The organism is Pedobacter sp. (assembly GCF_037719805.1).
Lineage (GTDB): Bacteria > Bacteroidota > Bacteroidia > Sphingobacteriales > Sphingobacteriaceae > Pedobacter.
Genome location: NZ_JBBJLZ010000005.1, coordinates 230,686 through 288,356, shown reverse-complemented (window position 1 = coordinate 288,356; position 57,671 = coordinate 230,686). Strand labels below are relative to the sequence as shown.

Here is a 57,671-nt window from a genome sequence, read left to right as displayed (position 1 = left end):
GAAGAAGTGCCAACCGGGACAGACTGGATAGAATTGAGGTCATGAGACACTACGGCGTTCTCATCATAACGCGTATCCGTTGTGGGCTTGAAGATCTCAACTTTTAATTTGGCTATTTGTGCTCTCTTGATCCGGCGTAATAATTCTTCCGTTTTCCCGGAAAACATAGAACCACAAATTACTTCGATACTGCCGCAAAACTCTCCTCTTCTGTAACTTTGTTCGCTAAATAACATGTGTGTGGCGTAGTAATAGTCCGCTAATATCAGAATTTTGCAGTATTTTTGAGTGTCAAGTTACCAACATAAAGACTACATTATTTCGTTATAGAGCTATGGTGAACCACAATAACATCTTCAAAAAGATAGGATATATCTTAAACGAATTGCAGGACCAGTATCAATTCCTTTCCGATAATCCTAACCAGCTTAGCGAACTTGAACTTGAGTTGTTTCTCGCAAATGCTAAATTTCTTGCTGATCATGTACAGATCGTGAAGAGGCTGACAATCGATCAACCCTTAAAAGAACTGCCTGAAGCTGCTTCGAAAGACGAAGACGAAATAGTTGGAAGCTATACTTTCAAAGAGAGTATCACGCCACCTCCTTTCAAGCCTGAGATGCCTGCAGAAGTGCCAACTAAGGATGCGCCGGCATATGTGGATTCCCCGCCAACATTTGAATTTGTATTAAACGATAGATCTCCCGAAGAAGCAATCGATCTCGAAGAAGTAATCGAAGATAATCATCACGAAGAGCAGGTAGACTATGACAACCAGGAAGCTGAGGACATTGAGGAATATGATAACGAAGTCACGTATGTTCAACCCGTTGTAGAGGAGTTAGGTCCGGAGCCTTTTCTGGTTTATAATGAGGTTAAAAATGAAGAGCCACTAATCCCTGAGAAGCCGGAGGCGGTGAAAGAGGCTCCAAAAGTGGAACCGATTAAGCATCCTGAACCTGTAACACAATATCAACAATCTGCCCCTGTACTTGTAGAAGACGACCTGAAAGCGCAGGAAATACCAAAACCGACTCATACCTTCGTTCCAGACAAAGTTGAAGATAAAATAGTACAGCCATCCGCAACTGCTCCAAGACCAACTTTGAACGAACTTTTGGCTGCTAATCAAAAGCCAAATAATTCCAATAACGAAGCAACGGCGCCCACGATTACAGACTTGAAGAAGTCCGTTAATTTAAATGAGAAATTATTATATATAAAAGATCTTTTCAATGGCTATAACCTCGCGTACTCAGAGGCCATTGACATCATCAACAAGCTTCCGGATTTCAAGTCTGCAGACGCCTTTCTTCAGCATAATTATGCTGTAAAGAATAATTGGCAGTCTAGGCAATCTACCGTCGATAAATTTTATGAACTGTTAAAGCAACGTTTCCCGGAGGCTTAGATAAAGCCCATTCGATTGGAATCCAGTTTAAGGAAGATAAACAACAGCACCGTAAAGCTCCACAACGATGATCCTCCATAGCTGATAAAGGGAAGAGGTATGCCTATAACCGGCACTATCCCAATGGCCATACCGATATTTATGAAGACGTGGAAAAATAGGATACAGGCAACGCAATAGCCGTACACGCGGGAGAAACTGGAACGCTGTCGCTCAGCCAGGTTAATTAGCCGTAATAGTAGAAAAACATACAGTCCAATAACCACAAAGCATCCTACAAAGCCCCATTCTTCGCCAATGGTAGAGAAAATGAAGTCTGTGCTTTGGGCTGGCACATACCCATATTTGGTTTGAGTACCTTCCAGAAAACCCCGACCAGTAAGTTGGCCAGAACCAATTGCTATTTTCGATTGAATAACATTGTAACCAACACCTTTTGGATCCATTTTGAGTCCTAGTATCAGTTCAATCCGTGTTCGCTGGTGCGGCTTCAGGATTTTTTCGTAGGTGAGTTGTACAAAGAAAAGGTAAGCAATTGCCACTATGGTAACCAATATAGCAGAAAACATAATCTTCTGCTTCCTCCTGTTCTGGTAGACAAAGAAGCCTCCGATAAAAAGTATTAGTGGGACTAATATCTGCATTGGTACTAAGAAATCTGCCACAAAGAGAACGATCATTCCCAGAAAGATCAATAAGAAGTAGCCAGATAAACCTTCCCGGTACATTGGAAACATGAAGGCCAGGAAGACAAGTGCTGAGCCAGCATCTGGCTGAAGCAAGATGAGCAGCAATGGGAATCCAATGATCAACGCGGCAATGGCAATAGATTTCACGTCTCTGAACTTCGGGTTGAAATTACTAATATATCTTGCCAACAGTAGTGAAGTACCAAATTTGGCAAATTCAGAGGGTTGGAGCCGAAAGCCACCACCAATAGAGATCCAGGCTTGATTGCCGGAGACCTTAGTGCCGATTACCAACACGGCCATCAATAATAGCACTGTTATGCCATATATTATTGGTGAAAATATACTGAAGAACTTTGCATCTAATAACAGTATGGAAAAGCCCAAAATCAATCCTGCAATAATATAGATGAGTTGCTTACCGTAGCTGCTACTGAAATCAAACGCGGTAGAATCAGGAGCTTTAGGGATAGAGGCGTAAATATTAACAAACCCTACAGCGCATAGCGCTATAAAAATCAGGATGCTTACCCAGTCTACATGAAAAAAGAATCGATTACCTTGTTGATTGTTCATTTAGAGGTTTTATCATTTGCAAGGTATCGGGAGCTTTTGCTTTAGGCTTCAATTTAGGCTTTGGAACGTTTGGCAAAATAACCTGTTTTTTCATCCATTCTACCTGAGCAAGTTTGTTTTTTGCCACACTACCTCTCAGGTACGTTTCTGTAATATAACTAGCCATAGGTGCCGCATATGTACTGCCAAAACCTGCATTCTCTACAATAACAGCTATTGCTATCTTGGGATTGTCTCTTGGCGCGAAACCAATGAATACCGAGTGGTTCTTACCGCGAGGATTTTGTACAGTTCCTGTCTTGCCGCACATGATGATGTCATCAATCCTTGAGGCGATAGCTGTTCCCCATGGTGAGTTTACGGCCTCCTGCATGCCGTCAATCACCGGCTCAAAGTGTTGAGCATCGATATCTACCGAATGTTTTTCCAAATATTGACGTTGAATTTTCCTGTCTTTTCCAACCGCTTTGATCAAATGAGGTTTTATATAGTAACCTTTGTTTGCAATGGTTGCCATGATGTTTGCCATCTGTAATGGGGTTGCATCCATTTCCCCCTGGCCGATAGCCAATGATATGACAGTAGTGTAGCCCCAGGACTTGCTATACTTTTCAGAATAATAGGCTGCATCGTAAAATCTACCTCTACGTTCTCCTGGCAGGTCGACACCTAACGTGTCTCCAAGGCCCCATTTGGACACCATGCGGTGCCATGCATCATAGGCAATCTTCTGATTTTTATATTTCTTCTGAGTAATTAATTTCTGAAAAACGTAGCATGCATAGGTATTACATGATCTGGCCAGCCCCCTTCTTAAAGAGATGTTGCCGTCAACATGCTCGCACTTGACCGGGTGGTTACCTGCTCTGAAATAACCCGGGCAGTTAAATGTTGTGTTGGGGTCTATCACACCTTCTTGAAGACCTATTAATGCATCCAAAGGCTTAAATGCGGATCCAGGCGAGTAATATCCCATGATCGGTCTTACGTTAAGTACCCTGTTGGGTTGTCCTAGTAGGTTCATGTAGTTGTTGCCGAACTGTCTTCCTGCGAATAGATTTGGATCATAGCCTGGGCTGCTAACAAAGGCTAAAATTTCCCCTGTTGCTGGTTCTATTGCTACTATGCTACCTACTTTGTTTGTCATTAACTGCTCGCCCAGTTTTTGCAATCTAATATCTAATGACGAAATTAATTGTTCTCCAGATACCGCAGAAGTGTCAAACCTACCTTCCGCATAGCTGCCTTTTGGAACGTTGTGGACATCATATAATAGTTTTTCAACACCTTTTACACCACGTAGAGGTTTTTCATAATAGCGCTCAACGCCACTTTTCCCGTTGTAGTCACCGGGTCGATAATAGCCTTCAGAGTTTTTAATTTCTTTCTCAGTCACCTCTCTTGTGTAACCCAGGAAATGCGCTGCCACACTATCTGGATACTGTCTGATGGTTCTGCTCTGGACAAAAAAGCCTGGAAACCTTGCTAGTTGCTCAGAAAGACTTTGATAGATTTCAACAGGCAATTGCTTTTCAATAATTTCTGGTTGAAATATTGATCGCCTTCTCGCTTTCTTAAAATTCTTAATAAATTTTGCAGTATCTACATCTATAATCCGACACAGCGCAACGGTATCAAAGGGCTTTACATCGTTTGGAATCGCCATTAAATCATAGACCAGCTCATTTTGAACCAAAATCTTTTCGTTACGGTCCAGAATAACCCCTCTTGCAGCGAAGGTGTAAATCCTTCTTAAAACGTTATTTTCTGCAGAGAGGAAATATTTATCGCTTACAACCTGAATGTAAAAAAGCGTTCCAAGAAGAATCAGGGCCACTACGATAAATAAGCCCTGTACAATGTACTTCCTGTTAAATAAATTATCCATTAACGCGCTTTCCTGCCATAAAAAATGAATTCAATTAGTAAAAGCAAAAATAGTGTAAATACACTGCTTAACAAGCACCTTACTAGAGTATATGAGAATTCCGTTAGTCTAAAGGTCTCTAGAAAGAAGAGCACTATGTGATGTGAAAACGTACAAAGCGTGGCATACAATAAAAACCACTTAAAGCCCATGTTGCCAAGAGTAGGCTCAGGCTCATCGAAATTATCCTTGCTCACGGACACTGAGATAAAAAGTATTCTAACAAAGGACAAGGTAACGCATGCCGCCGTGTGTACGCCAACCGTGTCATAGAAAGCGTCCATGGTTAAGCCTGTGATAAAAGCAATTAAATACAAAAGCAAATTTGGAGTGCTGAAGGGAAGTAAAAGCAATACTAAGATGTAGATGAAAGGATTTGCAAGGTTGTAAAAATTCAGATTCCGTAATAAAAGGATCTGAACCAACAACACTATGAACCACCTTACAATATTTATGATAACTAACCTACTGTTCATTTGGTGTTTTTGCTTCTATTTCCTGTTGTTCAACTGCAAACTTATTTTTAATGACATATACATATTGTAACGCGCTAAAGTCGTTCAGCAGGCTAATTTCGATCAATTTAAAATTATCTCCTCTAGAAATTCCGGTATTTGTTACTTTTCCGACGGGGATTCCTGAAGGAAAAGCAGAGAAATTCGAAGTAACTACCGTATCACCAACACTTAGTTTGAAATGGTTGGGAATGTCCTTGATGAAAGCTTTTCGGTAATCGAGGTTTCCCTCACCCCATATTAAAGAACCGACAGCATTGTTCTTCTTTACATTCACACTAATAAATGTCGATTTGTGAAGGAGTGACCGGATGGTAGAAAAGTGTGCAGAAACATCCAGTATGTAACCTACTATACCGGTTCCTGGTGACACCACAGGCATGCCTGCTGAAATACCATCTAAAGTTCCTTTATTAATCGTGATGATGTTATTTCGCAAGGTGATAGAGTTTTTAACAACTCTCGCTGAAAGATAAGTGAATTGAGGTACACCGGAGGTGTCCTTCACAACTACGTCTTTAGCAGTGTCAATATTCTGAAGTTGCAAAATGGTTGATTTGAGTTTCGCATTTTCTCTGGCTAAGCTGTCGTTGACCATTCCAAGACTCAAGTATCGGTTTAAAACATTCAAATGGCTATAAACCTCTCCAACAGCCTCGTTAGTACTGTTTATGGTGACACTTCGTTGATAAGCGTTATTTCTAATGGTCAGAATAAGCCCAATGGTAAAAAAGATAATGAAAAAGAAGAATGCGTTGTATCTGCTTAAAAAAATCCAAAGGTTACGCATAGTCTTTAATGTATGTTATTTCTCTTAGCTATTTCCTGCTTAGTCTCCCGTCCCCGTCATTTTTAGTCGTCCATCATTTTAGTCGTCCGTCATCCTGAATTTATTTCAGGACCTCGGCCTCAAGTTCCTGAAATAAATTCGGGATGACGGGCGTTTAACTGAGGAGCGGTTAACTGAAGAGCGGTTATTGGCGGGGCCTTTAAATGACGTCCTGCCGAGCTGGCCTGAATAGGCGTCTATTGCATTAAAAATTTAAAGCTTCCGATATTTTTCAATGCAATTCCAGTACCTCTAACTACTGCACGAAGTGGATCTTCAGCTACATGTACAGGAAGTTTAGTTTTTGCTGCAACACGTTTATCCAGTCCTCTAAGTAACGCTCCACCACCAGTTAAATAAATACCTGTCTGGTAAATGTCAGCTGAAAGTTCTGGAGGAGTGATCTCTAACGCTTTCAAAATCGCTTCTTCAATTTTGGAAATAGACTTGTCCAAACAGTGCGCAATCTCCGTATATGACACTGTAATTTGTTTTGGAACTCCGGTCATCAAATCTCTGCCTTGTACAGCGAAATCCGCAGGCGGATCAGTTAATTCAGGCAATGCAGCGCCTACTTCAATTTTGATCTTCTCCGCAGTACGGTCACCAATCATAATATTATGTTGTCTACGGATGTAGTTGACAATATCGGAGTCAAAATTATCACCCGCAACTCGGATCGATTGGTCACAAACAATACCAGATAAAGCAATTACCGCAATTTCAGTTGTTCCACCACCAATATCAATGATCATGTTACCCATTGGTTCTTCCACATCTATTCCTATTCCAACAGCTGCTGCCATCGGTTCGTGAATAAGATAAACCTCTTTAGCGCCAGCAATTTCTGCAGAGTCACGCACCGCACGTTTTTCTACTTCTGTAATTCCAGAAGGGATACAGATTACCATTCTTAAAGAAGGAAACATCCAGCCCTTACCACCATTCAGCATGCGGATCATTCCTTTGATCATGGCTTCTGCCGCATTGAAATCTGCGATAACACCATCTTTTAGAGGTCTAACCGTACGAATGTTATCGTGCGTCTTTCCCTCCATCTGCATGGCTTGTCTTCCTATAGCTATAATTTTGTTTGTCTGTCTGTCAAAAGCAACTATCGATGGCTCATCAACTACTACTTTGTCATTATGTATAATCAGGGTATTTGCTGTACCTAAATCGATAGCAACTTCCTGTGTGAACCAGTTAAATAAACCCATTTATAGGTGATATTTTAAGTATTTAAAATCTGTGTACTTATAGTAATGTAAAACTACGTCTTTTTATTGTATTCGCCTGTAAATAATTAGTGTTTAAAATGTCTGATACCAGTCGTTACCATCGCAATTCCTTTTTCATTTGCCATGTTGATAGAATCAGCATCTTTTATAGAGCCACCTGGCTGTAAAACCGCAGTAATTCCAGCCTCAGCAGCGATTTCAACGCAATCTGGGAAGGGAAAAAATGCATCTGAAGCCATTACTGAACCTTGAAGATCAAACTTAAATGCATCCGCTTTTACGATTGCCTGCTTCAATGCGTCAACCCTCGAAGTTTGTCCAACACCACTAGCTAATAATTGGCTATTTTTCACGAAAACGATCGTATTAGACTTCGTATGTTTAACCACTTTGTTAGCAAAAAACAAGTCTTTCAATTCTTGTTCTGTCGGTGTAATTGTCGTGACTGAAGTCATCTGTTCAGTACCCTCAATAATTAGATCTTTATCTTGTTCTATCACACCGTTTAACAAAGTTTTGAACTGTTTTTTGCTGAGCTCAACATCGTTTCTTTGTAAGATTACCCTATTTTTCTTAGCACGGAACAGCTCAACAGCTTCTGGCTGATAAGAAGGTGCAATTAACACTTCAAAAAATAGCTTGTTAATTTCAGAAGCGGTTTCTAGATCTATTTCCCTATTGGCTATTAAAACTCCACCGAATGCAGAAACTGGATCACATGCTAAAGCAACGTTCCAAGCTTCGAAAATGCTCGCTTTTGAAGCAACGCCACATGCATTTGTGTGCTTCAAAATCGCAAAAGTAGGTTCTTCAAACTCATCTATCAAGGCCACTGCAGCGTCCACATCTACTAAATTGTTATAGGAAAGTTCTTTGCCATTTAGTTTGGTGAACATCTCGTTTAGATCTCCGTAGAACACGCCTTTCTGATGAGGATTTTCGCCATAACGCAATGTTTGCGATTTACTGATACTTTGTTTGAATACCGTTAATGGTTCTTCCGCATTGAAATAGTTGAAGATCGCTGTATCATAATTCGATGAGGTATGAAACGCTGTCTTTGCAAAGGCTTTACGCTGAGCGATCGTAGTTTCACCATTTTGGCTGCTCAATTGTTCCACCAGGGTTGCATAGTCATCTTTGGAAGAAATGATCACCACATCGTTGAAGTTTTTAGCTGCAGCACGGATTAACGAGATACCACCGATGTCTATTTTTTCAATGATTTCATCTTCAGTGCCTCCGGCTCCAACTGTTTCCTCAAAAGGATACAGGTCCACAATAACCAGGTCAATTTCAGGGATTTCATATTCTGCAATCTGATCTTTATCTGATGTAAGCCCTCTTCGGTTGAGTATACCGCCAAATACTTTAGGATGCAACGTTTTAACTCTGCCTCCAAGAATCGAGGGATAACCCGTAAGGTCTTCCACGGCAGTAACAGGCAAGTTCAAATCTTTTATGAACTGTTCTGTACCACCTGTAGAGAATAGTTGGACTCCTTGCTCAGCAAGTAAGCGAACTAATGGCTCCAGGCCGTCCTTGTAATAAACTGAAATTAAAGCGTTTTTGATCTTAATTGATTGGCTCATCCGAGAAAAAATTTGAGCCGCAAAGATACCCGTTTTTCTTTTAATGGCAAATGGTTATTAGTGTAATACGCAGCGACAGTTCTATTCGCATGATGGACACTTGTCTAACCAAACTACAATACTCGTGATCAAGAAAATGGAATTTTTATGGACTACAAGTATTCCAACGCTGCTACATCGAATGTTTCCCTAAAGAGATCTCCTGCCTCAAACCAAGAAGCTTCGACTTTGCTCTTATCCTGTCTTTCTTGCCCGTCAAGCGAAATTATTGTGCTAAAACCTTCTATAGTCATACTAGGTCCTCCTGATTTAAGGACAACTATATCTCCGGATTTGAATTCTTGGCTCATATTATTTGTATTAGGGTTCTTACTCTTATTACAGTTATAATAATGCCAAAAATAACGAGTTGGTAAAAGTTTACAAACGCAACGGCATTTTTGCTATCGCTGGGGCAACTGCTATTTACAGCAATCGCGATGGGCATGCAGAGTTCAGAAGGTTTACTTGCTGACGCGATACGACTACTTTGGAACAGCCGAATCTTATTTCTTAATCCGCTTTACAATGCTTTCAACAACTTTTGGATAATGGAGATGCTCCAGCTGCTGACCTTTGAACTTGATTATTTCCAAACTATCATCCTTATCGATTCTATATTTCGCCTGATGGATATACTCTCCCTCATCATAGTTCTCGTCAACATAGTGGATTGTGATACCCCCTTCTGTTTCTTTTGCTTCCATCACCGCCTTGTGTACAAAATCGCCATACATACCTTTTCCACCAAACTTTGGCAGTAGGGCAGGGTGGATATTTATAATCCTTCCGGAATATTCAGCGATTAAAGTTTTTGGTATCAACCACAGGAAACCAGCAAGTACAATCAGATCGATATCCAGGCTTTTTAACAAGTCGATAATGTTATCGCTGTTATAAAATTCATTCCTGTCAAATATGTGGCTTGGTATTTCAAAATTATCCGCCCGTTGTAGAACGTAAGCATCTGAATTATTTGTGAGTACGAGTGAAATTTCCGCATCTGGACTATGTTTAAAATATTCCATCAGTTTCTGTGCATTGGAACCTGATCCGGAAGCAAATATGGCGATACGTATTTTCATTAAGCAAAATGGTTCTTAGGATGCGCCTCAAAAATAACATTTTAAGTTTTTAATGAAAGGCTTTGTACGTAATTATATGTGTAAACAGTTCTGTGTCTATAGTCAATACAAATTAAGTCAATAACCTGTATTGCTATTTCAGTTGTCCATGTCCAAGCTGGGGTTGGTTCCGGGTTGGTTCCGCGTTGGTACCGGGTTGGTTCCGCCTTGCTACCGCTAAAGCAGACTCAAGGGGGTGCCAAGGCGGACTAGATGAGGATCGAACCATAAGCTGTGTCCGCGGCCAGTCCTTCCAAGCCGTTTATATATTATCCCTTCGGACTTTATAACTTACAAAGCAATAAGGTTAAGATTATGTCAGTTTCGATATTAGATTTCAAGAACTGTTTCAATCTCTAGGTATTACTTTCCTATCGATGAAAAATATTTGCCGAATGCTTTTGTATTTTAAAAACATTAATTCTATATTTGCAGTCCGAAAAAAGAAGAAGGAAAGGGCTAAGCTCTAACTATAAAATATTATAATAACAAAAAATGGCAAATCATAAATCTTCACTAAAAAGAATCAGAGCAAACGCAACCAAACGTTTACGTAATAGATATCAAGCAAAAACTACGCGTACGTTTATCAAAAGACTGCGTTCTGCTGAAGATAAAACAACGGGTCTTGAATTACTTCCAAAAGTAATTTCAATGTTAGACCGTTTAGCTAAGAAAAGTGTTATTCACAAGAATAAAGCAGCAAACAATAAATCTAAGTTGACTAAGTTTGTTAATAACTTAAAATAAGTAGAGCTTACTAAAATATCAAAACGTCATGTGCATTGCACATGACGTTTTTTTTTGCCCAACACTCATTGGATGCTTCCCATATGAATGCATACGATCAAAAACTTGGAATAAAGCTCTGGGCAGAAGCCGACCGGCCACGCGAGAAAATGTTGTTAAACGGGCGCCGCCACCTCACAGATGCAGAACTCATCGCTATCCTGATTGGATCCGGTAGTAGAAATGAGACGGCAGTAGACCTCAGCAAAAGAATACTATCATTTTATGATAATGATCTTGATCATCTCGGTAAAGCCTCCATTGCCGACCTCTCAAAATTTAAGGGAATTGGTGAAGCTAAGGCAATAAGTGTAGTCGCTGGTTTAGAGCTTGGACGCCGCCGCAAAGAGCTGGGTAACGCCAATGAAACGCAGAAGATCACATCTTCAAGAGATGCTTTTAATATTCTCTTTCCCGTCTTCTCCGACCTTAACCATGAAGAATTTTGGATATTAATCCTCAATCGTGCCAACTGTGTAGTTAGTAAGCAACTAATTAGTAAAGGTGGTATGGCGGGTACGGTTGCTGATCCAAAGATCATTTTCAAGGTCTCCCTGGAGCAAAACGGAGCCTGTATAATACTTGCGCACAACCACCCATCAGGCAACCTGAGACCTAGCCAGCAGGACATTAGCATCACGAAAAAGCTGGTAGAAGCAGGCAAGATGTTAGACCTACTCGTTCTTGACCATCTTATTTTTAGCAATAACTTATTTTACAGCTTCGGAGATGAGGGTTTGATATAATACTGTACATTGAGTTAATGAATTTCCCTATTCTAGTTGAGTTCTTTGGTGAGCGCTTTCATTTACACTATCTCTTTGAGGTGCTCGCTTTCTTTATTGGGATCAGAGTTTACTATTGTCTAAAAAGACATACAGTCGATCCCATATCGGATGATAACCGCTTGTGGATCATGCTAGGTGCCATGGTTGGCGCACTCATTGGCTCAAGGGTTATCGCTCTATTAGAAAATCCACAAGATCTAACACGACTCAGTTTCTCTTTGATCTACGAGAGCAAAACGATCGTAGGCGGTCTTCTCTTTGGTCTGTTTGGAGTAGAATTGATAAAGAAAGCAATTGGTGTTAAAATAGCTTCTGGAGATTTGTATGTTGTCCCTATAATTGTCGCTCTCTTCATCGGTCGGATAGGGTGTTTTTCCATGGGAATAGCTGAGCCCGTATATGGGGTGGAAACCAATTTCTTCATGGGAATGGATTTAGGAGACGGCCTGCAGCGCCATCCGGTTATTCTTTACGAGATGATCTACCTTGTGCTGTTGTTACTTCTCTTTCACCTTATTAGAAAAAAGGAAATGCTGAACGGAGATCGCTTTAAATTTTTCATGTTGCTTTACTTCCTATTCAGGTTGCTGGTTGAATTTATCAAGCCATACCATCCATTATTCCTCAACTTAAGTAGCATACACTGGTCTGCGATGTTTATCTTGCTGTACTATTATAAGTTTATTCTTCGCGTTACAAAGTATTCTTGACTATGAAAACCAGAGATTATATTTATTATGATTACACAAAAAGCCTTTGTCCAGAATGCTTAGAGCTGATCGATGCTAAAATCGTTTTTCAGGATTCAAAGGTATTCATGCTCAAGTACTGTCGCACACATGGCGATAGTAAAGTGATGATTGCAGATGATGTAGAATACTACAAGCAAATACGGAATTTTAATAAGCAGTCAGAGATGCCTTTGAAGTTCAATACCAAAGTTCATTATGGCTGCCCATATGACTGTGGCTTATGTACTGATCACGAACAGCATTCCTGTTTAACTGTTATCGAAGTTACGGATCGTTGTAATTTGAGTTGTCCGACTTGTTACGCGATGTCTTCTCCGCATTATGGCAGGCACCGTACGCTGGATGAAATTAACAGGATGATGGATGTTGTGGTTGCCAATGAAGGCGAGCCAGATGTGGTACAAATCTCGGGGGGTGAGCCTACGGTCCATCCTGACTTTTTTAAAATACTGGACCTGGCAAAAACAAAGCCTATCAAACATTTGATGTTAAATACGAACGGTATCCGCATTGCGAAAGATATAAACTTCGTAGAGAAATTGGCTTCGTACATGCCAGACTTTGAGGTTTATTTACAGTTTGATAGCTTCAGCGCAGAGGTGCTGCAAAAGCTAAGGGGAGAAGACCTGACGGAGGTGAGAAAAAAGGCGATAGCTAACCTCAATCATTTTAATGTATCAACTACTTTAGTTGTTACACTGCAAAGAGGCTTAAACGACCATGAGCTAGGAGATATTCTCGATTATGCTCTAAAGCAGCCTTGCGTTAGGGGAGTAACCTTTCAGCCAACACAAGTGGCTGGTAGAAACGACAACTATAATGATCAGGCCGGACGGATCACCTTAACGGAAGTTCGTCGCAAGATATATGAGCAATATCCTGTATTTACTCCTGAAGATCTGATTCCCGTTCCATGCAACCCGGATGCCCTGTGTATGGCTTACGCCTTGAAGGTGGATGATCAAGTGATACCGATGACACATTTGATCAATCCGGATGACCTGCTAAATAATTCAAAGAATACCATTGTGTTTGAGCATGATGAGCAACTTAAGCAGCATATGTTAAACCTTTTTAGTACGGGTATCTCTGTAGATTGCGCAAATGAAGAGTTTGGGGAGTTAATGTGCTGTTTACCAAGAGTAAAGTCTGACCATTTGAGTTACAATAACCTTTTCCGTATTATAATAATGAACTTTATGGATCCTCTTGATTTCGATGTCCGGGCAGTTAAAAAGTCATGTGTCCATATTGTAAGTGATAAAATGAAAATTATTCCATTTGAAACTATGAATATCTTCTATAGGGATAATAAAATCGATTTGATCAGAGAAAAACTAAATATGAATTGATATGGGTTTAGGTTTATTACTTATGGCCTATTGGGCTGCCGTCGGGATCATCTTTCTGATTGGTCTTATAAAATTAATAATTGCAGCAAGTAACGGTGGACCTGCGAAAAGCGGATTAAGACTACTCATTATTTCAATAATATTGGTGGTAATAGGGGCAGGGGCATGCGTTATGATGTTAAGCAATATCGACACAAGATGATATAGCTTAGCTAAGCTTTCTGCTTTCCGCTTTAAATAATATCTTTGCGGTTTCACACGGACATCATAAAATGAAGATCTCATACAATTGGCTTAAACAATTCATTCAAACCGATAAAACGCCGCAAGAACTTTCACTAATCCTCACCGATATAGGTTTGGAGGTAGAATCTTTGGAAAAAGTACAGCCTGTTGTAGGAGGGTTAGAAGGTTTAATGATTGGACATGTCCTCACCTGTGTTCAGCATCCTAACGCGGATCGTCTACGTGTAACAACTGTTGACGTTGGTGGACCTGCTATTTTGCAAATCGTTTGTGGAGCACCAAATGTGGCGGCAGGACAAAAAGTCGTTGTTGCCGTTGTAGGTACTACCGTTCATCCGAATGAAGGCGAGCCCTTCAAGATCAATAAATCTAAAATTAGGGGAGAGGCTTCTGAGGGGATGATTTGTGCAGAAGACGAAATTGGTCTTGGTGCTTCTCATGCCGGAATTATGGTGCTACCGGAAGATACTCAGATTGGAATTCCCGCCAAGAAGCATTTCAAATTAGAAGACGATTATTTGTATGAAATTGGTCTAACACCCAACAGAGCCGATGCTGCTTCCCATTTAGGAGTAGCAAGAGATTTAGCGGCCTATTTTCGTACGCAAATTCAATTGCCCGATATCTCTGGATTTAAGGCTCCGGAAAATGTACAATTAGTTACAGTTGATGTGGAAGATACTGTTGCTTGTCCGAGATACAGTAGCTTATCCATCACTGGCGTAAAAGTTGCTCCATCACCGGATTGGTTGCAGGACAAGTTAAAGGTAATTGGAATCAGGCCGATAAATAATATAGTCGACATCACCAATTACGTACTTCATGACCTTGGTCAGCCCCTTCATGCCTTTGATGCAGATCAGATCCAAGGTAATCAGGTTAAAGTGAAAAAATGTGCGGAAGGTACGCCCTTCATTACCCTCGACGGTGTGGAACGCAAGCTTTCTGCTGCTGATCTTATGATTTGTGACGCTGAAAAGCCAATGTGTATTGCAGGTGTCTTCGGAGGAAAGGATTCGGGTGTTTCGGAAAGCACAGTTAATGTTTTCTTGGAAAGTGCTTATTTTAATTCCGTTTCAGTAAGAAAAACGTCTAAGCGTTTTGCGTTAAAGACAGACGCGTCGTTCAGGTTTGAACGCGGGACAGATCCCGAGATCACAGTGTTTGCCTTAAAACGTGCTGCGCTCTTAATCCAGGAAATTGCTGGCGGAACCATCGCTTCTTCTGTTTCGGATATTTATCCGGAAGAGATCAAAGCTTTTGATGTGGAGGTAAGCTATGGCAATATCAACAAGCTTATTGGCGCGCAGATCCCTTCTGAAGAGATCAAAGGTATTATCACTGCGTTAGGAATTACCGTTGCTGCGGAAACAGCGGAAGGCCTGCAGTTGAAAGTGCCAAGTTTTAAAGTTGATGTGACCCGCGAATGCGATATCACTGAAGAGGTTTTGAGGATCTATGGTTACAACAATATTGAAATCCCGAGCAAAATCAATGCGTCACTGTCTTATGTGGCAAAGCCAAACAAAGAGCAGACTCAGCATTTCATAGCGGATATGCTAACTGCCAATGGATACCTGGAGATTTTATGCAATTCGTTGACTAAAGGTGCTTACTCGAAAAAACCTGAAGAAGCGGTTCAAATACTGAATCCCTTGAGTTCAGATTTAAACGTAATGCGCCAGGAACTATTAATGCCGGCTCTGGAAAGTGTTGCCTATAACCTTAACCGAAAAAGCGCTGACATCAAGTTTTATGAGTTTGGTAAGACTTACCACCTGATCAATGAACAATACGTAGAACGCCCGCGTTTACTATTGGTATTATCTGGCGCAGTACAGTCTGAGCAGTGGAATCAAAAGGGAAACCAGGTAAGCTTTTACAATTTAAAGTCTGCGGTTGATGCGGTTATCGGTAGGTTGGGCATAAGCAATTATCAATCTGAAGAGTTAGCTGATGAAAACTATGCATTTGGCCTGAGATATTTTAGGGGTGATAAAGCTATTGTTTCCTTTGGTGCGGTAACGGCATCAGATAAGAAAAAGGCGGATATCGATAAAGACGTCTATTACGCTGACTTTGATTGGGCGTCATTGCTTGACATAGTTAGGAAGAACAAGATCATCAATAAAGAGATTCCTAAGTTCCCTTCAGTGAGACGAGATTTGTCGATGTTAGTAGATATCGCGGTAACCTTTGACGATCTGAAAACCATTGCGTTTAAGACGGATAAGAAACTGATCAGGAACGTTCAGGTGTTTGATGTTTACCTGGGCGATAAACTTCCGGATGGCAAAAAATCTTATGCGCTGAACTTTACATTGCAGGATGATGAACAGACTTTGACCGACAAACAGATCGATTCTGTTATGCAAAAGATTATTTATAACTTAGCACAGACCGCTAAGGCAGAGATTAGAAAATAATTTGATTGCTTTTAGTAAATAGTTTTAAGAACAAATTCAATAGCGTAGATGTCTTCCGTTGCCGGCCAGTTAGATTCAGTATTAAGTAGAACAGCTCGTCTGATAGAGCTTTGTAATGCATTACAAGAGGAAAACGAGCTCTTGAAGTTAGAGAATGGTTCTGTTAAAGTTGCGTTAGACGGTGCCAAAAGTAAGACTAAGGACTTAGAAGAGAAGCTACGCGTGTTAAAGCTTGCCAAGAGTATTGAGGGTACAAGTGAGAAGTCTCTTGATATAAAGCAAAAAATTAACGAATTTGTGCGTGAAATTGATAAGTGTGTTGTATTGCTTAAGAAGTAAGGAATACCAGAAAGTGAAACAAAGCTAAGAAATGGGAGAAATCTCGATAAAAATAACTATTTCCGACCGCATCTATCCATTAAAGGTAAATACGGAAGAGGAAGAAATTGTGAGGCGTGCAGCCAAGATCATTAATGAGCGCATAAAGGACTACCAAGAAAATTATGCGGTTAGAGATAAGCAAGATTTGCTTTCAATGGCGGTATTGCACTATGCTACGGCAGTATTAAGGGTAGAGAACAAGGTTCAGAACCAGGATACTGAAGTTGCCGATAAGGTTGAGGAATTAGATAGTTTATTAAGCGATTTTTTCTCCAAATAGGAGCGTTCTTTATATTAGTACAGATAATAAACAAAGATATAGCCGCAGCTAGTTTTTGGGTTTCACTATTTTTAAAACTTAACACTTCAATATTTATAGGATTGAGAGGGTGTATTTCATTTACTTTATGTACCTGAAAATGACTTAAATCCTAATTATAATCAGTTGAGGTTTTTAAAACGGGTGGCTTAAAGGTTAGTTGCGGTTTTTTTATAGAAAGATTTTTAAAGTTAATGCATATTGCATGATTAGTTTTTTACATAAATAGAATGGAAGTATTAGGAATAATAGGATATGTGCTTGCCGGCTTAGTAATCGGTATTGCCATCGGCAGGTTTCTCCTGCGCAGCCTGCTAAAGAAGCAAGAGGTTGCAGTACAAAATAAGGTTAAGAAGATTCTAAAGGACGCAGAAGCCAATGCGGAGATATTGAAGAAAGATAGGATGCTCGAAGCGAAAGAGAAGTTCCTTCAGTTAAAATCAGAGCACGAACAAGAAGTTACTGCTAAGAATAATGTTATCAATCAACGTGAAAACACATTAAAGCAAAAAGAACAATCCTTAAACTCTAAACTTGAGAATGCTACACGCAAAGATCAGGAACTAGATAACCACAAAAAGAACCTTGAAAAGCAAACAGAGCTTGCCGTTAAGAAACAAGAAGAGGTAGAGCTATTAAAAAACCAACACGTTAAGCAATTGGAAACTATTGCCGGTTTAAGTGCTGAGGAAGCAAAAAACCAACTTGTTGAGAATATGAAACAAGAGGCTCGTACTCAAGCGATGATCCAGGTGAAGGACATAGTTGATGAAGCTAAACTAACTGCAACGAAAGAAGCTAAGAAGGTAGTGATTCAAACTATTCAGCGAACTGCTGTCGAAGCAGCAATAGAGAACACTGTTTCTATTTTCCACATTGAAAGTGACGAAATTAAAGGTAGAGTAATCGGTAGAGAAGGTCGTAACATCCGTGCTTTAGAAGCTGCAACCGGTATTGAGATTATCGTTGATGATACACCAGAAGCAATTATACTTTCTGGCTTTGATCCGGTAAGAAGAGAAATTGCACGTTTAGCGCTGCATCGCTTAGTAACGGATGGTAGAATTCACCCTGCACGTATAGAAGAGGTTGTTGCAAAAACAAAGAAGCAAATTGAGGATGAAATTGTAGAAATCGGTGAGCGTACGGTGATTGATCTTGGGATTCACGGTTTGCATCCGGAACTAATTAGAATGGTTGGAAGGATGCGTTACCGTTCATCTTACGGTCAAAACTTGCTTCACCACTCACGCGAAGTAGCAAACTTCTGCGCTACAATGGCTGCTGAGCTTGGCTTAAACGCTAAGATGGCAAAACGTGCAGGATTATTACATGATATAGGTAAAGTGCCTGATGATAACCCGGAGTTGCCACACGCAATCCTAGGTATGCAGCTGGCAGAAAAATATAAAGAACATCCTGAAATTTGTAATGCTATCGGAGCTCACCATGATGAAATAGAGATGACCTCAATGATCTCTCCTATTATTCAGGCCTGTGATGCTATCTCTGGCGCGCGTCCGGGAGCAAGACGTGAAGTAGTCGAAAGCTATATCAAACGTTTAAAAGAATTGGAAGAATTGGCAATGTCTTACCCTGGTGTAGAGAAGACTTTCGCTATCCAGGCAGGTAGAGAACTCAGAGTCATTGTTGAAAGTGAAAGGATTACTGATCAACAGGCTGAATTGCTTGCAGCAGATATTTCCAACAGGATCCAGACAGAAATGACCTATCCTGGGCAAATTAAAGTAACTGTGATCAGGGAGACCAGATCAGTTGCCTTTGCTAAGTAAAAAGGTTTAACTCTATAGAAAGCGATAGGTAATTCTATCGCTTTTTTTATTCTGACGAAATTAGATAGCCCTATGAAAACAATAGAGAAAACTGAAGTTGACGTCCTCTTCGACAAATATGCAGAGAGTCACCAGAACCATTCCAATGAGTTAATTCATTGGATCTGTGTTCCTTTAATTGTTTTTAGTCTGCTTGGATTGGTATGGGCTATGCCTTTCCCGCATCTGGAGTTCCTTGGTAAGTATAACGGGTTCCTTAACTGGGCATCCTTTCTTATCGCTTTCTCCCTTTATTACTACTTTACTTTATCGCCAGTGCTCTCTTTTATGATGCTTTGGATAGTTGGTCTGATGAGTTACGGCGTGGTTCAGCTAGAATACTGGCAGGCTGCGGGTGGACCGGCGCTTTGGGTTTCTTGCTTAGTTATCTTTGTATTGGCCTGGGTTGGGCAGTTTATCGGACATAAAATTGAAGGTAAGAAACCATCCTTTCTAGACGACGTTAAGTTTCTGTTAATAGGTCCAATTTGGTTATTGCATTTCATTTGCAAACGGGTTGGTATAAAGTATTAGTCCTTTGGGTTGTTAACATTTAGTTAACACTGCGGTAAACGAATGGTAATTTATCCCTAACATATACCTAACACTGTGGTAATAGCTTTGCTGAAAATTAATACACAGCAAATTGAAATCACAATTGAATCTAAAGAAAGCGCTCAGCACATTACTCTTTGTAATTCTTGGAGTAACAGCATTTGCACAAACAGGAAGAATTTCTGGGAAGGTATCTGACAAGAAAAGTGGTGAGACACTAATTGGCGTTACCGTTAAAATCAAAGGTAGCACAACCGGTATGGCTACAGATGTAGACGGTAAATATTCACTACCTGGGTTAGCTGCAGGAAAATATATTTTAATATTCCAATATGTTGGCTACAACGGTAAAGAAATCAGTGATGTAGAAGTTACTTCAGGTAAGACCACTGTATTTGACATCGTATTAGATGAAACAGGAGGTGAAAACCTGAGTGAGGTTGTTATCCAAGGCAGCTTCAAAAAAGAAAGCGTGAATGCATTATATGCACAACAGAAAAATAGTGCAGTGATTTCTGACGGTATATCATCTGATGTTATCAGAAAAAGTCCAGATCGTAGTACTGGTGATGTGTTAAAACGTGTAAGTGGTACAACCATTCAGGATAATAAGTTTGTAATTGTTCGTGGCCTTGCAGATAGATACAACAACGCAAGTCTGGATAATTCAAGTCTACCAAGCACAGAGCCTAATAAAAAGGCGTTCTCATTTGACATCGTTCCTTCAGGCCTTATTAATAATATTGTTGTTTATAAAACAGCTACCCCAGATTTGGCGGCAGATTTTGCTGGTGGGTCTATAAAGATTGTCACTAAGGATGTTCCTGAAAGTAATTTCTTCGAACTAAGCCTTGGAACAGGCTATAACAGCCAGTCTACTTTCAAAGACTTTTCTTATGGTCCAAGGTACACAGAGAACTATTTTGGCTTTGACGGTGGTTACAGACAACTGCCAACCGGTGGGTTTCCCAAAAATACAAATTCTACAGAAGCCTTAAGAGGTAATCAGGCTGCTACAATCTCAGCCATCAACAAGCTTCCAAAGGTTTGGAAAATAGGAAATCATGATGCTCCGCTTGCTCAGAACCATCAATTTAGCATGGGTAGAGTGAAGGATTTCAAAAATGGCGGCAAATTTGGTGCCATTGTGGCTTTAACTTACCGCAACTCTGAAACTACCAGGCCAGTTGTTGAACGCAGTTACTATACCTACGACTATGATGATAGAGTAAACACGTTTTCTTCAAATATTGGTGCAATGGCGAACTTCGCCTATGTACAAGGTAAAAATAAGATCAGTTTCAAAAACCTTTACAACCGCATCCTTGATGATAAGTTCACTTATCGCACAGGAACAGACGTTGGCCGGTCTAGCGACTTGCAATATTATGCTTTTGACGTCATACAGAAAGGTATATTTAAAACATCCCTTGATGGAGATCACCAACTAACTGATAAAAACAAGCTGAGCTGGACGGCTTCCTATGCCAACATTACAAACAATCAGCCTGATCAAAGAAAAATCGGCTATTTGAGAAACGTGGGTTTCAGAGACGATCCAACTAAACCCTTTCTTGCTGCAAACACAGCTATTACAAAGGAAAATAACAGATTTTTCTCAGATTTGAATGAGTCTCTTTATGGTGGTGCTGTTAACGATAGCTATAGCATCAAGTTGTTCGATAAAAACGCGACCCTAAAAGGAGGTCTTGGCGCGAATTATAGAACACGTGACTTTGGCGCTCGTCTATTGGGAATCACACTAAAGAATGCAGATCAAGATATACAAGCCCTTCCGGTTAGCCAGTTGTACTCGAAATCTTTGATTAATTCTGGTGTATATGAACTGAGTGAGATTACTGGAAATTCTGATAAGTATGATGCTAATTCACTGGTAAGTTTCGGATATGCAATGTTGGATCAGCCAATCACTGATAAACTTCGTGCTGTATATGGCGTACGTGTTGAGCAGTTTAATCTGAAACTGAATTCTAGGAATGTGGATGGAACACCTTTACATGTGAATCAGGATTATCTTGACATTTTGCCATCCGTAAACTTAACTTATGCTTTAAGTGAACGAGCAAATTTCAGAGCTTCGTACTACAGAACATTAGCAAGACCTGAATTCAGGGAATTGGCTCCATTTGATTATTACGATTATGAATTGTTAGGTAACGTTGCCGGTAATCCATCTTTAAAAAGAACTTTGATTGATAATGCTGATTTAAGATATGAAATATATCCATCTGCAGGGCAGATCTTCTCTGTATCAGCATTCTATAAACATTTTGACAATGCAATTGAGCCAAGTATTTACGATCAAAACTCAACGCCAGCATTCTCATATTTTAATACAAAAAGCATTAATAACTACGGTGTTGAATTGGAGATCAGACAATCACTTGCATTCATTGACGATGAGTCCATTTTAAAAGACTTCATGATATCTGCAAACGGAACATTGGTAAAGTCTAAGGTTATAAATCCAACTGATCAGGTATATCTAACAAAAGAACGTCCCATGGTGGGCCAATCGCCTTACGCAGTAAATGCTGGAATTCAATATAGCGCCCTGGACAATAGCTTAAATTTCAGTGCTCTTTACAACAGAATCGGAAGAAGGATTACAAATGCGGGCGGTCAGCGTTTCGGAGACGTTTGGGAGGCGCCGAGGAATGTAATAGACTTCCAAACAAGCTATAGTTTTTACAAAAAGAAGGCACAATTGAAGTTGAACGTGAATGATCTCTTAAATAATCAAGCTGTATTCTACTTTGATTATAACAAGGACAAGAAGTTCAGCCCAAATAACATCATTACTAACTCTACAACAGGAGAGGTTCTTAAAGATGAAATATTGTCTAGATATAAAACAGGTACCAATGTGTCCCTATCATTAACTTATACTTTTTAGAGGTTCAATCGGTAACGGTAACTTAATACTGTGTTGACCTCTAGTTAAACTTAATTGTATTCCTTTACAACAAATAAGAACTAAAAAACATGAAAAAATACTTTGTACTTTTTGGGTTAGCATTCAGTATGTTAGCAGTCTCATGCTCAAAGAATGATATTGATGATGATGAAATCGTTACTCCGCCGGCAAGTGGATCAACAGTTGAAATCTCAGGAGAGATAAAAGCCAATACCACTTGGACAGCAGACAAAATTTACCAATTAAAAGGTTACGTTTTTGTAACTGAAGGAGCAACTTTAACAGTAGAGCCAGGAACAATTGTAAAAGGCGATAAAGCTAGTCGTGCAACTCTGATTATTACAAGAGGTGCTAAGATTAATGCAACAGGTACTATAGATAAACCAATCGTCTTCACATCAGGGGTTGCAGCAGGTGCTCGTCGTGAAGGTGACTGGGGTGGAATTATCATTCTAGGAAAAGCTGTACATAACAAAGGTATTACCAACAAAATTGAAGGTGGTTTAACTCCCCCTACAGGTGGTGATGAAGCGAAATACATTCAGTTCGGTGGAACGGATGATGCAGATAACTCAGGTACTTTAAAATATGTGCGTGTTGAATATGCTGGTATCCCTTTCTCAGTTGATAATGAGATCAATGGTATCACTTTTGGAGCTGTCGGTTCTGGAACTACAATTGATTACGTTGAAGTTTATCGTTCAGGTGATGATGCTTATGAATGGTTCGGTGGATCAGTAAATGCAAAACACTTACTTGCTATTGGTACATGGGATGATGATTTTGATACTGATAATGGTTATAAAGGTAAAATTCAGTTTGCTTTAGCTCAAAGATATCCATTGGTTGCAGATCAATCAGGTTCAAACGGCTTTGAGTCAGATAACGATCCTGATGGATTGAACATTGCTCCTCAAACTTCAGCTATCTTTTCAAACGTAACAGTTTTAGGTCCACTATCTGCTGCTGCAACTAAGATTAACGGCTTCTATCAACATGCTGCTCAAATCAGGAGAAATTCTTCTATCAGTACTTTCAATTCAATTTTTACTGGTTTTCCTGATGGAATTTACATTGATGACACAAAAGTAGCAACAGCAGGAGCTACTACTGCAAACTACACTTCAGGTAAACTTTCTTTTGAGAACAACTTGATTTATGGTATAACAGGAGCGGATATCAAAGGTACTAACAAAACTGCTATCGAAGCTGGACTTAGAGCTTCTAACACTTTCCTTGCAGGTACATGGGCAGGCGCTTTGCTAACAGCACCATACCTTTACTCATCTGATATAGCAGCTGGAACTAGTGCTGGAAGACCAAACTTTACGTTAACTGCTACTTCTGCAGCAGCGGCAGGAGCACTTTATACCAACACAAAAGTTGCTGATGCTTTTTTTGAAAAAGTTGCCTACAAAGGTGCGTTCAGTACTACTGACTGGACTACTGGCTGGGCAAACTTTGATCCGCAAGTATTACCTTACACAACTCCTGGAGCTGTAAAATAATCTCTAAAACTAAAACATAATACTTTCGAAACGCCTTGGTCAATGATCAAGGCGTTTTTCTACAGGTTAGAATTACTGAATGAATTTGTAGAATATTAACATTGCGCCTGTAGCGTCTAGGTGTCAGCGATCGTTCTCGCGACAAACATAAGAAACATATGAAAGCTGCTCTAAGAATTATTTTTGCAATGCTATTGCTCTCTACCGGCTTGTCGTGTTCTAAAGACGACGGTTACGTTGAAAATTTTAATGAAGAAGGATTGACTCCTTGCCCTGTCAACTCAAATTGCCAGTATCTATATACTGATAATGCTAATTTTCCAGATGATGATGGCATAGTTGGTAAAGGTGAGTTCCGGATATTCTCGAATCGGCTGGACGGACCAGACGGGATGTTAGTTTATATCAAAGCTCCTATGAAGGGCAATACTTTTTATATAGATAACTCCGACATACAAAAGGACTTTGTAAAAATTATTCACATGTGCGCTTTATGCTATGGTGCACCTCTTAGTTTCAAAGTTACAGGTGGTTTTAGCAAGGGGAAGAAACTAATCGATCTATCTGGAAAAGAAAAATGGTTGTTAGACACCAAATTGTTTTATACCATCGAGAATACCGGATCCAAAGACACCCTACAAGTTAAGCAATACTACTATCCGAAGCCTTAAAACAATTAACTCGCTATGCTCAGTTATTATGATTACATTGGTAACTCAACAAAATCGGCCCCACTTGTGAGCTTACAAATGGCATTTGGTAAGTGTAGGAGAGTAACGACTCTGCAACGACTCTGCAATGACTTTCAACGACTCCCGAACGACTAAAGTCAACTGGCAATCATTTAAAGTCGTTTAAATTCATTTAATAATCACTGATCTGTATAGGGCATATTTCAACCATAGTTTCTACGCCCAATCTTTCAATTGCGCTTAATTGGCTGATAACTGTACACCACCTGGTAATTTAAACGCTTTAACTTCTCGCTCATCTTCCCAATCCTCAGATCCTCCTTCTGTGGGGTCGGCTCGCAAATTGAGTACACCTGACCATTATACAGAATAGGATCCCCTGAGGGCTTGTCAAATTGAACAGCCATGGTAATGTGAGTAGGGTAGAGTAAGGCAATCATAGGTACGTTATAGATCTCTTTTACCAAATAGAAAAACAGCGCAACCCGATCATCACAATCGCTATTTTTTGAAAACAAAGTCTCTTCCGGTGAAAGCCTTTTCTCTTTACCAAAGTTATCTTCGTCACTCTGATACAGAAAAGCGTAACGGGTAAACTTCATCAAATAATCAACTCCTTTTTTTTGTCCCATGCCTTTCAAGTTCTTTTGAAGTAAGGGTATCAGCGAGCTATAGGTCTCTTTTGTTAAAGGTATATTGAAATAGGATTCAAAATCTACTCCGGGATAATTCTTAAATATCGCATTTACTTCCGAATTGAGTTTGACGTCAAAATGGTAAGCGCGATGCTTATATTTAAACGCCAACCTTTTCGCCTTATAGTTTTCTGGCTTAAAATCGGGCATTCTGGTAACCTTATAAGAGAATCCTTGCTTTGCCTCAGGAATCCCAATCATGTCGAAAGGCGGAACATCATTTAAATTCGCATGTTGATAATCATGGTAGTTTAAACACATGTACTTTTTATTCTTGAACATAATAAAAGGTATATCTGCGATATCCTCGTCATTATACACATAAAAAATGATCCTATTATTGGAAATTGTAAGCCTAGCATCATATCCGGATTTGACCATTAGAAACCACTTGTAAAAAGTGTAGCGCTGGTAATTCGCGCTTTTAGGGCTAATCGTCTCTGCTGTTTTTCTAATCAGCTGATAATATAGCCAGTCGTCAAGATTGTGCTTTTCCTTATAGGCTGTTAAGGAATCAAGAACAGGGTGGTAGGCGCTATGATCTAACCGGGTATAGCTCTGGTGTATGTAATCCTCTGTTAGATTTATAGAATCCTCAAGCACCATGCTGGAGTCGACGTGAAAATTGAAAGTCTTGTTGTAAAGTTCAAATGATGCATTATACCCTTGCGCCTTACTTAGAGCAGGTGCCATAGAGAGAAACATAATTATACCTGCGGCTATCCTCGTTGGCATGCTCATAAGATACACTTTACATAATGGTAATACTAAATATACAATTTGTAAACATAGAATACATATTAAGTTTTGCTCCTATTAAACTAATAAGGTAACTGATACTTAACAGGTTCTTAATAGTCCAACTTTACATTTGTGTCATAGATACCTGGTTAGTATTTATAAGTTCGGTTTAGTTGATAATGAAAGGCCCTAATGGATGTTAGGGCTTTTTTAATTTTCTAACTGTTAACATCACGACAAGTCCTTAACATAATGATAATGTATGAATAACATAGAATTAACATACTTTTGCGATTATGAATAAGAAGAAACGTAAGGCAATTAAAGAGGCTTCTAAAAAGGCTGCCATTCAGGAGATCACAAGAACGGTTGTTGATCAGTTAAATACCATTACTACAGAACTTGGTCATGATTCAAAGAAACTTAAAAAGGAGATAGAGAAGCGTGCGGCACAGTTAGCTAAAAAGGTAGTTAAGAAGCTGAAACCAGTTAAGCCAACTACTGACGAAGAACCAGCTCCGGCACAGGCCTAAAGATTCTTACCTATACGTTCCAACATTTCAGCCGGGATATTCTGCGCATCTACCAGTAAAAACCCATCCAAACAATCTGAAAACTTAGGATCTATATTGAAACATATGATCTTCGCATTTAAGTTCATGTACTGCCTTAACAATACCGGGATCTTGATATGTGAATTCTCTATATCAGAGATCAAACTATCAAGATCTTTCAATGAATCACTCGTCTCCACCAATAAATCCTTGTCTATCCCAGACAGATCGGCTTTGAACTTGTTCTTAGGTTTTATAAAATGAGCAAGTTCGTAATCAAAATGGTTCTTTGTGATGTAATTAACAATGAGCGATTTAGAAAGCTTAGAGAAGTTATTACTGATACTTACTGGTCCAAACATGTATCGGTATTGCGGGTTATCCAATAGATATTTTAAGATTCCTTTCCACAACAAAAAAAGCGGCAATGGTTTTTGCTGATATTCTTTGCGGATCCAGGAGCGACCCAGCTCAATTCCTTTCCTAAGTATCGGGTAAAACGGTTCTTTAATTTTGAAGAGCTCAGAAAGGTAAAACCCACGGCGACCCATGGTATCTAGTATTTCATCCCCCTTGCCAATGCGGTAAGCACCTACAATGTTTTGCAGTTCGTTATCCCAAATAAACAAATGACTGTAGTAAATGTCATAGTTATCAAGATCAATCTTTTTATTTGTGCCCTCACCAACTTCCCTAAAAGTAATTTCTCTTAGCCGTCCTATTTCCCTCAAAATATTGGGAATATGCGACGTTGGAGTGATGTAGACCTCATATTTTTTCTCAGACCATACCCTAAAGGTTTCCAATTGTGCTACTTCATCGACGATTTTACCTCGGTCGGTCTCTTCAATGATCGGCTCAGGCTTCTTCTTTATCTTGAAAAGATTGATCGGATTAAATAGTTTCTTTTCCTCATCCAGTCCAGTTCCGAGGGCATAGGTCCTCGCTCTAAGGAAGTCGAGAAGTTTATTCGTATTGTTTTTATAGGAGATCTCCTCAATGTTTATCGGCTTCCCGATCCTCACCTTTATCTTCAGCCCCTGTTTGTTCAAAAACTCTGAAGGCAGCTTAGCCGTTCTTAAAGTAGGGTGAATGAAACTCAGGATGTTGAATAACACGCCATTATTTCCATGGAAATATATAGGTACAACTGGTACTTTAGCCCTCGCAATGAGTTTTCCTACTACTGGATGCCATAGCCTATCCGTGATCTCTTGTTTGTCTAAACTAAATGTCGATACCTCGCCAGCCGGGAAAATACCTATCGGCGTTCCACTTTGAAGCAGGTCGAACGTTGCTTTCAATCCACTAATGCTTGAGGAATGCTGCACATTCTCAAAAGGATTAACAGCGACAAAAAACTCGCTTAGATTAGGGATTTTCTTTAAGATAAAGTTGACCATTACCTTTGCCTCAGGTCTGACTGTACAGAGCAACTTTACCAGTGCAAGGCCCTCAATACCCCCATAGGGATGGTTCGCAATGGCAATAAAGCCCCCTGTTTTTGGAATGTTCTTTAAATCGTCTTCATCAAAATCAATACTCACACCTATGGTTTCCAGAATTTTATCAACAAATTCCAGTCCGCTGAAATGTACATTCTGTGAAAACACTTTATTGATATCATTCAGCTTCATCATCTCCATAAGTAGCGCTGCCAGGCCGGGAACCCCCAATTTATCTATTTTGGTGGCCTTAGCGAACTCTTGAGTGGTGATGATCTTCATGTACGTGGTGTGAGAAATAGTATCCAGTTTCAAAAATAAGATTTATATTTTTAAATAACAGTAGTACATTAGTTGCTGGATGAGAAAATGGCTAAATAACTACTTCGATTTTACTAAAAGTGAGTTCAACGGACTGTTGGTTTTAGTCGTCCTTATTGCATTGGTTACCGCCGCTCCCTATGCCTATGCGCTGGTAGATAAAGAGGAATACAACGCGGAAGATGACCTGCTCGTCAAGAGACTTATCCTGTTGGATGCGAAAGAGGGAAGCGCCGATAAAATAACTTATAAATCTAATAAGACGACGGCTAAATACTCTCCTGTTAAGCACAAAGGCAGCTTTTTTAAGTTTGATCCAAATTTGATCGGTCTTGCAGATTGGATGCGCTTGGGCCTATCCGAAAAGCAGGCTGCCGCGGTTGTTAGATATGTCGCGAAAGGTGGTCGGTTCCGCCAACCGGATGACCTTAAGAAAATGTATACCATCAGTCCGCAAAAGTACCTGGAAATGTCGCCGTACGTAGTAATAACTGTACCTGCAGAACCTGAAAAACAGCGTGCTACGCAAGAAAAACTAACCCTCACAACAGCGCCAACAACAGCAACTGCCGGCTCCCTCAATTCTAGATTTACCACCTCTTATCCTAAGAAACAAACGGTCATAGTTGAGATCAATGGCGCGGATAGCGCGGGTCTTGACGAGATCCGGGGTTTCGGACCAGCCTTTGCCTTAAGGATCTTAAACTACAGAGAACGCATTGGCGGTTTTGTCAACAAAGAACAATTGATGGAGGTTTTTGGGTTAGACTCTCTAAAATTTGCTGAGATTAAAAGTCAGATCAGCGTTGATGCCAGTTCTATTCGCAAGATTAACATCAACAGTGTGACGGCCGATAACTTAAAAAACCATCCTTATCTTCGCTTCAAACAGCTAAATGCAATTGTGCAATATCGCAAACAGCATGGCAACTACACTACTGTTGCCGATCTTGCCAAAGTACTTGTGCTGCCAGCAGAAACCATTGCTCGCCTAACGCCTTATCTTACCTTTTAATATGATATCATCAAGAATCAAGCGAACTGTCCGGGATGTACAAAATTTTCCAAAACCTGGTATCATCTTCAAAGACATCACACCAATACTAAAGGATCATAAGTTATGTGCTGACATTACCAGAGAATTAATGCTTCAGGTACAACACTTGAAGATTGATGTGGTTGCTGGGATCGAAAGCAGAGGTTTTCTTTTCGGTCCACAGCTTGCACAGCTGTTAAGAGTGCCTTTCGTGCCCATTAGAAAGGCAGGTAAACTTCCCTATAAAACGATCCAGGAGTCTTATAACCTGGAATACGGCAGTGCAGTGATTGAGTGCCACGAGGATGCCCTGGTACAGGGACAGCGGGTATTGATCCACGATGACCTTCTGGCTACTGGCGGAACCGTTGTTGCGGCAACCAAGCTTATTCAACAATTGGAAGCTGAAGTGGTTGGCTATTCATTTATTATTTCTTTAGATTTTTTAAACGGCAAAGAGAGGCTTAAGTCCTATTCTGAGCAGATATTTTCATTGGCATCTTATTAACATTACGCTTTTTTAATCCAGCGCCCAGATACTCATTTTTATACTTAGATCCTTTTAGCGATGTCAAGCAAGAACTTTGGAGATTATTCGAAGAAATTCATTACCGCAGTACCAGCCGACCTGGAAAGTGAGCGGGCACAATATTTCAAAAAAACCATTCCCAGGTTTCCTGAAGAAGCCATTTATATCTATTCATTTAAAGAAAACAGAATGATCTTTGCCTGTGGATGGGAAGAAATATTAGGTTATCAGGATGATGAAATCAATATCTTAACCATCGTTAACATGTCTGCGCCTGAGTTTGCTCCCTTTTCTCAGGATCTGAACGATAAGGCGCTTCAATTCATCCAAACAAAAACTGAGAACCTTGAAGCCTATAGTTTTACCCTCGAGCTAAAGAAGATACATAAGAACGGTAGCCTTGTGCCCATCATCGTTAGGGTTAGGGTCTTCAGCTCAGAAAATGGGCAGATTGAATCCATTATAGGCCGTTTTCAAGTTAACAGAAGCCTGATATTCGGTCGGGTCATGCGCTATGCCGCATATGGACCTGAAAAGGAACAGTTCGAAGAAGATTTGAACAAGACACTTTTTAGTCACCTGGCCATCTCAAATAAAGAAAAGGAGGCACTGTCGCTTGTTGCAAAAGGATACTCGTTCAAAGAAATTGCACATGAGCTAAAGGTGTCTCACTCCGCTATTGAAAAGCGAATTATTCCTTTATACAAACGATTTGACGTCAAAAGTTTAACCCATTTGGTAAGCTTTGCGTACGATAACTTCATTCTTCCCTAGTTAACCGTCCCAATTTTTAATGGCTTGTTCCGAAAGTTATTGACTTAAAGTCTTCCCTTTGCCTAATATTTTCTGGAAAATCTTTAGGCAGATAATTAAGTTTTAAAAAAGATTCTAAGCAAATTTAATTGGCTAAAAGTCAGGCGTGGGTATTATGAACTAAATACCGTTTCGTTCTACTTTCAGGCGAATTTAGTGCTGCCCTTCTTGGCTTATAAATTGTTATAATTGACACAATTCATTGAGTAATTATGTTGGAAACTATAAATAAGTCTGAGGGGTATAACTTCAGCATCTCAGAGGATCAGCTAATGATCCGGGCAATGGTAAGGGATTTTGCGGAGAAGAGTATTCGTCCGCACGTGATGGAATGGGACGAGATTCAGCATTTTCCAACTGAAGTTTTTAAAGCGCTTGGTGCCCTTGGTTTGATGGGCGTTTTGGTACCTGAAGAATATGGTGGTTCAGGCTTGGGCTATCAGGAATATGTAGACGTTATTGTTGGTATATCGAAAGTTTGTGGCTCTATTGGCCTTTCATTGGCTGCTCATAACTCACTATGTACGGGACATATTCTGACTTTCGCAAATGAAGCTCAGAAGCAAAAGTGGCTACCTAAACTTGCCACAGCAGAGTGGATTGGTGCATGGGGCTTAACAGAAGCGAACACCGGTTCAGATGCACTGCGCATGGCGACAACAGCCGTATTAGATGGTGATGATTATATTATTAACGGCTCAAAAAACTGGATCACTCATGGAAAGAGTGGGGATGTTGCTGTAGTCATGGTGAGAACCGGTGAAAAGGGAAGTTCTAAGGGCATCTCTGCAATTGTTGTAGAACGAGGCACACCAGGGTTTTTTGCCGGTAAGAAAGAGAACAAATTAGGGATGCGCGCTTCGGAGACTACTGAAATGATCTTTGATAATTGTCGCGTACCTAAAGAGAACTTGCTAGGTCTGGAGGGTGAAGGATTTAAACAAGCAATGAAGGTCTTAGATGGGGGTCGAATTTCTATTGCGGCTCTGGCACTGGGCATTGCCAAAGGTGCTTATGAAGCTGCCTTAGCGTATGCGAAGGAAAGGCATCAGTTCGGACAACCGATTGCGAGTTTCCAAGGGATCAGCTTTAAGCTTGCTGATATGGCAACTGAGATCGAGGCTGCAGAACTACTGATCCGACAGGCTGCTGACTTAAAGAACCGTAAGTTGCCGATGACTAAAGAGTCTGCAATGGCTAAGTATTTTGCTTCAGAAGTGTCTGTTAGAGTATCAACCGAGGCCGTACAGATCTTTGGCGGTTACGGATATACAAAAGACTTCCCTGTGGAGAAATTTTATAGAGACAGTAAGTTGTGTACCATCGGAGAAGGAACTTCGGAAATCCAAAAGATCGTTATTGCAAGAGAATTGCTTAACGGATAGTCTATTTTAAACCTCAAATGTATTCGGGATAAGCTTTGGATTTGCTCGGGACTGGCTTTGGGTGCTGCTGCCGTAATCGCATGATGCTTGCACCGTGAGGCCACCTTTCTCTAGGGAAAAGGTGGCCTCACCGTGGCCTCACTGCGGCCGCATGGCGGCCTCACTCAAAGCCAGTCCCGAGGAAGAGTAGAGCAAATCCCTTTTTAAAACAATAGCCGTAATTCGGTTGTAGATGAACATACGAGCTGTTGATGAACAGCAGCGCTTCAAAGATAAACATTTCTTTAGATTAATGTTTTGATAACCAATTCAAAGCTGTATCTTTGCAATCCTAAAAACAACGAGAGGAGGTATTTTAACGTTATGATCATCATTAATATTAAAGACGGCGAATCACTTGATAAAGCCCTGAAACGTTTCAAAAAGAAATTTGAGAAAACGGGTGTATTAAGAGAACTGCGTAGTCGTCAGGCATACGAGAAAAAATCTGTTTCTCGTCGTACGGAAATTAAACATGCAGTTTACATTCAGAACATGAACCTCGAGGCTTCTGTTTAGTACTGATAAACTTCGTTATAAAAAGCGCCGCTGGAAATCCAGCGGCGCTTTTGTTTGCACTCTAATTTTGTGTTAAATTTATTTGTTGTACATTGAATATTCAAGCACGTCGATTCTACCTATGGCAATTGAACAATTTCTTACCTACCTGCAGCACGAGAAACGCTATTCCAGGCACACGGTTCAATCTTATGGAACCGATCTACTGCAATTCAAAGACTTCGCATGGCTAAAGTTTGAGACGGAGCTGAAAGACGTAAACCATCAAATGGCAAGAGAGTTCATTGTTTACCTATTAGATGAAGTAGGGGTCTCAGAAAGCTCCGTCGGGCGGAAACTATCAACTTTAAGAAGTTACTATAAGTACTGCATGCGGTCGGGGGTAATCACCGGCAACCCGGTAGCGCAGGTGAAAGCGCCAAAGGTTCCAGAGCGATTACCAGTTTTTGTGGATGACCAGAAGCTGGATGAGCTTTTGGATTCAGACGTTTTCTTTAATGACAGCTTCCCGTCGGTGAGGGATAAAATGGTAATTGAGCTTTTATTTGGTGCGGGCATCAGGCTTGCTGAGTTGTTAGGACTAAAAGATACCGACATTGATTTCTATGAAGAAAGCATCAAAGTATTAGGTAAACGAAATAAAGAACGAATTATTCCGATAACGAAAGGCCTTGTTAATCAGTTAAAAGAGTACCTGGCGCTGAAATCGCTTCAAAATTTTAATAACAAAACAAGTGTGTTATTCGTTACAGATAAAGGAGCGGATGCTTATCCTAAAATGATTTATAGGGTTGTTCAAAAATATTTGTCTTTTATCTCTACTCAGGATAAAAAGAGCCCACATGTGCTGCGACATTCTTATGCGACCAGCTTATTGAACAGGGGCGCAGATTTGAATGCCATTAAAGAGCTATTAGGACATGCGAGTCTAGCCGCAACACAAGTATATACACATAACTCAGTTGAAAGACTAAAATCAATTTATAAACAAGCCCATCCAAAGGCATAAACAAGGAGGTAAATATGAAAATTACAGTTCAATCGATCCATTTCACTGCAGACCACAAGTTGTTAGAGTTTATTCAGAAAAAAGTGGATAAGCTAGATCAGTTCTTTGACCAGATCATCAGCGGAGAAGTTTACCTTAAATTAGAGAATGTTGGTGACGAGGCAAACAAGATTAGTGAGATTAAGCTGAATATTCCAGGTGGTACCATGTTCGCCAAAGAGCAATGTAAAACATTTGAAGAGGCGACAGATCTGGCGATAGAATCGTTAAGAAAGCAGATTACTAAACATAAAGATAAGAGTAGAGCGAAAGCCAGTGAGCACAAAGCAATTGTTAACGCTGGAGAAGTAACTGATTATTAGGGTTATATTTCTAAGGTTGTTAAATAAAGGATTGGCGGGGTTACTTCCGCCAATTTTTTTTGAAAATAATTTTGTGTAGGAAGTAAATTCTTGTAGATTTGCATTCCGTTTCAGAGAGGGCGTTGCTCTAATAAAAAACGGAAATGTTCTGTGAAAGATTAATATTTATAAAAATACTTTACTTGCGATTTAAGTAATGTACAATATAAGCCTCCTTAGCTCAGCTGGTAGAGCAACTGACTTGTAATCAGTAGGTCATTGGTTCGATCCCGATAGGAGGCTCTTTTTTTTGGGGGGATACCAGAGTGGCCAAATGGGACAGACTGTAACTCTGTTGTCGCGAGACTTCGAAGGTTCGAATCCTTCTCCCCCCACTTTAAAGAAGCGAAAGTAGCTCAGTTGGTAGAGCGATAGCCTTCCAAGCTATAGGTCGCGAGTTCGAACCTCGTCTTTCGCTCATTTTGTAAAAGTGGGCAGTCGGCTATTAAGAAGTGATTGTAAGCTGAGATTAGCCGAAGTAGCTCAGCGGTAGAGCACTTCCTTGGTAAGGAAGAGGTCGTGGGTTCGAGTCCCATCTTTGGCTCAGAAAATTAAAGATGCTTTGTTAAGTCTGGTTAAACGCAGATAGAACAAGGTTTTTTGTATTGAAAATTGTATCAAAACAATAAAATTAAATAAAAAGTTAACCTACTAATAAGTATAAAAACATGGCAAAAGAAAAGTTTGACCGCAGCAAGCCGCACTTAAACATCGGCACTATCGGTCACGTTGACCACGGTAAAACAACCTTAACAGCAGCTATCACTAAAGTGTTATCTGATGCTGGTTTATCTGAGGCGCGTTCATTTGAATCGATTGACTCTGCTCCAGAGGAAAAAGAAAGAGGTATCACGATTAACACAGCTCACGTTGAGTATTCAACAGCTAACCGTCACTATGCTCACGTTGACTGTCCAGGTCACGCGGATTACGTGAAAAACATGGTTACTGGTGCTGCGCAAATGGATGGTGCGATTATCGTTGTTGCGGCTACAGATGGTCCGATGCCACAAACTCGCGAGCACATTCTATTGGCTCGTCAGGTAGGTGTTCCAACATTAGTAGTTTTCATGAACAAAGTTGACATGGTTGATGATCCTGAGTTACTAGAATTAGTAGAGATGGAGATTCGCGAATTGTTATCATTCTATGATTTCCCTGGTGATGATATCCCTGTTATTCAAGGTTCAGCTTTAGGTGGCTTGAACGGAGATCCAAAATGGGTAGGTAAAATCATGGAGTTAATGGATGCTGTAGATAGCTACATTCCAATTCCTCCACGTTTAACTGAGCTTCCATTCTTAATGCCTGTTGAAGATGTATTCTCGATCACTGGTCGTGGTACTGTTGCAACTGGTCGTATTGAGCGTGGTGTAATCAACTCTGGAGATCCTGTTGAGATCCTTGGTATGGGTGCTGAAAATCTTAAATCAACTGTAACAGGTGTTGAGATGTTCCGTAAGATCCTTGATTATGGTGAAGCTGGCGATAACGTAGGTCTATTGTTACGTGGTATTGAGAAAACTGATATCCGTCGTGGTATGGTTATCTGTAAGCCAGGTTCTGTGACTCCACATACTGATTTCAAAGCTGAGATCTATGTATTGTCAAAAGCAGAAGGTGGTCGTCACACTCCATTCTTTAACAAATACCGTCCACAATTCTATTTCCGTACCACAGATGTTACTGGTGAGATTTCACTAGCTGAAGGAACTGAAATGGTTATGCCAGGTGATAACGTTACGATCACAGTAAAATTGATCAACGCAATCGCAATGGAAAAAGGTCTTCGTTTCGCTATCCGTGAGGGTGGTAGAACAGTAGGAGCTGGTCAGGTAACTGAAATTTTAAAATAGTATTAACTACCCTTCGGGGATGTTGATGAGTTTTATAAAATAAAAGCAGAGTACTTAGGCTTTATCGGCCTGAGTACTTTGTTTTCTAAAACCGGATCTGTTTTTAGTAAAAACAAGATACACACGGGAATAGTTCAATGGTAGAATAGAGGTCTCCAAAACCTTTGATCAGGGTTCGAATCCTTGTTCCCGTGCAAAAAGATAATTATGGCTGCAGTAGTTCAATTTATTAAAGAATCGTATGAAGAAATGACCCAGAAGGTTACCTGGCCTACATGGGGAGAATTGCAAAATTCTGCGATGCTGGTTTTGGTAGCTTCATTAATCATTGCAATGGTTGTTTTTGCAATGGATAAGGGATCTACGCTGGTATTAGATACTTTTTATAAATCACTTTCAAATTAATATAGCTCAATGAACGATCAGTTAAAATGGTATGTAGTTAGGGCTGTTAGCGGAAAAGAAAAAAAAGTTAAGCAATATATCGATTCTGAAATTAGCCGTTTAGGATTCACTCATTTGGTTCCACAGGTGTTGATCCCGATGGAAAAGTATTATCAGATGAAGGATGGTAAGAAGATTGCAAAAGAACGCAACTTTTATCCTGGATATGTTTTGATTGAAGCAGTTTTAGATGGAGAATTAGAGCACATTATTAAGAATGTTAATAGTGTGATTGGCTTTTTAGGAGATAAGGGTGGTAACCCGGTTCCGATGCGCCAGGCAGAAGTTAACCGTATTCTAGGTAAAGTTGATGAGATGAGCCAACAAAGCGAAACCATGACAATTGCTTATTATGTTGGAGAGAACGTTAAAGTAATGGATGGACCGTTCAATGGTTTCACCGGCGTGATTGAAGAGGTTAACGAAGAGAAAAAGAAATTAAAAGTTATGGTTAAGATCTTCGGACGTAAAACTCCATTAGAACTTAATTACATGCAAGTAGATAAAGAGTAGAATAAAGACCTTAACTGTTACATTGCTTCCAACATTTAACATTGAGTATTACAAATTAACAAAAACAGAAAATGGCAAAAGAAGTCAGTGCACTTGTTAAATTACAAATCAAGGGCGGAGCTGCAAATCCATCGCCACCGGTAGGACCTGCGTTAGGTGCTAAAGGGGTGAACATCATGGAGTTTTGCAAACAATTCAATGCTCGTACCCAAGATAAGCCCGGTAAAGTATTACCAGTTGTAATTACTGTTTATGCTGACAAGTCTTTCGAATTCATCATCAAAACTCCTCCTGTAGCGATCCAGTTAAAGGATGCTACGAAATTAGCGAGTGGTTCTGCTGAGCCCAACCGTAAGAAAGTTGGTTCGGTGACTTGGGATCAGGTTAAGTCAATTGCTGAAGATAAGATGACTGATTTAAATGCTTTCACTATCGAATCGGCAATGAGTATGGTTGCCGGTACAGCACGCAGTATGGGAATTACCGTTAGCGGTGATGCGCCCTGGACAAATTAATTAACAAAAAACAGTTTACAACAGTGGCTAAATTAACAAAAAATCAAAAAAAGGCACATGCTAAACTAGAATCTGGTAAAACGTATTCTTTAAAGGATGCGGCTGCTTTGGTTAAAGAGATTACTACTACTAAATTTGACGCTTCGGTTGATATCGACGTTAGTTTAGGTGTAGATCCACGTAAAGCCAATCAAATGGTGCGTGGTATCGCTACTTTACCACACGGTACAGGTAAAACTGTACGTGTATTAGTTCTTTGTAATCCTGATAAGGAAGAAGAGGCTAAAGCGGCAGGAGCAGATTTCGTGGGTTTAGACGAATATGTGTCCAAGATTGAAGGTGGATGGACTGATGTTGACATTATTATCACTACTCCTGCTTGTATGGCAAAAGTAGGTAAACTGGGCCGCGTTTTAGGTCCACGTAACCTTATGCCAAACCCTAAATCAGCTACTGTAACCAACGATGTTGGTAAAGCAGTAACTGATGTAAAAGGCGGAAAGATCGATTTTAAAGTTGACAAAAGTGGTATTATCCATGCTTCAGTAGGAAAAGTATCATTCCCTGCAGACAAGATATATGAAAACGCTTTAGAAGTACTTCAAGTAATTTCTAAGCTGAAACCATCTGCTGCAAAAGGAACTTATTTTAAGAGCATTCACGTTTCTTCAACAATGAGTCCTGGAATTGCAATCGAAGCTAAATCAGTAACGGGTATTTAATTATTATGAACAGAGAAGAAAAACACGAACTAGTTTCAGCTCTTCAAGAGAAAATGCAAGAGTTTGGCAATTTTTATATTGCTGATACCTCAAGCTTATCTGTTGCTAAGATTAATAATATCCGTCGCAAATGTTTCGAAAGCGGGATTGAGATGCAGGTTGCTAAAAATTCATTGATCAAAAAAGCGATTGAAGGATTGGAAGGTGATTCATCAGAGATCTATGCAGCCCTTAAAGGTCAGTCAGCAATTTTATTCTCGACATCAGGTAACGCTCCGGCGAAACTGATTAAAGCGTTGAGAAAGGGATCTGATAAACCAGTACTTAAGGCAGCGTATATTGATTCGTCAATATATGTTGGTGATAACCATTTAGATGCATTAGTTACTCTTAAAACAAGAGAAGAGCTAGTTGGAGATATTATTGGCTTATTACAATCGCCAGCTAAAAACGTTATTTCAGCGTTGAAGTCAAGCGGTAGCAAAATTGCAGGAATTGTTAAAACTCTACAAGAGAGAGAAGGTTAAGGAAACGCCTTATAAGTTTCATATTTAAATAATTATTTTTTACGTAAATTTTTAAAAATCTATAAAATGGCAGATTTAAAAGCGTTTGCTGAGCAATTGGTAAACTTGACAGTTAAAGAAGTTAACGAATTAGCTCAAATCTTAAAAGACGAGTATGGTATTGAACCAGCTGCTGCTGCAGCTGCTGTTGCAGGCCCTGCTGCTGATGCTGCTCCTGCAGTTGAAGAAAAAACTACTTTTGATGTAATATTGAAAGAAGCTGGCGGTGCTAAATTAGCAGTTGTTAAATTGGTAAAAGACCTAACTGGTTTAGGTTTGAAAGAAGCAAAAGATCTAGTTGATGGTGCACCTAAAGAATTAAAAACTGGTGTTACTAAAGACGAAGCTGAAGCTCTGAAAAAACAATTAGAAGAAGCTGGAGCTGTAGTTGAAGTTAAGTAATCACTTAATTTCCCAACAACTTTAATCAATAGACTCCGGCTATATAGTCGGAGTCTATACCTGTTTAAAAACTTTTCATCTTGTTTGGTTGATGAAATTGTTTAACGGCTAACCAAACAAATAGTTTATTCTTAAAGTAAATTAACTTTAGTCCATTGGCAAATAAAGTCGACCAAAGAGTAAATTTTGCACGAAGTAAGCATATCATAGATTATCCAGATTTTCTAGATGTGCAGTTGCAATCATTCAGAGAGTTTTTTCAGATAGAAACTACGTCCGACAACCGTCACACAGAGGGTTTGTTTAAAGTTTTTGCTGAGAATTTCCCAATCACTGATTCCAGGAACATTTTCGTTTTGGAATTCCTTGATTATTTTATTGATCCACCGCGTTATGATATACCTGAGTGTATTGACCGTGGATTGACTTATAGTGTTCCGTTGAAAGCTAAACTTAAGCTTTCTTGTAATGATGCGGAGCACGAAGATTTTGAAACCATCATTCAAGATGTGTATTTAGGAACCATACCTTATATGACTCCTAAGGGTACGTTTGTAATTAACGGTGCAGAGCGTGTTATTGTTTCACAATTACACAGGTCTCCAGGTGTGTTCTTCGGTCAAAGCCGTCACACGAATGGAACTAAGCTTTATTCTGCGCGTGTTATTCCTTTTAAAGGATCTTGGATCGAGTTTGCGACTGATGTGAATAACGTCATGTATGCTTATATTGATCGTAAGAAAAAATTCCCGGTTACCACATTATTGCGTGCTATTGGTTATGATTCTGATAAAGACATTCTTGAGTTGTTTGATCTTGCCGATGAGGTTAAGGTTAGCAAATCTGGTTTGAAGAAATTTATCGGCCGTAAGCTTGCTGCAAGGGTTCTAAGAAAATGGACTGAAGATTTCGTCGATGAAGATACTGGTGAAGTAGTTTCTATCGATCGTAACGAAGTGATCTTAGACAGGGATACCGTTTTAGAAGATGACCACATTGATATGATCATTGATGCTGGCGTTAAAACGATCATCTTGTCAAAAGATGATGGTGCTAGTCAGGCTGATTATACTATTATATATAATACATTACAGAAAGATACTTCAAACTCTGAAAAAGAGGCTGTTGAAAACATCTATCGTGCTTTGCGTAACGCAGAACCACCTGATGAAGAAACTGCAAGAGGTATCATTGAGCGTTTGTTCTTCTCGGATAAACGGTATGACTTAGGTGATGTGGGTAGATACCGGATCAACCGTAAGTTGAAAATGGATACCCCTGATCACGTAAAGGTGTTGACAAAAGCAGATATTATTGCAATTGTTAAATATCTGATCAAACTGATCAACTCTAAAGAAGAAGTGGATGATATTGATCACTTGTCGAATCGTCGTGTTCGTACAGTAGGTGAGCAATTGTACGCTCAATTTGGTGTTGGTTTGGCTCGTATGGCACGTACTATTCGTGAGCGTATGAACATTCGTGACAATGAGGTATTTACTCCGACTGACTTGATTAATGCCCGTACTTTATCGTCGGTTATTAATTCATTCTTTGGTACAAACCAGTTGTCTCAGTTTATGGATCAAACGAATCCATTGGCAGAGATTACTCACAAACGCCGTCTATCGGCCCTAGGCCCAGGTGGTCTATCGCGTGAAAGAGCAGGATTTGAGGTACGTGACGTTCACTATACTCACTACGGTCGTTTATGTACTATTGAGACACCAGAGGGACCAAACATTGGTTTGATATCTTCGCTATGTGTACATGCTAAGATCAACAACTTAGGTTTCATCGAAACACCTTACAAAAAGGTTGATAACGGTGTAGTTTCTGTTGACGAGCCAGTAATATACTTATCTGCTGAAGACGAGGATGGAAAAACAATTGCTCAGGCAAACGCTGAGTATGATGATAAAGGTAATTTCACTACTACACGTGTTAAGGCACGTTATGAGGGTGACTTCCCGATTATTGAGCCTGAGAAATTAGACTTAATGGACGTGGCGCCTAATCAGATTACTTCGATTGCTGCTTCATTGATTCCGTTCCTGGAGCATGATGATGCGAACAGAGCCTTGATGGGATCAAACATGCAACGTCAGGCGGTGCCTTTGTTGCGTCCGGAAGCTCCGATTGTTGGTACAGGTTTGGAAGGTCGCGTTGCTCGTGACTCAAGAACTTTGATCAATGCCGAAGGTGATGGTGTGGTTGAGTACGTTGATGCAAATGAAATTACTATTAAATATGTGAGAAACGACGGCGATCGTTTAGTTTCTTTCGAAGGTGATAGCAAAACTTACAGACTGATCAAGTTCAAAAAAACCAACCAGAATACTTGTATCAACTTGAAGCCAATCGTTAAGAAAGGTCAGAAAGTTGTTAAAGGACAAGTACTATGTGAAGGTTATGCAACTGAAAACGGTGAGTTGGCATTAGGAAGAAACTTAAAAGTTGCTTTCATGCCTTGGCAAGGATATAACTTTGAGGATGCGATCGTAATTAACGAGCGTATTGTTAGAGAAGATATCTTTACTTCATTGCACATTGAAGAGTTTGAATTAGAAGTGCGTGATACAAAACGTGGAGAAGAGGAATTAACACCAGATATCCCTAACGTTTCTGAAGAAGCTACTAAAGATTTGGATGAGAACGGTATCATCCGTGTAGGTGCTGAAGTTAAAGAAGGAGATATCCTTATCGGTAAGATCACACCTAAAGGTGAGTCTGATCCTTCACCGGAAGAGAAATTACTACGTGCGATTTTTGGAGATAAAGCAGGAGATGTTAAAGATGCATCTTTGAAAACACCTCCATCTATCAAAGGTGTGGTAATTGATACGAAGTTGTTCTCAAGAGCTAAGAAAACTACTAAAGCGGAAGAGAAATCTGCGATAGAGAAATTAGATAAGAGATACGATCTTGCTACTACAAATCTTAAAAACGAACTGGTAGATAAATTATTCCAGATTGTAAACGGTAAAACATCACAAGGTGTATTCAATGTTTATAAGGAATTGTTGTTCCCTAAAGGAGCGAAGTTTACTCAAAAAAGTCTACAGGATTTAGAATATACCCACATCAATCCATACAAATGGACAACTGATGACGATAAGAATGATCAGATTAAATTATTGCTTCACAACTATGGTATTCGTGTAAACGAAGAACTAGGTGCTTACAAGCGTGATAAATTTGCAATTTCTGTTGGTGATGAACTGCCTTCTGGTATCGTTCAAATGGCGAAAGTTTATGTAGCTAAGAAACGTAAATTAAAAGTAGGTGATAAGATGGCGGGTCGTCACGGTAATAAGGGTATTGTTGCCCGTATCGTTCGTGATGAAGATATGCCGTTCTTGGAAGATGGAACTCCGGTTGATATCGTGTTGAACCCACTGGGTGTACCTTCACGTATGAACCTTGGACAGATCTACGAAACTGTATTGGCATGGGCCGGTAAAGAATTGGGGGTTAAATTTGCAACTCCAATCTTTGATGGTGCTAAGCATGATGAAGTGGAAGAATGGATCGCCAAAGCAGGATTACCAGCTTCTGGAAGAACTTATTTGAACAACGGTTTAACAGGTGAGAAATTCGATCAGCCAACAACAGTAGGTATAATCTACATGCTGAAACTTGGACACATGGTTGACGATAAGATGCACGCTCGTTCAATCGGACCATACTCGTTAATTACACAACAGCCATTGGGTGGTAAAGCTCAGTTTGGTGGTCAGCGTTTTGGTGAGATGGAGGTTTGGGCATTGGAAGCATTTGGTGCTGCCAATATTCTACAAGAGATATTAACTGTGAAATCAGATGATGTTATCGGTAGAGCCAAAACTTACGAAGCTATCGTGAAAGGTGAGAACCTACCGACTCCAGGTGTACCAGAATCATTCAATGTATTGGTACATGAGCTGCGCGGATTAGGTTTGGATATTACGTTAGACTAAACACAAAAGAGCTATGTCTTACAAAAAAGATAATAAATTAAAAAGCAATTTCACCTCGATCACCATTAGTTTGGCGTCGCCTGAAGCTATTTTAGAGCGCTCAAGTGGTGAGGTGTTAAAACCTGAGACCATAAATTACCGTACTTACAAGCCTGAACGTGATGGTTTGTTCTGCGAACGTATTTTTGGTCCGGTTAAAGATTACGAATGTCACTGCGGTAAATACAAACGTATCCGTTACAAGGGTATCGTTTGTGACCGTTGCGGTGTTGAAGTAACTGAAAAGAAAGTACGTAGAGAGCGTATGGGACACATCAACTTGGTGGTTCCTGTTGCGCACATCTGGTATTTCCGTTCATTGCCAAACAAAATTGGATACCTTTTAGGCTTACCTACAAAAAGGTTAGACCTGATCATATATTACGAACGCTATGTAGTAATACAAGCGGGAACAATGTCTGACGAAGGTATTCAGTACATGGACTTCCTTACGGAAGAAGAGTACTTAGATATCTTAGATAAATTACCTAAAGAGAATCAATATTTAGATGATAAAGATCCTAATAAATTCATCGCCAAAATGGGTGCTGAAGCGTTAGAAGATTTATTGAGTCGTATTGATTTAGATACTTTATCTTATAATCTACGTCACCAGGCAGCGAATGAAACTTCTCAGCAACGTAAAAATGAGGCATTAAAACGTCTTCAGGTTGTTGAGGCTTTCCGTGGTTCAAGAACGCGTATTGAGAATAATCCAGAGTGGATGATCATTAAGATCGTTCCGGTTATTCCACCAGAATTGCGTCCGTTGGTTCCATTGGAAGGTGGTCGTTTTGCGACTTCAGATTTGAACGATTTATACCGTCGTGTAATTATCCGTAACAACCGTTTAAAACGTTTGATCGAGATTAAAGCACCGGAGGTTATTTTACGTAACGAGAAACGTATGTTGCAGGAAGCTGTGGATTCGTTGTTTGATAACTCACGTAAAGTAAATGCGGTTAAAACTGAAGGTAACCGTGCTTTGAAATCACTTTCAGATATCCTGAAAGGTAAACAAGGACGTTTCCGTCAGAATCTATTGGGTAAACGTGTCGATTACTCGGCTCGTTCTGTAATTGTTGTAGGGCCTAGCCTTAAATTACATGAATGTGGTTTACCTAAAGATATGGCAGCTGAGCTATTCAAACCATTTATCATCCGTAAGATGATTGAAAGGGGTATAGTTAAGACAGTTAAATCTGCAAAGAAAATTGTGGACAGAAAAGATCCTTTAGTTTGGGATATCCTTGAGAACGTATTGAAAGGGCACCCGGTACTATTGAATCGTGCGCCTACATTGCACAGATTGGGTATCCAGTCTTTCCAACCTAAATTGGTGGAAGGTAAAGCGATCCAGTTGCACCCTTTAGTGTGTACTGCATTTAATGCGGATTTTGACGGTGACCAGATGGCGGTGCATTTACCGTTAGGTCATGCTGCGATATTAGAGGCACAAGTATTAATGCTTGCTGCTCACAATATCTTGAATCCAGCGAATGGTACTCCAATCACTGTACCATCTCAGGATATGGTTTTGGGTCTTTATTATATTACTAAAGGCCGTAGAACTGACGAAGGACGTGTTGTGAAAGGACAAGATTCGATCTTCTATTCAGCAGAAGAGGTGATCATCGCTTACAATGAGAAAAGAATCGACTTACATGCCTTTATCAAAGTAAAGGTTAATGCTAAAGGAGACGACGGTATCATTGTAAATAAATTGATTGAGACTACTGTTGGACGTATACTATTTAATCAAATGGTACCGGAAGAAGTTGGTTATATCAATGAATTGCTAACTAAGAAATCTTTAAGAGATATTATTGGTGATGTAGTAAAAATCACTGGTATGGCACGTGCTGCGAGATTCTTAGATGACATTAAGGAATTAGGATTCCAAATGGCATTTAGAGGTGGTTTATCGTTTAACTTACAGGATGTTAATATTCCAGTAGAGAAACATACACTATTGCAACAAGCTTCTGCGGAAGTTGAAGAGGTAAGGAATAACTATAACATGGGATTCATTACCAACAACGAGCGTTACAACCAAATCATCGATATTTGGACACGTATCAACAACAGACTTACATCGTTTGTAATGAACCAATTATCTAACGATAATCAAGGATTCAACTCTGTATATATGATGCTTGACTCTGGAGCACGTGGTTCGAAAGAGCAGATTCGTCAGCTTTGCGGAATGCGTGGATTGATGGCTAAGCCGCAAAAATCTGGTTCAGGTGGTGAGATTATTGAAAACCCGATCCTTTCGAACTTTAAAGAAGGTTTGTCGGTATTGGAATACTTTATATCTACCCACGGTGCGCGTAAAGGTTTGGCGGATACTGCGTTGAAAACTGCGGATGCTGGTTACTTGACTCGTCGTTTACATGACGTTGCTCAGGATATGATTGTAAACTCACCGGATTGCGGAACCTTGAGAGGTATGTATACTACTGCCCTGAAAGATAACGAAGATATCGTTGAGCCATTATATGACAGATTGTTGGGACGTATTTCTCTACATGATGTGTTCAATCCTTTGGATGGCGCATTGTTGGTAGCAGCTGGACAAGATATTGATGAAGACATTGCGAAAGCGATTGAAGAATCACCTCTTGAAGGCGTTGAAATTCGTTCTGTTTTAACTTGTGAAAATCAAAGAGGTGTTTGTGCGCTTTGTTACGGTCGTAACTTAGCTACTGGTAAACGTGTTCAAAGAGGAGAGGCTGTTGGTGTAATTGCTGCACAGTCGATCGGTGAGCCGGGTACACAGTTGACACTACGTACGTTCCACGTGGGTGGTACTGCATCAAACATTGCTGCAGAATCACAGATCATCGCTAAGTTTGATGGTATCCTTGAATTTGAAAACGTTCGTACGGTAGCTACCAAAACAGAAGATGGTGATACTGAAATTGTATTGGGACGTTCTGGTGAATTTAAGATTGTTGAAGAAGGTACTGGTAAAATGATCATGACCAACAACATTCCTTACGGTTCATTCTTATACGTTAACGATGGTGCTAGAATCAAAAAAGGAGACCGGATTTGTTCATGGGATCCATATAACGCGGTAATTATCTCTGAGTTCGCCGGTAAAATTGAATTTGATGCAATCGTGGAAGGTGTAACTTTCCGTGAAGAGTCAGATGAACAAACTGGTCACCGTGAGAAAGTAATTATCGATACACGTGATAAAACTAAGAACCCTTCAGTAAGAGTTGTTGACAAGAAAGGTGAATTGATCAGAAACTATAACATCCCGGTTGGAGCACACATTGCTATTGACGAAGGTGAAATGGTTCAAACTGGACAGATCCTTGTTAAGATACCTCGTTCCACTGGAAAAACAAGGGATATTACGGGTGGTTTACCACGTGTAACCGAGTTATTCGAGGCACGTAATCCATCTAATCCTGCTGTAGTAACAGAGATTGATGGTGTGGTAACACTTGGTGGTGTGAAACGTGGTAATCGTGAGATGACCATTGAATCTAAAGACGGAGAGGTAAAGAAATATCTTGTTCCATTGTCTAAACACATCCTGGTACAGGATAATGACTTTGTGAAAGCTGGTATGCCGCTATCTGACGGATCGATTTCGCCTGCTGATATATTAGCTATCAAAGGACCTGCTGCTGTTCAAGAATACTTAGTAAATGGTATCCAAGAGGTATATCGTTTGCAAGGTGTGAAGATCAACGACAAGCACTTTGAAGTTATCGTTCACCAAATGATGCAAAAGGTTCACATTGAAGATCCAGGAGATACTATTTTCTTAGAAAATAACTCTGTAGATCGTTGGGACTTTATGATCGAGAATGATGAGATCTACGACAAGAAAGTTGTAGTAGAAGCTGGTGATTCAAACACAGTGAAACCTGGTCAGATTCTATCGTTACGTAAACTAAGAGATGAGAATTCTCAACTGAAACGTAAAGATTTGAAACAGATTGAAGTGCGTGATGCAAGACCTGCAACTGCAAGTTCAATTCTTCAAGGGATTACACGTGCGTCATTAGGTACGAAATCATTCATCTCTGCTGCATCATTCCAGGAGACTACAAAAGTATTGAACGAGGCAGCAATTGCTGGTAAACGTGACAATATGCTTGGATTGAAAGAGAATGTAATTGTTGGGCACTTAATTCCATCAGGAACAGGTGTACGTGGTTACGAGCGAATCATTGTAGGTTCTCAGGAAGAGTATGATAAACTATTGGCTTCTAAACAAGAAGAAGAAGTTGAAGCATAGTAATTAACACAATGAATTTAAATCCCCCTTCTGTAAAGTTGGGGGATTTTTTTGTTAGTGCAAGTCTGGTGTATTGATTTAGATTAGCACAATACTAATTAAAGCAGTAGTTTTGTGGTATGGAAGAACAGAATCAGGATAATCAGTTGAATATCGAGCTTTCCGAAGAGATCGCTGAGGGTATATTTTCAAATCTTGCAATCATCACGCACTCAAATACAGAATTTGTGGTAGACTTTATCCGTGTGATGCCAGGTGTGCCAAAAGCGCGCGTGAAATCACGTATTATATTAACGCCAGAACATGCAAAGCGTTTACTTGGTGCCATGCAGGATAACATTGAGAAATACGAAGCTGTGAATGGTCGTATTAAAACTCAGGAAGAGCCTCCTGGTTTTCCGATGAATTTTGGGGGTCCGGCCGCTCAGGCTTAGCACGTTGTTTTTCTGAATATTTGATGATGAGATTGGTTTCGTTTGGTTCGAACCAGGCTGTAGTCTCGTCCTTTCTAAACCAGGTGAGTTGTCGCTTGGCAAATCTTCGTGTATTCTGCTTGATTTTGTCAACCGCTTCCTCCAAAGTGCAAATCCCATCTATGTAGTCGAAGATTTCCGAGTATCCAACTGTGTTCAGTGCATTGTATTTTCTAAAAGGAAGTAGTGTCTTAACTTCTTCCAGTAAGCCTGAGTCGAGCATTTGATCAACACGGCGGTTAATTCTTTCATATAGCACCGACCGAGCTGTATTCAACCCAATTTTAATAATATTAAAGGGTCTTTCCTTTTTGGTGCGTGTTAGAAATGAGGAGAGCTTTTGACCAGTGGAGAGGAAGAATTCTACTCCGCGAATCATTCGCTGAGGGTTAGATTGATCTACTTTCGCAAAATATTCGGGATCGTATTCTTTTAGTGAAGCCTGGATAAACGAGATACCTTCTTTAGCAAATCTTTCATTTAATTCCTGTCTTATTGTAAAATCAATATCCGGTAATTTATCCAGACCATTACATACCGCATCAATATAGAGGCCTGAGCCGCCTACCATGATGGCTACATCATGCCTTTGAAAAAGGGTGTCCAGGGTTTTTAGTGCTTGTATTTCAAAATCACCGGTACTCAACAGCGTCTGGACGCTATTTGAATTGATGAAATGATGTGGTGCTTCAGCAAGTTCTTCTTTGGAAGGTTTGGCAGTACCAATCTCCATCTCTTTGAAAAACTGTCGTGAGTCTGCCGAAATGATCTCTGTGTGAAAGTGTTTCGCTAGCTGAATTGCCATGGCAGTCTTGCCGATCGCTGTTGGCCCTACAACAACAATTAAGGTTTTAGCAGACGCCATTCTGCGATTAATAATCTTCCTTGTATTCTTCGTCTTCGAAGCTATCGTTATCAGCAAATTCGTCCGATTCTTCCGCGCCTTCTTCTTCTTCGCTATCCTCTGATTTTTCTTCTGTATTGATACCTCTACCACCCATGGCTTCCAGTTCTTCAGTATCTTCGGGAGCGAAGTTAAGTTCATTTAAGAAGTCGAACTCGGTGGATGTCGGATTTGCAGATACTGCAACGCCGCCAGAATTGTTTTTATCTATGATTTTGGGGGCTTCTCCGAAGCTTTTTACCAGATAAGGATATTCTATATTAGGATCTGTCTGCAGAATGATCTTTATTAATTCTACATGGAAATCAAACGGCCTCTCAAAATTATAGATGTAATAAAACTTTTGATGTGGATCTTCAATAAAGCTGCTCAGTTTAGATGCCTCCATTAAAGAAACCTTTCTTTCCGTTTTACGTGCTGCAGGAAGATAAGCGATCTCATCGCCTTTGATCCAATGGTCTGTACTTACGTAAAATGACGACGATTTTTCTGGGGTGTAGCCTGTTGACCGATGAATTGCCTTATGTAGATCTTCAAAGGTTTGAGTTGATTTGATATCGATCTCTCTCACCACTTCATCGAAATCTTCGAAACTTATTTTGAATCTGTAAATTGCCATTGTGCTTGTTTTCCAGCTGTAAAATTAAATAAATAAAATAGACTTTGTAAAATTGAATTAGGTAGTCGGTGAGTGCAGACCTATTTCGCTGGCCTTTTTCATCATGAATGCCAGCGCTTCATCATAATTATTAGTAATCTCGCCTTCTAAAATTGCCTCTCTGATCGCGTTCTTTATCAAACCAACCTCTTTTCCAGCGCCCAGACCGAATATAGCCATGATGTCGTTACCGGTTATTGGCGGCTGCCAATTTCTAATCTTATCTCTTTCCTCAACATCCTTAAGCTTCTGTTTTACCAGCTCAAAGTTGTTTCTGTATTTCTTAACTTTATATTCATTCTTTGTGGTTACGTCCGCATTGCAAAGCATCATTAGACTTTCAATGTCTTCGCCAGCATCAAATAACAGTCTGCGCACTGCTGAATCTGTAACCACTTCCTGAGCGAGAACAATCGGCCTTAGATGAAGTTGCACCAATTTTTGCACATATTTCATTTTATCGTTCAACGGGAGCTTTAATTGTGCAAAAATCTGGGGTACCATTCTGGCTCCTTTGTCTTCATGCCCATGAAATGTCCAACCATGGCCCTCTTCAAATCGCTTTGTAGGTGGTTTAGCGATGTCATGCAAAATTGCTGCCCACCTCAGCCAAAGGTCATCGGTGACTTCACAAATATTATCGAGCACCTGCAGGGTGTGGTAAAAGTTATCTTTATGCCCTTTCCCGTTGATGATTTCCACACCATAAAGCGCGGCCATTTGAGGGAAGATTAAGTGCAGCAAGCCTGTGTCAAACAAATACTTGAATCCAAGAGATGGCACTGGGGAAAGAATAATCTTATTTAGTTCATCGGTTATACGCTCTTTCGAAACAATACCAATTCGTTCTTTCTGCTTGTTTATTGCCAAAAGCGCGGCCTCATCAATCGTAAAGTTAAGCTGTGATGCAAAGCGAATGGCACGGAGCATACGCAACGGATCATCGGAAAATGTGATCTCCGGATCCAGAGGGGTTTTAATCAGCTTGTTTTGGAGATCGATCTGTCCATTGAAAGGGTCAACAAGACCGCCGAAGTTATGTTTGTTAAGTGATATAGCCAGCGCATTAATGGTGAAGTCTCTCCTTAATTGGTCATCTTCAATAGTTCCGTTTTCAACTATTGGTTTGCGGGAATCAGAACGATAGCTTTCTTTCCTTGCCCCAACAAACTCAAGTTCCAGCTCCTTGTATTTTAGCATTGCAGTACCGAAGTTCTTGAAGATAGCAACTTTAGATTTAAGTGCCTGCCCGGCTAGTTCTGCGAACTCAATTCCATTTCCCAAAACCACGATATCAATGTCTTTAGAGGACCTTTCCAGAAAAATGTCTCTCACATAGCCACCTATTACATAAGCTTCAATATTATGCAGGTTTGCAATATCAGCAAGAATCTTAAAAACAGGATGTTGTAAATGCTTTTCCATTAATTCATGCAAAAGTACTAAAACTTACCTTCTAATGAACGAGAATTGCCCTCCGGGTGCTAATTTCATTATGGTAGAAGCCTTTTTTGGAATTCTCAGATCTTGCTCCCAATCCACGATGTAGTCTACCTCATCTTTAATCTCCTCGCTGATCTCGTCAAACGTTTGAGGAGCGGGTTGGCCGCTGACATTTGCAGAAGTAGAAGTGATTGGTTTGCGAAAACGCTGCAATAACTGCTGGCAGAACTCATGTTTAACTATCCGCACGCCAACTGTTCCATCTGCATTGATCACGCTTTTAGCCAGATTTTTAGCGCCTGAGAAGATGATTGTTAAAGGATGTTCTGCAAATTCAATTAGATCATAGGCAACGTCTGGAATCTCTGTAACATAGCTCTGTATTTTGCTGTCGTTGTCTAGTAAAATAATAAAGCTCTTGTCAGCCGATCTACCCTTAATGGAGTTGATCTTAGAGACAGCTTCCTCATTTGTAGCGTCACATCCAAGTCCCCAAACGGTATCTGTGGGATATAAAATGATCCCTCCACTCTTAAGCGTATTTAACGCCCTTTCTATTTCTGTTCTCATTTGTGGTGCGTATTAAGCTTCTTTGCATAAACATCCTGATAAATCTTCATCATGTCGTTTGCTATTCTAACGGTATTGAATCGCTGAACATACTCCAGTCCCTTTTGTTTCATCTGTTTGCGGAGTTGTGCATCCTCTAAAACTCTTGTTATTTTGCTGGCAAGGTCACCAGGTTCTTTAGGATCTATGTAAATGCTATTTGGGCCTCCGGCTTCTTCCAGGCATGATCCTGTCGCAGCAATCACAGGGACCTGCGAGTAAAGCGCTTCAATAATGGGTATTCCAAAGCCCTCGTAAAACGAAGGATAGACGAATACTGAAGCCATTTGATAGATGGCGGGTAGTTCAGTGAAAGGTACATCCTGAAGGAAAATGACCCGGTCTTTCAGTGACAACTTTTCAATTTCATTAAGCACCAATTTCTTGTACGGCGTTTCTTTTCCAACAACCACCAGCTTATAGCTCGCGGCAACATTGGGTAAAGCCCTGATAAGAATCAGTAGATTTTTTCTGGTTTCGATTGTGCCAACGTTTAGAATATATTGATCAGGTAGTAAGAACTTTTCTCTTACCAGTTGCTTTAAAGCAGTACTAACAGGAGTCTTGAAACTGTCGTCACAACTCTGGTAAATGACATCCACTTTGGCTTCGTCAACTTTAAAATAATAGAGGATGTCTTTTTTTGTCTGCTCAGAGATTGCCACGATCCGATCGGCATGGTTGCAGGCATATTTACATTTTAGGGTGTAAATAAAGCGGTCGATACGGCCAAAGTAATTTGGGAATTTTAAGAAGATCAGGTCATGAATGGTCACCACTGTGGGAACTCCTATTTGCTGAAGGCCTATCGGGATCTCGTGACTCAGTCCGTGATAAAGATCAATCTGATCAGCTATGAGCTGTTTTTTTATACCCAAAGTTCTCCATAGAAATTTAGAAGAGGAGGGTAGTACCGCAAAAACGTTCTTAAAATTAATAAACGCTGTGATTTGAGGCCTTTGCTTTATTTTAGGAGTGTAAACAAAATATTGGTTTTGAGGGAAAAATTGAGCAAGTTGAATAATTAATGAACGGCTATAGTTGCCTAACCCCGTTAAATTATTTGCAGCTCTTTTTCCATCAAAACCAATATTCATTAAGTTATACCGCTACATTATTTTCCCTTAACGCGTCGTTTAGAGAAGTTTTTTTATCTGTCGATTCTTTACGCTGACCGATGATTAGTGCGCATGGGACCTGATAGTCACCAGCGGGAAATGACTTGGTGTAGCTTCCTGGAATTACTACAGAACGGGCAGGGACGATGCCTTTGTATTCTATAGGAGTCGGTCCAGTTACATCAATAATTTTTGTAGAGGCCGTAAGTACAACATTAGCACCCAGAACAGCTTCTCTTTCAACTTTAACACCTTCCACAACAATGGCTCTTGATCCAAGGAAGCAGTTGTCCTCGATAATAACCGGGGCCGCCTGGATTGGCTCTAAAACGCCTCCGATACCCACACCGCCACTTAAGTGAACATGTTTACCAATCTGGGCGCAGGAGCCTACTGTTGCCCAAGTATCTACCATGGTACCTTCATCAACATAAGCGCCGATGTTTACGTATGACGGCATCATAATTACCCCTTTAGCCAGATATGCACCGTAACGGGCACTTGCTCCAGGCACAACTCGTACACCAAGCTCTTTATAATTTGTTTTAAGCTTCATTTTGTCGTGAAACACAAATGGGCCTACTTCGGTAATTTTCATTTGTCTGATAGGAAAATAAAGAATTACGGCTTTTTTGATCCACTCATTAATACCCCATGAGTTTAGTATAGGCTCGGCAACCCGCAATTCACCTTTATCCAGTTGCATGATTACCGTTTCAATGGCTTCGCAATGTTCATTATATTCTAATAAAGTTCTGTCTTCCCAAGCGGCTTCTACTAACTTTTTTAATTCTGCTATCATGTTAATCTTTTAATTTTTGGCAAAATAAACGAATTTTATGTATTGAGCGTTGTTTTTGTTGTGTATTTTTGAATTTTTATGACTGAACAAGAGAAACTACGTATAGATAAATACTTGTGGGCCATTAGGTTATTTAAAACCAGGAGCCTGGCGACAGAAGCTTGTAAAGCTGGCAGGGTAAAGTTTAAAGGACAGAATTTAAAGCCTTCTGCGATAGTGAAGCCTGGCGATGTCTATCAGGTTTCCAGAGGTATTGAAAAGAAAGTGATTGAAGTTGTAGAGTTGCTTTATACCAGGGTGGAGTCTAAGATTGCGGTAACCAAATACAACGATATTACGCCTGTTGAAGAAACCCATGCCTACAAATCTGCATTCCATGCGCCAACACTTAAACGGGACAGAGGTACTGGCAGGCCGACAAAGAGAGATCGCCGTGAAACTGACGACTTGATCCAAGGGATGAATAAGGAGGATTAATCTTGCAACGACTTTTCGCGCATGCGATAAGCCATCATTGCAGTTTTACCCAGCTTTTTTAGAAGTTGATAATTGGTTACTGCACCAACTGCGACACCAACAAACGGAAGCAGTTGAGCTAATTTGGCGATGTCAATGTAGTCCCGATATTCCTGCTGGAACGTCCTCCAGTCAAAGTTTTCGGGGTTGTCCGGTAATATCTCTTGTTTGTCGTCCCAATCCTGAAGGTGCAGAAAAACTTTAGAAGCATTTTTGCTGCCTGAAAAAGCGAGTTGGAATATGTACAGAATGTACAGCCTTTCTTTGAAGTTTTTGACATCATAGCCGTACAACGCGGAAATCTCGAAAAGCAGTTTGATTTTTATACCAATTAGGATAGGAAAATCTGCCATGCTCAGGAGAAATCCACCTGCTCCGGTGATCCCGCCTTCTGCAGCCCCTGTTTTTGCGTAACTGCTTATTTTTTCACGAACCAATGCCTCACGATGTATTAAACTGGTTTCTTTCAATGGTAAAGCGGAGGTTGTGTAGGTGGAGCCGTACAATACCCCTTTGACCATCGTTTTTATGCTTACCGTAATAACGTTGTGTACCTTTTCGGGAATATAACTATTGATCTTGTGTTGAACCTTATCCGTGAGGCGATTGAACATAGAAGGTTCTTTTAGCATCTCCCGCTTCCAAAACTCCAGTTCTATCTTGATGTTCTCTTCGTGTGTCATGGGCTCCCTGATTTAAAATAGGAGATAAATACTAAAAGCCCGGAACTTCCGGGCTTTTAGTAAAAATCGTTATCAGACGACTATTTTTTATAGGTCTCGTTAAGACCGATGATTACTTCACTTGTAACGTCAAGACTTTCATCGGCAAAAAGGATGGTTGGGTTTGCTTTTGAATAACTTAAAACCATTTTAAAGCCTTTTTTCTTGGCATAAGTTTTAAGATAATCTGCAATCTTATCATACAGTTTTTCGTTTTCTGTAGCCTGCTCTGTTTGGAGAGCTGCACCAGCGTTTTGCTGATAAGCCTGTAACTCTTGCTGCTTACGACCTAATCTTTCTTCTGTGGAAGCTCTCTGGTCTGCAGGAAGCGTGTTTGCCTGAGCTTGATACTGCGCAACTTCACGTTGGTATGCCTGTGCTTTAGAAGCCATATCCTGTTGTGCAGTTTTTGCTTTCCCTTGAAGTTTAACCTGTACATCTTTAAAATACTGGTATTTTGTAAGTAAAGAGTCCGAGTTTACGTAAACAATTTTTTCAGTAGTAGATACCGTTGCACTTTCGGTTTTTGCGGCAGTTGAAGGAGCAGCTTCTTTGTTTTGACAAGCAGACATTACAGATATGATGGCTGCAGCAGTAGCAAGACTGCTTAATTTAGTTGTTATATTCATTTGTAGTTAAAGTTAGGAGCTTTATTAAGCTTCCGCCGTGTTTGTTATTTAATTTTTAGGTTTTTCAGTGAAGGTCCGCTTCCAAATATTGGTTCAGATCAACAAATATAAAACTTCAAAATTAGTATCCTAAACAACTCTGTTTTTTCGTGCTTTTTTGATGCTTTTCAGCTCAAATACTTATTAACATTTCTGGGTAAATTGCCCATAAATGGTTATTTTTGAAGCTAATTGTTTTAATAAAAATTATGAGCGAAGAACAGGATTCAAAGTCAAATTATTCGGCAGATAATATACAGGTATTGGAAGGTTTGGAAGCGGTGCGTAAGCGCCCTTCGATGTATATAGGCGATACCGGAATTAAGGGTCTACACCATTTGGTTTATGAGGTGGTGGATAACTCGATTGATGAGGCTCTTGCCGGTCATGCAGACACAATTTTAGTTAACATTCTAAAAGATAATTCTATAAGGGTTGAAGATAACGGTCGTGGTATTCCAACAGGGATCACTACTAAAGAAAAAATATCTGCTTTAGAGATTGTTATGACGGTTCTCCACGCAGGTGGTAAATTCGATAAAGACACATACAAAGTTTCCGGGGGATTGCACGGTGTGGGCGTAAGTTGCGTTAACGCATTGTCGACCCACCTTAGAGCAGAAGTTCACCGTGAAGGTAAAATATGGGTTCAGGAATACAATATTGGTAAGCCACTTTATGAAGTAAAATCTATAGGTGAAACGGATAAAAGGGGTACGATTGTGACCTTTACGCCGGATGATACTATTTTTACGCAGACGACAGAGTATCGTTTTGATACCCTGGCCTCTAGATTACGCGAGCTTTCATTCTTAAACAAGGGTATCAGTCTTACCCTAACGGATGAACGTGAGGTTGATGATAAAGGTGAGTTTTTAGTAGAAGTTTTTCATTCACAAGGAGGATTGAAAGAATTTGTTCAGTTTCTTGATGGAAACAGGCCTTCTCTAATTTCCGAGCCAATTTACCTAGAAGGTATTAAAAACGGTATTCCAGTAGAACTTGCGTTGCAGTACAACGATAGTTATGCAGAGAACGTTCACTCTTACGTGAACAATATCAATACCCATGAGGGTGGTACTCATATTGCGGGATTTAGAAGAGGGTTGACTAGAACCTTAAAGGCATATGCGGATAAGTCGGGACTGCTTAAAAACGTTAAGTTTGAAATTACAGGTGATGACTTTAGAGAAGGATTAACCGCGGTAGTATCTGTTAAAGTTCAGGAGCCTCAGTTTGAAGGTCAGACTAAAACTAAGCTTGGAAACACAGAAGTAATGGGAGCGGTTGATATCGCTGTTGGTGAAGCTTTAGGGATCTACCTGGAAGAATATCCGAGAGAAGCCCGTTTAATAGTGAACAAGGTTATTTTAGCTGCTACTGCCCGTGCTGCTGCCCGCAAGGCCCGTGAGATGGTGCAACGTAAAAGCGTTATGGGGGGTTCTGGCTTGCCAGGGAAACTTGCCGATTGTTCAGATAGTGATCCCGAAAAATGTGAGTTGTACCTGGTCGAGGGAGATTCGGCTGGTGGTACCGCAAAACAAGGTCGTGACCGTAACTTCCAGGCAATTCTTCCTTTGAAAGGAAAGATTCTCAACGTTGAAAAAGCGATGGAGCATAAGATCTACGAGAACGACGAGATCAAGAATATGTTTACAGCTCTTGGAGTGAGCATTGGTACACCGGAAGACGATAAGGCCTTGAATATTTTAAAGCTTCGCTACCATAAGATTGTGATCATGACGGATGCGGACATCGACGGATCACACATTACCACACTGATCTTAACGTTTTTCTTCAGATACATGAAGGCTTTAATTGAGGCTGGTTATGTCTATATCGCGGCTCCGCCATTGTATCAGGTTAAAAAAGGTAAAGAGTTTGAATATTGCTGGAACGATGTTCAACGTGATGCTGCTGTACAACGCTTAAAGGGCCAAGGTAAAGAAGAGAGCGTGCATATTCAACGATACAAAGGTTTAGGGGAGATGAATGCTGAACAGCTTTGGGATACCACTTTGAACCCTGCGACACGGACATTGATGCAAGCAACCATTGAGAATGCTGCAGAATGTGACCATACATTCTCCATGTTAATGGGTGATGATGTTGCTCCTAGAAGAGATTTCATAGAGAGAAACGCTAAATACGCGAAGATTGACGCTTAGTTGGTAGTCGCTTAAAAACTAAAAAAAGGCAATCCAATCGGGTTGCCTTTTTTTTATAACATTTTTGTCCAGGCAAATTGCCTTCTTTTGCGAGAATATGATAAGTCGTTCTCGAATCTGTAAGCTTCCCTTTCAAAAGAAATGTTAAAGTAAGCCTTAGAATGATTTTTAAATCTCAAGAGATTTACCAGGTAATTTAGTAAATAAATAGGGTAGAAGAAGATGATCAGCAGTTCCAGTTGTTGTCTGAAATGAATCTGCTCATGTCTTATGATGCTTTTATTCTCCTGTAGAGCCTTGGT

General features: G+C 40.1%; 53 protein-coding genes and 5 tRNA genes (2 of these 58 only partly in view). 38 read left to right on the top strand and 20 right to left on the bottom strand.

Annotated features, from left to right (window positions below; genetic code table 11):
• Positions 1-236 carry the 5' portion of a thymidine kinase gene (locus tag WKF66_RS17700; protein ID WP_489675819.1) on the bottom strand. Its footprint begins 337 nt before the window's first position, so 236 of the gene's 573 nt are visible here — the first part of the coding sequence; its start codon is at positions 234-236; the stop codon falls past the left edge of the window.
• 98 nt (positions 237-334) lie between these two features.
• On the opposite strand from WKF66_RS17700, the gene WKF66_RS17695 reads away from it, so the two are divergent.
• Positions 335-1,411, top strand: a complete 1,077-nt coding sequence (locus WKF66_RS17695) for a DUF8457 domain-containing protein (RefSeq protein WP_489675818.1) — start codon at positions 335-337, stop codon at positions 1,409-1,411.
• On the opposite strand, the gene rodA is transcribed toward WKF66_RS17695, so the two are convergent.
• From rodA to purN, 8 genes are all read right to left on the bottom strand, one after another.
• Positions 1,408-2,676: a rod shape-determining protein RodA gene (rodA, locus tag WKF66_RS17690; RefSeq protein ID WP_489675817.1), complete on the bottom strand. Its 1,269-nt coding sequence runs from the start codon at positions 2,674-2,676 to the stop codon at positions 1,408-1,410. The two genes, WKF66_RS17695 and rodA, sit on opposite strands and share 4 nt — an antisense overlap.
• Entirely contained in the window at positions 2,657-4,564 is a 1,908-nt protein-coding gene (gene mrdA / locus WKF66_RS17685; protein WP_489675816.1) for a penicillin-binding protein 2, read from the bottom strand. The genes rodA and mrdA overlap by 20 nt, the downstream gene beginning before the upstream one ends.
• A complete protein-coding gene (locus tag WKF66_RS17680; RefSeq protein ID WP_489675815.1) occupies positions 4,564-5,079 on the bottom strand; it encodes a rod shape-determining protein MreD in 516 nt (171 codons plus the stop codon). Before WKF66_RS17680 ends, mrdA begins: the two co-directional genes overlap by 1 nt.
• The gene (gene mreC, locus WKF66_RS17675) at positions 5,069-5,908 is read right to left on the bottom strand and encodes a rod shape-determining protein MreC (RefSeq protein WP_489675814.1); all 840 of its coding nucleotides are present in this window, start codon (positions 5,906-5,908) and stop codon (positions 5,069-5,071) included. The genes WKF66_RS17680 and mreC overlap by 11 nt, the downstream gene beginning before the upstream one ends.
• A 236-nt stretch (positions 5,909-6,144) precedes the next feature.
• Positions 6,145-7,167, bottom strand: coding sequence for a rod shape-determining protein (locus WKF66_RS17670; RefSeq protein ID WP_133577432.1), 1,023 nt, complete (start codon positions 7,165-7,167; stop codon positions 6,145-6,147).
• A gap of 86 nt (positions 7,168-7,253) precedes the next feature.
• The gene (gene purH, locus WKF66_RS17665) at positions 7,254-8,780 is read right to left on the bottom strand and encodes a bifunctional phosphoribosylaminoimidazolecarboxamide formyltransferase/IMP cyclohydrolase (RefSeq protein WP_489675813.1); all 1,527 of its coding nucleotides are present in this window, start codon (positions 8,778-8,780) and stop codon (positions 7,254-7,256) included.
• 152 nt (positions 8,781-8,932) lie between these two features.
• Entirely contained in the window at positions 8,933-9,130 is a 198-nt protein-coding gene (locus tag WKF66_RS17660; RefSeq protein ID WP_489675812.1) for a YodC family protein, read from the bottom strand.
• A gap of 195 nt (positions 9,131-9,325) precedes the next feature.
• A complete protein-coding gene (gene purN, locus WKF66_RS17655) occupies positions 9,326-9,904 on the bottom strand; it encodes a phosphoribosylglycinamide formyltransferase (protein WP_489675811.1) in 579 nt (192 codons plus the stop codon).
• Between the two features lie 534 nt (positions 9,905-10,438).
• Here purN and rpsT point away from each other — a divergent pair.
• The 12 genes from rpsT (at position 10,439) to WKF66_RS17595 (ending at position 24,500) form a co-directional block, all read left to right on the top strand.
• Positions 10,439-10,693, top strand: coding sequence for a 30S ribosomal protein S20 (gene rpsT, locus WKF66_RS17650; RefSeq protein WP_489675810.1), 255 nt, complete (start codon positions 10,439-10,441; stop codon positions 10,691-10,693).
• An 83-nt stretch (positions 10,694-10,776) separates the two neighbouring features.
• Positions 10,777-11,478, top strand: a complete 702-nt coding sequence (gene radC, locus WKF66_RS17645; RefSeq protein ID WP_489675809.1) for a RadC family protein — start codon at positions 10,777-10,779, stop codon at positions 11,476-11,478.
• A gap of 17 nt (positions 11,479-11,495) precedes the next feature.
• Positions 11,496-12,230 carry a prolipoprotein diacylglyceryl transferase gene (locus WKF66_RS17640; RefSeq protein ID WP_489675808.1) on the top strand — a complete coding sequence of 245 codons (735 nt, stop codon included), beginning with the start codon at positions 11,496-11,498 and terminating at the stop codon, positions 12,228-12,230.
• Between the two features lie 2 nt (positions 12,231-12,232).
• A complete protein-coding gene (locus WKF66_RS17635) occupies positions 12,233-13,624 on the top strand; it encodes a radical SAM protein (RefSeq protein ID WP_489675807.1) in 1,392 nt (463 codons plus the stop codon).
• Positions 13,625-13,896: 272 nt separating this feature from the next.
• Positions 13,897-16,296 (top strand): phenylalanine--tRNA ligase subunit beta, encoded by a 2,400-nt coding sequence (pheT, locus tag WKF66_RS17630; RefSeq protein WP_489675806.1) that lies wholly within the window; start codon positions 13,897-13,899, stop codon positions 16,294-16,296.
• Positions 16,297-16,344: 48 nt separating this feature from the next.
• Positions 16,345-16,635, top strand: a complete 291-nt coding sequence (locus WKF66_RS17625; RefSeq protein ID WP_489675805.1) for a hypothetical protein — start codon at positions 16,345-16,347, stop codon at positions 16,633-16,635.
• 31 nt (positions 16,636-16,666) lie between these two features.
• Positions 16,667-16,957: a cell division protein ZapA gene (locus WKF66_RS17620; RefSeq protein ID WP_410881777.1), complete on the top strand. Its 291-nt coding sequence runs from the start codon at positions 16,667-16,669 to the stop codon at positions 16,955-16,957.
• 269 nt (positions 16,958-17,226) lie between these two features.
• On the top strand, positions 17,227-18,789 hold the full coding sequence (gene rny, locus WKF66_RS17615) for a ribonuclease Y (protein ID WP_489675804.1): 1,563 nt from the start codon (positions 17,227-17,229) through the stop codon (positions 18,787-18,789).
• Between the two features lie 72 nt (positions 18,790-18,861).
• Entirely contained in the window at positions 18,862-19,362 is a 501-nt protein-coding gene (locus WKF66_RS17610; RefSeq protein WP_489675803.1) for an Mpo1 family 2-hydroxy fatty acid dioxygenase, read from the top strand.
• A gap of 112 nt (positions 19,363-19,474) precedes the next feature.
• Positions 19,475-22,300 (top strand): TonB-dependent receptor, encoded by a 2,826-nt coding sequence (locus WKF66_RS17605; RefSeq protein ID WP_489675802.1) that lies wholly within the window; start codon positions 19,475-19,477, stop codon positions 22,298-22,300.
• Between the two features lie 89 nt (positions 22,301-22,389).
• Positions 22,390-23,829 (top strand): hypothetical protein, encoded by a 1,440-nt coding sequence (locus tag WKF66_RS17600; RefSeq protein WP_489675801.1) that lies wholly within the window; start codon positions 22,390-22,392, stop codon positions 23,827-23,829.
• A 158-nt stretch (positions 23,830-23,987) separates the two neighbouring features.
• Entirely contained in the window at positions 23,988-24,500 is a 513-nt protein-coding gene (locus WKF66_RS17595; RefSeq protein WP_489675800.1) for a hypothetical protein, read from the top strand.
• 251 nt (positions 24,501-24,751) lie between these two features.
• On the opposite strand, the gene WKF66_RS17590 is transcribed toward WKF66_RS17595, so the two are convergent.
• Positions 24,752-25,951, bottom strand: coding sequence for a hypothetical protein (locus tag WKF66_RS17590; RefSeq protein ID WP_489675799.1), 1,200 nt, complete (start codon positions 25,949-25,951; stop codon positions 24,752-24,754).
• A gap of 302 nt (positions 25,952-26,253) precedes the next feature.
• On the opposite strand from WKF66_RS17590, the gene WKF66_RS17585 reads away from it, so the two are divergent.
• Entirely contained in the window at positions 26,254-26,490 is a 237-nt protein-coding gene (locus tag WKF66_RS17585) for a hypothetical protein (RefSeq protein WP_489675798.1), read from the top strand.
• Here the strand turns inward: WKF66_RS17585 and WKF66_RS17580 are convergent.
• Positions 26,487-28,238, bottom strand: a complete 1,752-nt coding sequence (locus WKF66_RS17580) for a bifunctional lysophospholipid acyltransferase family protein/GNAT family N-acetyltransferase (protein WP_489676155.1) — start codon at positions 28,236-28,238, stop codon at positions 26,487-26,489. The genes WKF66_RS17585 and WKF66_RS17580 overlap by 4 nt on opposite strands.
• A gap of 79 nt (positions 28,239-28,317) precedes the next feature.
• Between WKF66_RS17580 and WKF66_RS17575 the strand changes: the two genes are divergently transcribed.
• From WKF66_RS17575 to WKF66_RS17470, 22 genes are all read left to right on the top strand, one after another.
• A complete protein-coding gene (locus tag WKF66_RS17575) occupies positions 28,318-29,292 on the top strand; it encodes a ComEA family DNA-binding protein (protein WP_489675797.1) in 975 nt (324 codons plus the stop codon).
• 1 nt (position 29,293) lies between these two features.
• Entirely contained in the window at positions 29,294-29,821 is a 528-nt protein-coding gene (locus WKF66_RS17570) for an adenine phosphoribosyltransferase (protein WP_489675796.1), read from the top strand.
• A gap of 60 nt (positions 29,822-29,881) precedes the next feature.
• The gene (locus WKF66_RS17565; protein ID WP_489675795.1) at positions 29,882-30,616 is read left to right on the top strand and encodes a LuxR C-terminal-related transcriptional regulator; all 735 of its coding nucleotides are present in this window, start codon (positions 29,882-29,884) and stop codon (positions 30,614-30,616) included.
• A 251-nt stretch (positions 30,617-30,867) separates the two neighbouring features.
• Complete coding sequence (locus tag WKF66_RS17560; protein WP_489675794.1) at positions 30,868-32,040, top strand: acyl-CoA dehydrogenase; 1,173 nt, start codon at positions 30,868-30,870, stop codon at positions 32,038-32,040.
• 363 nt (positions 32,041-32,403) lie between these two features.
• Positions 32,404-32,598 (top strand): 30S ribosomal protein S21, encoded by a 195-nt coding sequence (gene rpsU, locus WKF66_RS17555; RefSeq protein WP_489675793.1) that lies wholly within the window; start codon positions 32,404-32,406, stop codon positions 32,596-32,598.
• A gap of 121 nt (positions 32,599-32,719) precedes the next feature.
• Entirely contained in the window at positions 32,720-33,607 is an 888-nt protein-coding gene (locus WKF66_RS17550) for a tyrosine-type recombinase/integrase (RefSeq protein ID WP_489675792.1), read from the top strand.
• A gap of 14 nt (positions 33,608-33,621) precedes the next feature.
• On the top strand, positions 33,622-33,969 hold the full coding sequence (gene hpf, locus WKF66_RS17545; protein WP_489675791.1) for a ribosome hibernation-promoting factor, HPF/YfiA family: 348 nt from the start codon (positions 33,622-33,624) through the stop codon (positions 33,967-33,969).
• Between the two features lie 209 nt (positions 33,970-34,178).
• Positions 34,179-34,251 (top strand) — tRNA-Thr (locus WKF66_RS17540).
• A 9-nt stretch (positions 34,252-34,260) separates the two neighbouring features.
• Positions 34,261-34,343 (top strand) — tRNA-Tyr (locus WKF66_RS17535).
• Between the two features lie 10 nt (positions 34,344-34,353).
• Positions 34,354-34,426: transfer RNA gene (locus tag WKF66_RS17530), tRNA-Gly, on the top strand.
• A gap of 54 nt (positions 34,427-34,480) precedes the next feature.
• Positions 34,481-34,552: transfer RNA gene (locus WKF66_RS17525), tRNA-Thr, on the top strand.
• A gap of 124 nt (positions 34,553-34,676) precedes the next feature.
• Complete coding sequence (gene tuf / locus WKF66_RS17520; RefSeq protein WP_489675790.1) at positions 34,677-35,864, top strand: elongation factor Tu; 1,188 nt, start codon at positions 34,677-34,679, stop codon at positions 35,862-35,864.
• A gap of 123 nt (positions 35,865-35,987) precedes the next feature.
• Positions 35,988-36,058: transfer RNA gene (locus WKF66_RS17515), tRNA-Trp, on the top strand.
• Positions 36,059-36,071: 13 nt separating this feature from the next.
• Positions 36,072-36,269: a preprotein translocase subunit SecE gene (gene secE / locus WKF66_RS17510; protein WP_489675789.1), complete on the top strand. Its 198-nt coding sequence runs from the start codon at positions 36,072-36,074 to the stop codon at positions 36,267-36,269.
• A 9-nt stretch (positions 36,270-36,278) separates the two neighbouring features.
• Positions 36,279-36,821, top strand: a complete 543-nt coding sequence (nusG, locus tag WKF66_RS17505; RefSeq protein WP_489675788.1) for a transcription termination/antitermination protein NusG — start codon at positions 36,279-36,281, stop codon at positions 36,819-36,821.
• 71 nt (positions 36,822-36,892) lie between these two features.
• Positions 36,893-37,336 carry a 50S ribosomal protein L11 gene (gene rplK, locus WKF66_RS17500; protein ID WP_037443979.1) on the top strand — a complete coding sequence of 148 codons (444 nt, stop codon included), beginning with the start codon at positions 36,893-36,895 and terminating at the stop codon, positions 37,334-37,336.
• A 23-nt stretch (positions 37,337-37,359) separates the two neighbouring features.
• The gene (gene rplA, locus WKF66_RS17495) at positions 37,360-38,058 is read left to right on the top strand and encodes a 50S ribosomal protein L1 (RefSeq protein ID WP_489675787.1); all 699 of its coding nucleotides are present in this window, start codon (positions 37,360-37,362) and stop codon (positions 38,056-38,058) included.
• 5 nt (positions 38,059-38,063) lie between these two features.
• Entirely contained in the window at positions 38,064-38,585 is a 522-nt protein-coding gene (rplJ, locus tag WKF66_RS17490) for a 50S ribosomal protein L10 (protein ID WP_489675786.1), read from the top strand.
• A 66-nt stretch (positions 38,586-38,651) separates the two neighbouring features.
• Positions 38,652-39,026: a 50S ribosomal protein L7/L12 gene (gene rplL / locus WKF66_RS17485; RefSeq protein ID WP_489675784.1), complete on the top strand. Its 375-nt coding sequence runs from the start codon at positions 38,652-38,654 to the stop codon at positions 39,024-39,026.
• A gap of 155 nt (positions 39,027-39,181) precedes the next feature.
• A complete protein-coding gene (rpoB, locus tag WKF66_RS17480) occupies positions 39,182-42,985 on the top strand; it encodes a DNA-directed RNA polymerase subunit beta (RefSeq protein WP_489675783.1) in 3,804 nt (1,267 codons plus the stop codon).
• Positions 42,986-42,998: 13 nt separating this feature from the next.
• On the top strand, positions 42,999-47,288 hold the full coding sequence (gene rpoC, locus WKF66_RS17475) for a DNA-directed RNA polymerase subunit beta' (protein WP_489675782.1): 4,290 nt from the start codon (positions 42,999-43,001) through the stop codon (positions 47,286-47,288).
• A gap of 119 nt (positions 47,289-47,407) precedes the next feature.
• Positions 47,408-47,722, top strand: a complete 315-nt coding sequence (locus WKF66_RS17470; RefSeq protein ID WP_489675781.1) for a DUF3467 domain-containing protein — start codon at positions 47,408-47,410, stop codon at positions 47,720-47,722.
• Here the strand turns inward: WKF66_RS17470 and miaA are convergent.
• From miaA to WKF66_RS17440, 6 genes are read right to left on the bottom strand one after another with little or no spacing between them, the layout of a single operon-like run.
• On the bottom strand, positions 47,658-48,626 hold the full coding sequence (gene miaA / locus WKF66_RS17465; RefSeq protein WP_489675780.1) for a tRNA (adenosine(37)-N6)-dimethylallyltransferase MiaA: 969 nt from the start codon (positions 48,624-48,626) through the stop codon (positions 47,658-47,660). The two genes, WKF66_RS17470 and miaA, sit on opposite strands and share 65 nt — an antisense overlap.
• A gap of 7 nt (positions 48,627-48,633) precedes the next feature.
• Entirely contained in the window at positions 48,634-49,284 is a 651-nt protein-coding gene (locus WKF66_RS17460) for an IS1096 element passenger TnpR family protein (protein WP_489675779.1), read from the bottom strand.
• Positions 49,285-49,341: 57 nt separating this feature from the next.
• Complete coding sequence (locus WKF66_RS17455; protein WP_489675778.1) at positions 49,342-50,748, bottom strand: CCA tRNA nucleotidyltransferase; 1,407 nt, start codon at positions 50,746-50,748, stop codon at positions 49,342-49,344.
• 24 nt (positions 50,749-50,772) lie between these two features.
• Positions 50,773-51,336, bottom strand: coding sequence for an L-threonylcarbamoyladenylate synthase (locus WKF66_RS17450; RefSeq protein WP_489675777.1), 564 nt, complete (start codon positions 51,334-51,336; stop codon positions 50,773-50,775).
• Positions 51,333-52,472: a glycosyltransferase family 4 protein gene (locus WKF66_RS17445; RefSeq protein WP_489675776.1), complete on the bottom strand. Its 1,140-nt coding sequence runs from the start codon at positions 52,470-52,472 to the stop codon at positions 51,333-51,335. Before WKF66_RS17445 ends, WKF66_RS17450 begins: the two co-directional genes overlap by 4 nt.
• Before the next feature lie 4 nt (positions 52,473-52,476).
• Positions 52,477-53,295: a 2,3,4,5-tetrahydropyridine-2,6-dicarboxylate N-succinyltransferase gene (locus tag WKF66_RS17440; protein WP_489675775.1), complete on the bottom strand. Its 819-nt coding sequence runs from the start codon at positions 53,293-53,295 to the stop codon at positions 52,477-52,479.
• Positions 53,296-53,373: 78 nt separating this feature from the next.
• On the opposite strand from WKF66_RS17440, the gene WKF66_RS17435 reads away from it, so the two are divergent.
• Positions 53,374-53,772 carry an RNA-binding S4 domain-containing protein gene (locus WKF66_RS17435; RefSeq protein ID WP_489675774.1) on the top strand — a complete coding sequence of 133 codons (399 nt, stop codon included), beginning with the start codon at positions 53,374-53,376 and terminating at the stop codon, positions 53,770-53,772.
• Here the strand turns inward: WKF66_RS17435 and WKF66_RS17430 are convergent.
• Together WKF66_RS17430 and WKF66_RS17425 are read right to left on the bottom strand one after the other, a co-directional pair.
• Entirely contained in the window at positions 53,769-54,494 is a 726-nt protein-coding gene (locus tag WKF66_RS17430; RefSeq protein ID WP_489675773.1) for an EcsC family protein, read from the bottom strand. The genes WKF66_RS17435 and WKF66_RS17430 overlap by 4 nt on opposite strands.
• Before the next feature lie 80 nt (positions 54,495-54,574).
• Positions 54,575-55,162: an OmpH/Skp family outer membrane protein gene (locus WKF66_RS17425; RefSeq protein ID WP_489675772.1), complete on the bottom strand. Its 588-nt coding sequence runs from the start codon at positions 55,160-55,162 to the stop codon at positions 54,575-54,577.
• A gap of 248 nt (positions 55,163-55,410) precedes the next feature.
• On the opposite strand from WKF66_RS17425, the gene gyrB reads away from it, so the two are divergent.
• Positions 55,411-57,369, top strand: a complete 1,959-nt coding sequence (gene gyrB, locus WKF66_RS17420) for a DNA topoisomerase (ATP-hydrolyzing) subunit B (RefSeq protein ID WP_489675771.1) — start codon at positions 55,411-55,413, stop codon at positions 57,367-57,369.
• A 53-nt stretch (positions 57,370-57,422) separates the two neighbouring features.
• On the opposite strand, the gene WKF66_RS17415 is transcribed toward gyrB, so the two are convergent.
• On the bottom strand, positions 57,423-57,671 hold the 3' portion of the coding sequence (locus WKF66_RS17415) for a hypothetical protein (protein WP_489675770.1). 75 nt of this gene lie beyond the right edge of the window; only the last 249 of its 324 coding nucleotides appear in the window; its start codon lies beyond the right edge, outside the window; its stop codon occupies positions 57,423-57,425.

Coding starts and splice junctions, on each gene's coding strand:
- WKF66_RS17695 (WP_489675818.1), top strand. CDS start 335: ATGGTGAACCACAATAACATCTTCAAAAAGATAGGATATATCTTAAAC.
- rodA (WP_489675817.1), bottom strand. CDS start 2,676: ATGAACAATCAACAAGGTAATCGATTCTTTTTTCATGTAGACTGGGTA.
- mrdA (WP_489675816.1), bottom strand. CDS start 4,564: ATGGATAATTTATTTAACAGGAAGTACATTGTACAGGGCTTATTTATC.
- WKF66_RS17680 (WP_489675815.1), bottom strand. CDS start 5,079: ATGAACAGTAGGTTAGTTATCATAAATATTGTAAGGTGGTTCATAGTG.
- mreC (WP_489675814.1), bottom strand. CDS start 5,908: ATGCGTAACCTTTGGATTTTTTTAAGCAGATACAACGCATTCTTCTTT.
- WKF66_RS17670 (WP_133577432.1), bottom strand. CDS start 7,167: ATGGGTTTATTTAACTGGTTCACACAGGAAGTTGCTATCGATTTAGGT.
- purH (WP_489675813.1), bottom strand. CDS start 8,780: ATGAGCCAATCAATTAAGATCAAAAACGCTTTAATTTCAGTTTATTAC.
- WKF66_RS17660 (WP_489675812.1), bottom strand. CDS start 9,130: ATGAGCCAAGAATTCAAATCCGGAGATATAGTTGTCCTTAAATCAGGA.
- purN (WP_489675811.1), bottom strand. CDS start 9,904: ATGAAAATACGTATCGCCATATTTGCTTCCGGATCAGGTTCCAATGCA.
- rpsT (WP_489675810.1), top strand. CDS start 10,439: ATGGCAAATCATAAATCTTCACTAAAAAGAATCAGAGCAAACGCAACC.
- radC (WP_489675809.1), top strand. CDS start 10,777: ATGAATGCATACGATCAAAAACTTGGAATAAAGCTCTGGGCAGAAGCC.
- WKF66_RS17640 (WP_489675808.1), top strand. CDS start 11,496: ATGAATTTCCCTATTCTAGTTGAGTTCTTTGGTGAGCGCTTTCATTTA.
- WKF66_RS17635 (WP_489675807.1), top strand. CDS start 12,233: ATGAAAACCAGAGATTATATTTATTATGATTACACAAAAAGCCTTTGT.
- pheT (WP_489675806.1), top strand. CDS start 13,897: ATGAAGATCTCATACAATTGGCTTAAACAATTCATTCAAACCGATAAA.
- WKF66_RS17625 (WP_489675805.1), top strand. CDS start 16,345: ATGTCTTCCGTTGCCGGCCAGTTAGATTCAGTATTAAGTAGAACAGCT.
- WKF66_RS17620 (WP_410881777.1), top strand. CDS start 16,667: ATGGGAGAAATCTCGATAAAAATAACTATTTCCGACCGCATCTATCCA.
- rny (WP_489675804.1), top strand. CDS start 17,227: ATGGAAGTATTAGGAATAATAGGATATGTGCTTGCCGGCTTAGTAATC.
- WKF66_RS17610 (WP_489675803.1), top strand. CDS start 18,862: ATGAAAACAATAGAGAAAACTGAAGTTGACGTCCTCTTCGACAAATAT.
- WKF66_RS17600 (WP_489675801.1), top strand. CDS start 22,390: ATGAAAAAATACTTTGTACTTTTTGGGTTAGCATTCAGTATGTTAGCA.
- WKF66_RS17595 (WP_489675800.1), top strand. CDS start 23,988: ATGAAAGCTGCTCTAAGAATTATTTTTGCAATGCTATTGCTCTCTACC.
- WKF66_RS17590 (WP_489675799.1), bottom strand. CDS start 25,951: ATGCCAACGAGGATAGCCGCAGGTATAATTATGTTTCTCTCTATGGCA.
- WKF66_RS17585 (WP_489675798.1), top strand. CDS start 26,254: ATGAATAAGAAGAAACGTAAGGCAATTAAAGAGGCTTCTAAAAAGGCT.
- WKF66_RS17580 (WP_489676155.1), bottom strand. CDS start 28,238: ATGAAGATCATCACCACTCAAGAGTTCGCTAAGGCCACCAAAATAGAT.
- WKF66_RS17575 (WP_489675797.1), top strand. CDS start 28,318: ATGAGAAAATGGCTAAATAACTACTTCGATTTTACTAAAAGTGAGTTC.
- WKF66_RS17570 (WP_489675796.1), top strand. CDS start 29,294: ATGATATCATCAAGAATCAAGCGAACTGTCCGGGATGTACAAAATTTT.
- WKF66_RS17565 (WP_489675795.1), top strand. CDS start 29,882: ATGTCAAGCAAGAACTTTGGAGATTATTCGAAGAAATTCATTACCGCA.
- WKF66_RS17560 (WP_489675794.1), top strand. CDS start 30,868: ATGTTGGAAACTATAAATAAGTCTGAGGGGTATAACTTCAGCATCTCA.
- rpsU (WP_489675793.1), top strand. CDS start 32,404: ATGATCATCATTAATATTAAAGACGGCGAATCACTTGATAAAGCCCTG.
- WKF66_RS17550 (WP_489675792.1), top strand. CDS start 32,720: ATGGCAATTGAACAATTTCTTACCTACCTGCAGCACGAGAAACGCTAT.
- hpf (WP_489675791.1), top strand. CDS start 33,622: ATGAAAATTACAGTTCAATCGATCCATTTCACTGCAGACCACAAGTTG.
- tuf (WP_489675790.1), top strand. CDS start 34,677: ATGGCAAAAGAAAAGTTTGACCGCAGCAAGCCGCACTTAAACATCGGC.
- secE (WP_489675789.1), top strand. CDS start 36,072: ATGGCTGCAGTAGTTCAATTTATTAAAGAATCGTATGAAGAAATGACC.
- nusG (WP_489675788.1), top strand. CDS start 36,279: ATGAACGATCAGTTAAAATGGTATGTAGTTAGGGCTGTTAGCGGAAAA.
- rplK (WP_037443979.1), top strand. CDS start 36,893: ATGGCAAAAGAAGTCAGTGCACTTGTTAAATTACAAATCAAGGGCGGA.
- rplJ (WP_489675786.1), top strand. CDS start 38,064: ATGAACAGAGAAGAAAAACACGAACTAGTTTCAGCTCTTCAAGAGAAA.
- rplL (WP_489675784.1), top strand. CDS start 38,652: ATGGCAGATTTAAAAGCGTTTGCTGAGCAATTGGTAAACTTGACAGTT.
- rpoC (WP_489675782.1), top strand. CDS start 42,999: ATGTCTTACAAAAAAGATAATAAATTAAAAAGCAATTTCACCTCGATC.
- WKF66_RS17470 (WP_489675781.1), top strand. CDS start 47,408: ATGGAAGAACAGAATCAGGATAATCAGTTGAATATCGAGCTTTCCGAA.
- miaA (WP_489675780.1), bottom strand. CDS start 48,626: ATGGCGTCTGCTAAAACCTTAATTGTTGTTGTAGGGCCAACAGCGATC.
- WKF66_RS17460 (WP_489675779.1), bottom strand. CDS start 49,284: ATGGCAATTTACAGATTCAAAATAAGTTTCGAAGATTTCGATGAAGTG.
- WKF66_RS17455 (WP_489675778.1), bottom strand. CDS start 50,748: ATGGAAAAGCATTTACAACATCCTGTTTTTAAGATTCTTGCTGATATT.
- WKF66_RS17450 (WP_489675777.1), bottom strand. CDS start 51,336: ATGAGAACAGAAATAGAAAGGGCGTTAAATACGCTTAAGAGTGGAGGG.
- WKF66_RS17445 (WP_489675776.1), bottom strand. CDS start 52,472: ATGAATATTGGTTTTGATGGAAAAAGAGCTGCAAATAATTTAACGGGG.
- WKF66_RS17440 (WP_489675775.1), bottom strand. CDS start 53,295: ATGATAGCAGAATTAAAAAAGTTAGTAGAAGCCGCTTGGGAAGACAGA.
- WKF66_RS17435 (WP_489675774.1), top strand. CDS start 53,374: ATGACTGAACAAGAGAAACTACGTATAGATAAATACTTGTGGGCCATT.
- WKF66_RS17430 (WP_489675773.1), bottom strand. CDS start 54,494: ATGACACACGAAGAGAACATCAAGATAGAACTGGAGTTTTGGAAGCGG.
- WKF66_RS17425 (WP_489675772.1), bottom strand. CDS start 55,162: ATGAATATAACAACTAAATTAAGCAGTCTTGCTACTGCTGCAGCCATC.
- gyrB (WP_489675771.1), top strand. CDS start 55,411: ATGAGCGAAGAACAGGATTCAAAGTCAAATTATTCGGCAGATAATATA.